This is a genomic window from Thermogemmatispora onikobensis (genome assembly GCF_001748285.1).
GTDB lineage: Bacteria > Chloroflexota > Ktedonobacteria > Ktedonobacterales > Ktedonobacteraceae > Thermogemmatispora > Thermogemmatispora onikobensis.
Genome location: NZ_BDGT01000011.1, coordinates 1 through 57,671, shown reverse-complemented (window position 1 = coordinate 57,671; position 57,671 = coordinate 1). Strand labels below are relative to the sequence as shown.

Sequence of the window (57,671 nt, the reverse complement as noted above, 5' to 3'; positions counted from 1 at the left end):
GGCCCCGTGAGACCGATGACGATGCTCACCAGCAGCAGAAGCAGACTATATTCATAGCCACCGCGCTGCATCCAGAAGCCGTTGCGCCAGTGGCTTTTGAAGGTCGCCATTGCCATCGCGCCCGCCATACCAGCTGCTCCTACAGCGGTGAGGAAGCCCAGCGCCACCGCCAGACCACCCCCTACCTCCCCCAGAACAGCGAGCGTCACCCAGAGCCAGGCCGGCTGCAGGCCCTGACGCGCGAAGTTCTCGCGCGTGCGCGCCAGTCCCGCTCCGCCAAACCAGCCAAAAAGCTTCTGCAGTCCATGCCCGGTCAGCGTTAAACCAGCCCCGAGACGCAGGATAAGCAGCCCCAGGCTCAGGGTTGTTGACATGAGAAGACCACTCCTTTCCTTTCTATTGCCGACTCGCTCCGGGAAGAGACTTCTCTCTTCCTCGGCAGCGATGCCTCTCTTTTCTTTCTTTATGAAAGTAAGGGTATCATAGAAAGTTTCTATCGTCAAGGATGTTGCTTTCTTATTTATAGTATGATATACTGTAGCCATGAAGAGAGCTGAGCGAGAACAGCCGGCGGCGAGGCCGGAGGCCTGTAACGCAACAACCCCAATGGGGCGAGCCATTCGCCTGGTCGGCGATGTCTGCATTCTGCTGATCGTCATTAATCTCTTGTCCGGGCCGCGGCGCTTCAGCGAGCTGCTGGAGCAGCTAGGCCACATCAGTTCGCGCACCCTGACTCAACGCCTCCGCTTGCTAGAGGAACTGGGCTTTGTCGAGCGGCGCGCCTTCCTGGAGATTCCGCCGCGCGTCGAGTATCATCTGACGCCCACAGGCCAGGAGTTTGGCCAGGTCATTGCCGCGATTGAGGAGTTCGCGCGCAAGAATCTGACAGATCCTTTGCCGCCGGCTTCCTGCGGCACGCTCTGCTCCTCCCAACCGTCTGACTCAGCTCTCGCCGGTAGGCTCAACCCCACTACTCTCCGCGGCGAGAGCGATAGACTCGCTGAGACGAAGGAAGACGCCCAGCACTGAACTGGCAGGCCGTTCCTGCTTCGCCCACCTCGCTGCTCTTTTGTTCCTCTGCAAGGAACGCCAGCTGCAGGCTTTGCTGCAGAGCGGCCCCCCTGCCTGCCGTGGCTATCGGCGGGAATCCTTCCGCGGCTCCGCCATCTATGCGGCCAGCGCGGCCAGCAGCCGACGCAGCGCGCCCGCTGCCCCGCCCGCACCAAAGAAATGGATGGTCAGGCGACGGTGTTCCATACGTTGGGAGCGGAAGAGAGAGCAGCCCAGCGGGAAGCCAGCACGAGGAGTCAGTAGGCGAGGGCGGCTTGCCACCAGGGGCAAGGAGCCGGCTGAAGAGCATTTAACCCGTGGACTCCTCGTGCGTATCTCTTGAGTGGAGGAGAGAAAAAGGCCGGCAGGCAGACGACGTACGTGAGCCGGAGAGAGGAGTGGATGGGCAGCAGAACGCCGGGCGCCAGCAACAGCCCCGAGCGAGTTTTGAGCCGGCTGACTGCCTCCTGATCTGCCTGCCGGTTCTCTAGCTGGTTGGAGGGAGCACCCAGGAGAGCGCCAGAGAGAACGGCTGGCGCGCGTGCTTCCAGAGGGCGGGGGAGAACGAAAAGGAAGGCAAGAGAAGCTTACACAGTCTTACACAGTAAGGAGAGTGAACCGTATGCATCATCATCACCATCACGGTTGGGGCTGGGGTGGCCCTGTCTTCTTCCCCTTCGGCTTCGGCTTTGGCGGAGGACTGCTCGGCGATTTGCTAGCGGGCGGCCTGGGCTATATGCTTGGTCGCTGGCAGGGACGCAACCAGCCGTATCAGGGCTACCCGCCATACTATCAGCAGGGCTATTATGGCTATCCGCCCTATCAGGCGCCGGCCCAGAATCCTGGTGCCTCGACGGATGCCCGTCTGGCTCAGCTGCAGCTGCTGGAGCGGCTGCGCGCCTCGGGAGTCCTGACAGAGGCCGAGTTTGAGGCCGAGAAGCAGCGCATTCTGAGCGGCTACTGATACGACTGATGCCGCCTCGATTGAAAGCGGTTTGCTCCGTGGCAACGGCCAGCTAGCTCGCTGGCCCGCTACCCTTCCTCCTTGAGGGAGAGAGTAGCCGCGCTCCGTGCGAAGCGTCTGCCTGTCTGATCACGGACAGACAGCCGGCTCGTACGGAGCGCTTTTTTTGGGATCGACTACCCTTTCGGGATATCTGCCAGAGAGGCAGGCAGAGAAGTAAGTCTAGCAACGTTCTTTCTCATCAACGGCCCCAGGCTCAAGCCAGGGGCTTGCCCGCAGCCTCGTCGGCCCGGGCTTCAGGGCTGGTTGATGGCAGCCCACTGCCCCGTAGGACAGGAAAGCGTGTACGGATAGTGCGCGCGGCGTTGATGTCAGCATGCTCCTGGAAGCCACAGTGTGGGCAAGTGAAAGCGTGCCGGCGGCGGTTCCCTCGCTGCCCACAGCGAGAACAGGTCTGGCTGGTATAGGCCGGATTCACCTCCACCACACGCAGCCCCCGCCCCTGGGCCTGCTGCTCTGCCCACCGGCGGATCAGTCCCCGCTGCCACAGCGCAAGCCTGCGCCGCAGGGTCCGCCCTTGGATGTGCTCTTGCTGCGGTAAGAGGCACCTGCAGCCGTTCGAAGACCAGCACCGCCTGTAGGGGCACCCAGTCCACCAGGCGCCAGGCCACCGTCTGCGCGAAGGTCTGGGTGGGGTGTCGTTGCCGGCGACCAAGCCGATTCAGCACCCGTCGAACACTGCGCGTGTCCCTATGCTGTGCCTTGTGGGCCGCCAGCTTCCGCCCCCTTAGTAAGGCGAGATGCTTCCTCTTCTCGCTAGAAGACCCGGCATGGCTCAAGCAGTGGTCCAGCCCCAACCCTAACAACCTGCCTACCTCTTCCAGCTAAAGCACCGGCGCCGTTACCTGTAGCTGGGCTGGAAGCGTGCCCTGAGCCACGTCGATCCCCAAACGGTGGCTCAAGGTCAGCCTCTCTCATCCTCAAGCTTCCAGGCCCAGCCTGCACCCGCCGCACCAGCAGGCACGAGAGCACGCGCAGCATCAATAGTTCTGTGCTATAATGTCCCACAAAACGCCTGTCCCTCTGGGATACTGCAGACAGCCAATAGCTACTGCTCTTTGCAAGGACATGTACATGTATCTAGATCAATCCCTACGGGAGTATCTTAATGACCTCTCTTCCTCTCAACCAACACCCGGGGGCGGCTCCGCTGCGGCGCTGAGTGGAGCGATGGGTGCGGCCCTTGCCAGCATGGTCACCCGACTCACTATTGGCAAGAGTGGTTACGCCGATGTACAGGATGAGATCGAAGACATTCTACAGAAGACAGAGGAATTGCGCGAGCGATTCCAGCAACTCATACAAGAGGATAGTGACGCCTACGAGCGACTGGCCATGAGTTTTCGGCTTCCCAAAGGGAACGCTGAAGAGAACGAGGCTCGCAGCCGCGTCATTCAGGTACGCCTCCATGAGGCGGCCCTGGTGCCCCTGGAGGTCGCCGAGCGGGCGGCGGAGCTGATGGGTTTCTGCGTGCGCCTGGCCCAGATTGGCAACAAGAACGTCCGCAGCGACATCGCTGCCGGGGCCGCCCTGGTGGTGAGCGCGGCCCAGGGCGCGGCCTGGATGGTGCGCGTCAATGTGCGCTCGCTCAGAAACCAGCAGTTGGTCGAGCAGCTGCAGGGGCGCCTGGAGACGGCCCTGCAGCAAGTGGAGACGGGCCATGCCGACGTGGTTCGCCTGGTAGGAGGGGCCTTGTGAGCGCAACGATTCTCGACGGGCGCGCCCTCAGCAGCGAGATTCGGGGAGAGCTGCGGGACGAGATCGCTCGCTTCCGTGAGCAGCAAGGATACCCGCCCGGTTTGGTGATTGTGCGCGTGGGCGGCGACGCAGCTTCCGGCGTTTACACCAAGGCTATCCTACGCCTGGCTGGCGAGATCGGCGTGCAGGCCCGTTTAGAGGAGCTGCCAGCGCTGACAAGCGCCGACGAGCTGCGCGCCCTGCTGCTTCAGCTCAATGAGGACCAGCGTACCCACGGCATCATCGTGCAAATGCCCTTGCCCGCCCATCTCTCGCAGAAGATGGTCGCCGATACGGTGGCACCAGCGAAAGATATCGATGGCATCAGCCCAGGTAGCGCCGGCAATCTCTTCCTGGGCCTCCCTAGCTTCCTGCCATCGACCGCCGCCGCCGTCATGGAGATTCTCGATCGCTATCGGATACCGCTAGCAGGCAAGCGCGTGGTGATACTGGGACGCAGCAATGTGGTGGGTAAGCCACTGGCCTTGATGCTGCTCCAGCGCAACGCTACGGTAAGCGTCTGCCATTCGCGTACGCGCGACCTGACCACGCTGACGCGCCAGGCCGATGTGCTGATCGCCGCTGTCGGACGCCCACGCCTGGTGACCGCCGAGATGGTGCGCCCGGGAGCGGTGGTCATCGATGTCGGGATCAACGCCTTGCCAGAAGGGGGGATCGTGGGCGATGTGGACTTTGAGGCGGTGCACGAGGTGGCTGCAGCCATCACCCCAACGCCGGGCGGCGTCGGCCCGTTGACGAATGTGATGCTGCTCAAGCAGTGCGTCCGCGCCGCCTGGCTGGCCAACGGGCTGGCGGAGGAGAAGCCGGACCTTTCCGTGCCCCAGTCTTAAGGGAAAGACCCAGCAAGGTGGGGGGAGGGAGGGGCATTCGCACCCAGGAGGGCAAATAAGCAGTGCGATGCCCCCCCACGCAACGTGCTATGGTTCACCAGCAGCAATCATCTGGGAGCTGATGACCTCAAAAGCCTGTACCCAGGCATCTTGCATGGCCGGCGTGAAACGCGGCCCAAGAAAGTCGACAAAGGTGGCAATCAGGGCTTGCCCAACCAGGGGATAGTGCTCCGGTTGCACACCATAGCGATAATGGCGTTCACCCAGCTTGTGTAGCACCGGCACAAGGTTCTCCCCACGCTCAACGCCAGCGACCACGGCGGCGAGCGTGGCCATGAGAGCGCTTTCCTGGCGCCGCATGTCGGTGTTGGCAAAGAGCGGGCGCGTTTGCGGATAGGTCGCGAAAAGGCGTTCGTAGAACTGGCGCGCGAAAGCTTCTTTCTGAGGGGCAATCAGCCCAAAGCTTTCTTTGAGCAAGGGCGCATTCATGGCGCGTCGCCTCTCTTCCTTTCTTGTCTCTCTTGCTATCCGTCCTTCCTTCACCTCTCGCGCGGCAACAGGATCAGACAGCCCCAGATCGCTGGCGCCCTTGCTCGCCGATCCCGCTCGCTGCCCTGCCCTGCATCAGCCGCCAGGCTGGACGCTATTGTTAATTATGCCCAATCCGTTTCTCTGGTTATACAGTATCATTTTCTATTTCCCCCGTAAATGAGTAGAATAGCTAATTCTCACTTCAAATATTTATGCATTGTGCACAATATTCGGCGGCCCCCGCCTGGATCGGTTCGCTCCTCTCATCAGCACCAGCCGCGCACGGCGACTATATAGACTAATGTCTATATGAAGATGTCCCGCCCTCTCAGCGGGACATCTTGCTTTCGCGCTGTCACTCAGCTATACTACTACTGATAAAAGGAGGTTGGGGCGCGTCCCCCGCGCCGGGTGAAGCAGCGTCTTCCTCCCCTATCCCCTGTGCTTGTTGTCCTGCTCCTTTCTTCTCCTCAGCAGCAGGCCCAGGCCAGAGACTCCCCCACCAAGCAGGAGATTCCCCTCATGGTTCGTACTCTTCCCAATCCCCTGAGCGCCGCTCTCAACAGCCTTACGCGCCGCCCAGTCCTGACTCTCAACGTCGCCGACCATGTCCTCCACTACGCTCCTTACCAGACCCCGGGGACCCCTGAGAGCTGGCACGACGCCTGTCTCGCCAGCGATGGCAGCATCGTGCGTGTCCGTCTGGCGCGCGCCAGCTCCTTTCTTACCGGGACATTCCAGGTTCAACGCATCACTGATCCTGCTCAGGCCAGCCAGTGGGCTACCAGCGCCTGGGTGACGCTACCGGGCGCGGCTGGCGTTATGAATCAGGACGGCAGTTGCGCTGTTGCTAACTGTGGGGGGCTGCTGCGGGCTTTCGCTCAGCGTGGCAGTGGCGGCAACCAGCTCTGGGTCTGGACCTCAGCCAACAATGGCCTGAGTTGGAGCGGCCCGACAACTGTGCTTTCCCCACCGGGCAACGCTCTGATCAAAGGTATTGCCTGCGCTGGCACCAACGATGTCTTTTTTCTCTACGATGTCGTTGGTGGCGAAGCCCTGGGTTGCTCTTTTTTCAACGGCACTGGCTGGTCCAGTCTGCAGAGCTGGTCACTGCCACCGTTGGGAGCCGGTGGCGGACTGGCCAGCGCCTGCTCTGGCTCCCTCTACACGCTGATTTACTCAGATAATTACTCGCTGAGCACCTGCACCTTCAACGCCGCTAATGGGCAGTGGAGTTCTGGCGTGGCGATCGCCCCGGCTACGACTACCGCTATTATGCGCCTGGCTCCGCGCCTCTCCTTCGCGGATGGCCTCTACACTCTGAGCTGCGTCGAGGCCGACAGCGGCAACCTGACCGGCTCAGTCTACAGCTACCCACGACTGCGCCAGTCGCTGGACCTGGTCCACTGGTCAAATGGGACTATTCTGCACATGCTGTCCTGTACCTATGGGGCCGTCGTGTTGCCCGTCGCCAGTCCCGCCAGTGGAAACGCAGGTCCGCGCTCCTACGTCCTGACGATGCCAACGATCGCCAGCGCCCCCCTCTTCCAGAGCACTAACCCTCAGCAGTCTCTCGATCTCTCGCCCGCTGTGCTGGCCTATCGGCGCCTGGAGCGCCCAGGCCGTCCCGCTCGCTTAGAGGTGCTGCTGGACAACAGCGGTGGCAGCTATAACGCGCTGGTCAGCAGCGCTGGTAGCTACCGTCCACTCGGCCCGGGAGCCACGCTGACCCTGAGCGAAGGCTACTACGCAGGTACGCCGCCTTCTCCGACGCAGATCAAGACTGGCAGCTATGTCCTGAGTCAGCTCCACTTTCTGCGCTCTCCCCAGGAGCATCGCCTCTTGCTCGTCGCCAACGATCGCACGCGCCAGCTCGATCTGCTCGCCCGCTACCAGAACAGCTACAATGGCCAGACGCTGGCCTTTCTGATTAGCGAGGTCTGCGCCCGGGCTGGCCTCTTTACCATCGCTCTTCCCGCTACCGACCAGCTGAGCCAGACTATTCCCTCTTTTGTCATCCAGGCAGGCCAGCCTTACCGCGCGGCCCTCGACGAGCTGTGCAATACATACGGGCTGGTCTACTTCCTCGACCAGGATGAGGTCCTGCGCTTCCGCGAGCTGAGTAGCGGCGAGACCCCTGTCTGGTCCTACCAGCCCGAGATCGAGCTGCTCAGTATCGGCAGTAGCGACGAGCGCGCCAACCATATCATCGTCAGTGGCAGGCCACCGGCCAGTGGTTCGCCTCAAGCTTTGACGACCGCCGAGGCCTACGACGATCTCCATGTACAGCAGGTGGGCTGCGAGCGCCTGCGCTACCACATTGACCACAAGCTGACCACTACCAGCCAATGCGCTCAGAAGGCGGCCTTCTTGCTGGCTCAGGAGCAGCGCGCCGCCAGTCGCCACCGCATCACTGTGCCGCTGAATCCAGCGCTACAGCTCTTCGATGCAGTGACGCTGATCGATAGCCTGGCACCTACGGGCAGCGGCCAGAATCTGACCTGTCGCATCAGCGGCCTGACGGTCCGCTACGCCGCTCAGCAGGGTCTGGCAGAGATGCAGCTTGAGCTGGAAGGTCTTTAGCGTTTCAATTTTCAATCCCCTTTCAATCCCAGAGCGGGCTAAACAGGCATTCTGACGGTACCCTTCCTAAAATAGCATCGCAGGCGGCCTCAGTCAAGCCTTTTCGAGCATCCCAAAAAAACGGTCATCAGTGACCGTTTTTTGCGGTCATGATGCCAGCCACTCTGGCCCTGGCACGGCCTCCTGCACAATCTGGTTGTAAAGTTCCTTGTTGCCGCGGTGCCGCAGAAAGAGCGGCTCACCCACGGCGGCCTCCAGCGCCGTCAGGTGCTGGGTCACCGCAGGCAGCATCAGCAAGAGGGCCTACGCCACCCCGAAGACAGCTCCGGCGCGGTAGATGGCAGCAAAGCAAAGCAGCGGTACCACTCCAGATTAATCATAAACTTATATCATCAGAAAGACTATTTGCTTTATAGCCGGGCCACGATATAGAATGTCAGCGGAGCGGCGCGCCAAAGCACCGAAGAGGAGACGCAGCGTTTCCAGCGAGTGGGCGTCGCTCAATCGTGGTAAGATGCATCTCTCTCTGTGCAGAGCACAGCTTGCCTTCCTAGCCGAGACCCGAAGAAAGGAGTGAGTTCTCTGTGGCTCAACCGCGTCGTATTCTGATGGTAGTGACTGGTCACGATCGCATTGACGACGAGCACCGGACCGGGATCTGGTTTGAGGAATTCGCGGTTCCCTATCAGGCTTTCAAAGAGCAAGGCTGGCAGATCACAGTCGCCAGCCCGCGCGGTGGCAGCGTGCCCGTTGACCCGCGCAGCGAACCCAAGGAGGAAGAGGCCCAGAAGTACGCCGAGGCCCGGGCCCAGCTGCAGAATACGCGGCCCCTGGCTGGGCTGAATGCCGCCGATTACGACGCCATCTTCCTGCCTGGCGGGCATGGCGTGATGTTCGATCTGGCCGAAGATACGACTCTGCACCGCCTGCTTGGCGACTTCGAGGGTCAGGGCAAGGTCATCGCCGCTGTCTGCCACGGTCCAGCGGGCCTGGTCGGGGCCCGGCGTGCCGATGGCCAGCCACTGGTGGCGGGTAAGACCATCACGGCCTTCACCGACGAGGAGGAGCGCGCCACCGGGCTGGATAAGTTTATGCCCTTCCTGCTGGAGACGCGCCTGCGCGAGTTGGGGGCCAATTTCGTGACCCGCCCCAATTGGTCCGACCACGTGGAGCGCGATGGGCTGCTGATCACGGGCCAGAACCCACAATCGAGCGCCAGCATCGCGCACGCTGTGATCGAGGCCCTGAGCTAGGCTATACCAGGCTACAGGACCCCGTGGGCGCCCGGCTCTTCATTCGAGCGAGTCGGGGCGCCCTTTTCTTCGTCGTCATTCTTCCTGATCTCGCTCAGGCTTTGCCTGCCCGTCGGCGGCGCTGCTCGGCCATCCTGCGCCGATGCTCCAGACGGCGACGACGGCGCTCCCGGCGCCGGGCCGCTTCCAGCTCTGGATCGCTCTCCACCGTCTCCAACGTCTGACTGCCGCTCCTCGCCTGATCACCACCGGAGGCCACAGCAGCCTCTCCCACACCCTGGCGGGGTACCGCCCGTCCTCGCGTGGCCATACGCACCACCATCACGGCCAGGACCAGGGAGATGATGAGTAAGGCAAAAGAGGCCCCGAACAGATAGGGCGTTACCGAGGAGGGCAGCAGCGTCGTTCTGGCCAGAGCACTGATGAAGAAGACCAGCGCCAGCAGCAGGTACTCGCTGCCCGTGAGAATATTGACCTGCTGCAGGGGGCGCATCCCTGGCTGGGCGCGTAAGCGGCGACGCCCAACCACCAGGTTATACCCCCCCAGGGCCACAAAGAAGAGACCAAAGATGACAAGAATACGTGGATCATTCATAAGTATACATACTCACTCAATGAGAGTAAGAGTAATCGCTGCCTGGTCAATTGCGCAAGCCCGGTGGGGCGAAGACCAGCGTCACGACCAGCCTGTCCGGCTGGCATGTGCACGCTCATACTGCCAGCGCAAGGCCAGTGCCAGGAGCAGAGAGAGCAGCGGCCCCGTCACGAGATTCAGACTGAACGTGAGCGGATCAAGAATGCGCAGCGTACGGAGTGGCAGCGCGATATCGGCATGGGGAATCTGCAACAGGCCCGCCAGACCTTGAAAGATCCAGAGATCAGGAGCCAGCACCAGCGCCAGGCCCAGCAAGGCCGCCAAGAGCAGGTAGGATGGCCAGCCTGGCAGCGCCGGCTCTCCTCCAGAGGCAGCAGCCGTTCCAGTCGTCTCCTGACCATAGGTGGTCAGGAGGAGCAAGGCCAGAGCAGCACCATTCAAGACCACTGGCTCCAGGGCCAGGACATCGAACATGGTCCCATTGCCGAGGAAGAGCGGGATGCGCCACAAGAGCGAGAAAATAATCAGGGCGGCGTCGGGCCGGCTCAGGTCGATATGAATAGGCACCTGCCAGGGCAAAAGCGCCGACAACAGGCGCAGCGTTGGGAAAGGACCGGGCGCAAACTGGTAGAGGACAAACATGGCATCGTAGGCCGCTGCGAAGAGGTAGCCCACTACCGTCGGCAGGAGCGCCAGAAACAGAACGGCGATCGCATAGCTCAGCAACGGACGGCGAGTCGGCCTTGAATCCGCCACCGTCTCGCCAGCATCCGCAGCCTCCCCCGCTTCTCCCGCCTGCTCTCCCTCTGCTTCGTCCTCTCTATCCTGCCCGTCGATGATTCGAGCCGCTGCCTGAGCGGTCTCAGAGGAAGCGCTCACCGTTTCCCGGGCTGGCACTTCTATTGCGCCCTCGTCAGTTCTGAGAGAAACCGCCAGCGCCGACTCCCCGGAATCTGCTCCTCCTTCTTCCTCTTCCGAGGTCTCTCCTTCTTCAGCCTGAGCAAAGACCTGGTCTTGCCTCACCTTCGCGGCAGCCTCCGAGCGGGCCGGTAGTGGCCGTAACGGGGCGAAGGCCAAATGGCCGAGCGCGGCCCCGACGACACTCAGCACCAGCGCAAAGAGGGCCACCAGGCCCCAGGTACTCAAAAAGGCCAGGCGCAGCTCGGCCTGAGCCAAGAGCGTCGACAGCACCGAGGGATAAGTCAGGGCGGCCCCCAGATGACACAGCGCCAGAATAGCGCCGGATAGGGCCGCCTCCAGCAGGCCGGGACGCTGCAAGGTGCGCAGCTTACGAATGGCCGTCACCAACAGGCCACAGCCGGGAGCAGCCAGCACCGCCACAGGCACCAGCGCCGTTGAGGGCTGGACATTCAAGCGGGCAATAATAGCGAAGAGCAGGCCCACTACGGTCACCACTTCCACCGCCAGCCAGTCGGGTCCACTTTTTGCCCGAGGCTGGCTCTTCCCTTCAACGAGAGCAGTTTCCGGCGTGGCTGTCGCAGCCGTCTCGCCTGCCTGTCGCTCCGCCGGCTCAGAAGCAGCAGGCTTCTCCTCGGCGCCTTCCTGGGCCTGGGGAGCGGCAGCAGTGCGCTCAGAATGTTCGGATTCTTGCATGCAGACGCTCAGCTCCTCATGGACAATCTGCCAGGATAGTAGCACATTGGGGGCAGGGCGACAAGGGTCAGACCACAAGGAAGCCAGCCAGTTCGTCAGGAGACGGTTACAGCAGTAACGCGAGAGGAGGATGAGGAGCAGCCGGCCAACCTGCTCGTGGGCAGGTTGGCCGGACGGAACGAGCGAGTCAACAGCGTGGCCAAAGAGGGCAGCCAGCGCGCCCTCCTGGCCAGTACCACTCAGGGGTCTGCTCTCTCCGCCCCGGGGAACCAGATAACGGCGCTCACCATCTCACCGCCTGGGACCACCAGCTCATCGTTGTCAGGAACCAGCCAGTTTGCCAGGAAGCTGCGCAATTCGCGGCGCGTCGCCTCATCGTCGGGCAGAAGTTGCTGCTCAAGCATCTCCTCCACTGCATCATCAAGCGAGGAATAGCGCAGCGAGATCGGCGTCTTCACAATTTCCACATTGGCATAGATGCCCATCTCAAAGAGGACATCCAGCAAGTGGATATAGGTCGGAGAGCGGGCTCGCTCCGTGTGATGAAAATGGCGCCAGACGGGAGCCGTAAAGTCATCGAAGTGGGTAGCGCGCATGTAAATATAGCACGTTCTCCGGGCCGCAGCGCGCAGCTTTTCGACGAAGGGGACCACCTCGCGGATCGGATAGAGCACATGACTGCAGAGCACCAGATCAGCACGCAGATCGGCAGGAGCTGCCTCCCAGGTCGCTTGAATGGGCACGATGTTGTTCACCCCGCGCTCCCCCGCCTCCTGACGCAGATAGCTCAGCATAGTGGCATTGGGTTCGACCGCGTAGACCACCCGTACCAGCGGTGCCACAGCCAGAGCGAAGCGGCCCGTTCCGGCTCCCACATCCAGGACGCTCAGCGTCGGCTCCAGCCCCTGGCGCACGCGCTGAAAGAATGGATCACTCACAGCACGTGCGCGCGTGCTGCGATGGAAGAAGCGCGCGCGCCGGTCCCAATAACCGGCACTGGAGCGCCCCAGGCGGGCATAGATCGCCTCCATCTGCTGTGCGCGCGCATCATGAATAGCATACCAACGCTCAATTGCGCTCTCCATAGCCCCCTCTCTGCTCAGCAGCTGCTCGCGGAGCCAGGCACGACCCTGGGGCGCGGAGCCTCCCTAGCTCTGCGAGGTCCCGCCTGGCTCCAGCTTTGTCTTTAAACAGGCAAAGAATTGGCCAGTCAGCTTCTCAGCGGTTCCTTGCAAGAGGCGCGCCCCCACGCTGGCGATCGTCCCACTCACAATCACTTTGGCCTCCCAGTCCATGCGCGTCTGATTGCTATCGACCGCCGTCAGGTGCATATCGCCCGAGAGTTCCACGGCGCTCCCCGGCGCCTTCCCCCGCGCCTTCACCACCATGTGATCCGGCTCATGCATCTCGGGCCGCGTTACATCCAGCGTAAACCTGGCCTTCACGGCCCCAATGCCGACGCTGACCACGGCCTTCCAGTGCTCCTCTCCGAGCACTTCGAGACTCTGAAAGCCGGGAGCGCATTCAGCGACTTTGTTGACATCCAGCAGGAAGGCCCAGACCTTATCGATCGGGGCGGCGATGGTCTGCGAACCAGAGAAATCCATAGCGACCTGTCACCTTTCGTGTGTTGCGTGTGCCTTGGGCGCAAGATAGCGCTGCGGATCGCTTTCGAAGAGCCGCCTGCAGGCGGGGCAGCAGAAATAGAAGGTCTGCCCTTGATAGGTGCTGCGCTGCCTGGCGGCGACTACTTCTACTATCATACCACAGACCGGATCAATGGCGGTCGCAGGCGCCGCCTCGACAACGGCAGGCGACGCTGCTGCGGCTGGCGCCTGGGCGGACTGGCGCCGGCGCACCTGAACCAGCTCGGCCAGGATACTGGCAGCAATCTCTTCGGGTGTGACCGCCCCCAGATCAAGACCAGCGGGCGCCCTCAGGCGAGCAATGACGTGTTCCTCCAGGCCGGCCTCGCGCAGGTACTGGCGACAGGCCTCGGCCCGCCGGCGGCTGCCAACCATGCCTACATACCAGGCGGGACTGCGTAGGGCGCGGGCAACGGCCTCTTCGTCGTATTCGCCATGTGTGGCCACCAGGACAGCGCTGCGCTCGTCGGGCTGCATGCTGACCAGGCCGCCCTCGTCGATCTGGACAACGCCAAAGTCGAGGACGGGCGCCAGGCGCGCGAGAGCCGCTACGACCGGAGAGGCGCCAATCAGGAAGAGACGCGGCGGCGGTAGATGTGGTTCCATATAAATGTCTAGAATTCCTCCGCTGCTACAGGTCATGGGGAAGACGCGCACTCCAGAACCGGTGCGCGTAAGACCAGCCTCCGGCGCGCCCAGGCGCAGGAGATAGGGGTCGCCCCCTTCGTGGAGGAGGCGCAGGGCCTCGCGCACGACCACCGGCTGGGCACAGCTACCGCCGATCCAGCCGCTGATGCTGCCATCGGCCTGGATCAAAGCCCGCGCCCCTGGCTTGGCCGAAGTGGGCCGCTCGCACCAGACCACGGTCGCCAGGACAAAGGGCTTGCGCGCCTGCTCCAGACGCTGGGCCAGCTTGAGCACATTCTCAGGCATACCGTTTCCCTCCGGGCAGCCAGCACCGGCGACCGGCTGCGCCAGGCGGCAAGCAGCGTCTATCTATCTGTCTGCTTGTCTGCCTGCTTGTCTGCCTGCTTGTCTGCGCCTGGCTCCGGCCTCCGGTCTGGCGGCTGCCATCATCCACCTGGTTGGGTTGCTGAGGGCCACACTACGCTGTGGCAAGCCCTTTCTCTTTGAGAATGGCCCAGACCTTCCACGGGGTGATGGGAATGTCGATGTGGCGTACACCAACGTGCGCCAGGGCATCGACCACCGCATTGGCGATGGCCTGCGGAGCGCCCACTGTCGGGGACTCGCCCACGCCCTTGGCCCCAATGGGATGGTGTGGCGAGGGCGTCACCGTGCGATCCGTCTCCCAACGCGGGGTCTCTATCGCCGTCGGGATCAGGTAGTCCTGGAAGTTGCTTCCCAGGACATTCCCGTCCTCATCGTAGGCCAACTGCTCGTAGAGGGCCGGCGCCAATCCCTGGGTCAGGCCGCCGTGAATCTGCCCCTCGACGATCATCGGGTTGATGACCGTGCCGCAGTCGTCGACGGCCAGGAAGCGGCGAATGTGCACCTCGCCGGTGCCACGGTCGATGTCGACAACGCAGATGTAGCTGCCAAAGGGATAGGTCAGATTGGGGGGATCGTAGTAGTTGACGGCCTCCAGGCCCGGCTCCAGATAGGGCGGGCAGTTGGTATAAGCGGCAAAGGCGATCTCCTGGATGGTCTTCCCTTTGCTCGGGCTGCCGCGCACATAGAAGCGGCCCGGCTCCCATTCGAGGTCTTCTTCGCCTACTTCGAGCAGATAGGCCGCGATCTTGCGCGCCTTGTCGCGGATCTTGCGCGCGGCCACGGCGGTGGCGGCCCCGCCGACGGGAGTGCTGCGACTGGCGTAGGTACCCAGGCCGTAAGGGGCGGTATCGGTGTCGCCATGCTCGACGTCGACGTCGTCGGGCGAGATACCCAGCTCGGCGGCGATGATTTGGGCAAAGGTTGTCTCGTGCCCCTGGCCCTGCGTCTGGACACCGATGCGGGCCAGCACTTTGCCGGTGGGATGGACACGGATCTCGCAGCTATCAAACATCTGGATGCCAGCGATGTCGAAGTGCTTGCCGGGACCAGCCCCGACGATCTCGGTAAAGGAGGAGATGCCGATGCCCATCAGCTCGCCGCGCGCTCGCTTCTCGGCCTGTTCGCGGCGCAGCTCCTCGTAGCCGATCTTCTCCATCGCCAGGCGCAGGGCACGCTCATAGTTGCCGCTGTCGTAGGTCCAGCCCAGGGCCGAGCGGTAGGGAAAGGCTTCGGGCTTGATGAAGTTCTGCAGGCGGATCTCCGCGGGATCTTTGCCCACCTCACGCGCCAGCGTGTCCATCATGCGCTCGATGAGATAGGAGGCCTCCGTGACGCGGAAGGAGCAGCGGTACGCGATGCCGCCGGGGGCTTTGTTGGTGTGCACGGCATCGACAGCGACGTGCGCCTGCTTGAAGTCGTAGGAGCCGGTGCAGATGTGGAAGAGGCCAGCGGGGAACTTGGTCGGCTGGGCCGCCGCATCAAAGGCTCCGTGATCGGCCAGGGTGTAGACACGCAGCGCCTTGACGGTGCCCTCTTTGTCAGCGGCGATCTCCGCGTGGATGTGGTAGTCGCGCGCAAAGCCGGTGCTGGTCAGATTCTCGGTACGATCCTCGATCCATTTGACCGGCCTGCCAGTCTTGAGGGCTGCGACGACAGCGCAGACGTAGCCGGGATAGATGGGAACTTTGTTGCCGAAGCCACCACCGACGTCGGGCGAGATGACACGGATGCGGTGCTCAGGCAGGCCGGAGACGATGGCGAAGAGCGTGCGATGGGCATGCGGAGCCTGCGAGGTCATCCAGACGGTCAGCTTGCCGGTGGCCGCGTTGTAATCAGCCACACAGCCACAGGTCTCGATGGGCGCCGGGTGGATACGCGGGACGTACATGTCCTGACGCACGACAACGCCGTTCTGCTCGGCCTCGGCAAAGGCGGCATCGGTGGCAGCGCGGTCGCCGGTCTCCCAGTGGTAGATCTGGTTGGTCGGCTGGCGATCCTTCTTGTCAGGCCGCAGCAGTGGAGCGTCGGGCGCCAGCGCTTTGTGAGGATCGACGACGACGGGCAGGGGCTCGTAGTCGACTTCAACCGCGGCTGCGCCATCGGCGGCAGCGTAGCGGCTCTCGGCTACAACAAAGGCGACTTCCTGCATCTGGTAGAGGACGCGATCGACGGCCAGCACGGCCTCGCTATCGCCGGAGAGCGTCGGCATCCAGGCCAGGCCGGCGGCCTCCAGGTCTTTGCCAGTAATGACGGCGACAACGCCCGGCACCTGCAGGGCCTTGCTGATGTCGATGCCCTTGATCAGGGCATGGGCGTAGGGGCTGCGCACAATGTCGGCATAGAGCATGCCCGGGAGCTGGATATCGTCGACGTAGTTGCCCTTGCCGCGAATGAAGCGCGCATCTTCCTTGCGCTTGTAGGGTTCTCCCAGGCCGTGGACGTGTGGGCCTGCACTGGTGGTGGTCATGGCTATTCACCTCCGCCGCCGCTGCCGGCGGGTACCTGCTCGGGTTGCGGCTCGCGCAGCTTCTGCGCGGCGTACTGGATGGCCTTGACAATATTGACGTAGCCCGTGCAGCGGCAGAGATTGCCCGAGATGCCTTCGCGGATCTCTTGCTCGCTGGGATCGGGATTGCGCTTGAGCAGAGCCAGGGCGGCCATCATCATGCCCGGCGTGCAGTAACCGCACTGCAGGGCGTGCTCGACGTGAAAGCCTTCCTGCAGCGGGTGGAGCTTGCCGTTTTGCTCCAGGCCCTCGACGGTCAGCAGCTCGCGCCCATCGGCCTGCACGGCCAGCATGGTGCAGGATTTGACCGCCTTGCCATCGACCAGGATGGTACAGGCGCCGCAGGAGGAGGTGTCACAACCAATGTGAGTGCCGGTGAGGCGCAGGCTGTCGCGCAGCCAGTGAACCAGCAGGGTACGCGCCTCAACGTCGCCTTCGTAGAGCTTGCCGTTGATGGTGACGCGAATGTGGTGGATGCTCATGGCTAGGCGCCTCCTGTTGCGCGGCTGCGCGCCTGGCGCAGCGCCCGCATGGTCAATGTCTCAACCATCGCACGCTTGTAGTCAGCGGGACCGCGCAGGTCGCTGACAGGCTGAGCTTCGGCAGCGGCTTGCCTGGCGGCCTGGGCGATGACCGCGTCGTCAAGGGTGCTGCCAAGCAGGAGCTGCTCAGCGGCGCGGGCCTTGATGGGGGTCGGGCCGACGTTGGTCAGCCCGATACCAGCGTAGGTGACGTGCCCGGCTCCGTCCAGGACAACGTAGGCGGCCACGCCGGCGATGGCGTAGTCACCAACCTTGCGCTCTAGCTTCAAATAGGCGCCGCCGCTGCGCTCTGCCGGGGCCGGAATGCGGATCTCGGTCAGCAGCTCGTTGGGCTGCAGCGTCGTCTCAAAGCTGCTGTCGGTAAAGAACTGCTCGACCGGAATGAGGCGCTGGCCGGTGGGACCGGTCGCTACGAGCTGGGCCCCGAGGGCGAGCATGGTCGCCGGGTGATCGTTGGCAGGATCAGCGTGGGCCAGATTGCCGCCGATGGTGGCCCAGTTGCGCACCACGGGATCGGCGATGACGCGGGCCGTATCCGCCAGAATGGGATAGCGCCGGCGAATGAGGTCCGAGGCCTCCAGGTCGACTTCGCGCGTCAAGGCCCCAATGTGCAGGGTACCGTCGGCTTCTTGCATGTACTCCAGGTCGTGCAGACGGTTGATGTCCACCAGAACGGCGGGGGAGGCGAGGCGGAAGCGCAGGAGGGGAATGAGGCTGTGCCCACCCGCGAGCACCTTGGCATCGGCGCCGTGCTGGTCCAGTAGGGCGATGGCTTCAGCAACGCTGCTGGCCACCTGATAGTCAAAAGGACCAGGGATCAAGGGGAGATCACCTCCGTTTCGTCACTGGCAGCCTACTGAGCAGGCAGGGCGGGGCATGACCCGAGGCCAGGCCGGATGCGTCTGGCTCCAGTCGGCCTTTGTGACGTGCTCGCTCCTGTCTGGCGCTGGCTTGGGTCTGAGTGCAGAGCGTCTCGGATCAGCATTTCGCAGAGCGTGGCGTGGTTTATGCATGGTCTACACTGCTTCCAGTATAGCCAGAGCGGGGAAGCGCCTGTTACCCCCGAATGCAGGGTCTTACTCCCCTGCTTTTGGAGGGAAGTGCCCTCGGCAAAAGCTGCAGCAGAGCGTCTGGCCAGGTGTCCAAGGCCGCAGCCGCAGGGCGGCCTCCCTCTCGCTCACAGCCAGCCCTGCTTGACGGCCACCATGACGGCCTCGGTGCGGTTCTTGACTCCCAGACGGTGGAGGATCTCTTGAACGTAACTCTTGACTGTATTTTCGCTGAGGTAGAGCTTGGCGGCGATCTCGCGGCTGGAGAGGCCCTGCGCAATGAGGCGTAGAATCACCAGTTGCTGGGCGCTCAGCGGCTCCGGCCCCGGCTCCTGGCGCACCGGCGTCCGGCGTAGCTGGGCCAGCACGGCCACCGCCGCCTTGGGATCAATGGCCGCCTCGCCACGCGCCACCGCGCGAATCGAGCGCTTGAGATCAAAGCGCTCGATGTCCTTGACAATGTAGCCACGGGCGCCCGCCTGCAGACATTCGGCCACCAGCTGCTCATCAGTATAGGTGGTGACAATGATAACCCCGATCTCAGGGTAACGCTCGCAGACCTGACGGCAGAGCGCGACGCCGCTCACTCCCGGCAGGCGCACATCGAGCAGAATGATGTCGGGGCGCAGGCGCTCGACCAGCCCCAGGGCCTGCTCAGCATTGGCCGCCTCGCCCACAATCTCGAAATCCGGCTCCGAGACCAGCATGGCCTTCAGGCCCTCGCGCACCATTTCGTGATCATCGACGATCAGTAAGCGAATCAAGGGGGATCACCGCCTTCACGATCAGGCCGCCTTCCTCGCCATTGACCAGCAGAAGCTGCCCGCCACAGTCGCTCACCCGCTGCTGCATGCCGCGCAGCCCCAGATGGGCCGGATTGTGACGGTAGTTCTCCAGGATCTCCGGCGCCAGGCCAACCCCGTTATCCTGAACGACCAGCATGGCCTGTGTGCGCGTGACCTGCACGGTGACCACGACAGTGGTCGCCTGGGCATGGCGCAGGACGTTGGAAAGAGCCTCGCGCGCCACGTTAAAGAGGGCGTTCTCGATCGCTGCCGGCGGCGCACTGGCCCACTCGGCGACTACCAGGTCCATGTCAAGGCCCGCCGCAGATTCGCGCAGGTCGTGGATGAGGGTATGCAGGCGACTGATCAGTCCGCCGTCCTGCGTCTGTGGCTCGCTGGAGGAGAGGGCAAAGATGGCATCGCGCACCTGGGCCGTGCCCAATGAGGCCAGCTGCTTGATGGTGAGCAGGGGACGCTCCAGCGGCGACCCCGGCGGCAGCTGCTCCAACGCCCAGTCAGCCTTGAGACCAATGGTGAATAGCGTCTGCTGGACGCGGTCGTGTAGCTCCTGAGCAATGCGGCTGCGCTCGTCGGCCAGCATCTGGCGCTTCTGAGCTTCGGTGAGCTCGTGATGTAAAGTCTGGAGGTCGGTGGCTACTCGCGTCAGCTCCTGGTTGCGCCGCTCTAGCTCGGCAGTGCGTTCGCGAACCTCGCGTTCGAGCCGCGCGGCCTGCTCTTCCATGGCGTGGCGCTCGCGGGCAATGAGCTGGGCGTTGTGAATGGCAACAGCGGCTTGCGCGCTGAGGGCCTCGATAAGCTCGACGTGACGCGGCTTGAAGCGGTCGGGCTGAGTGTGGCCAATGAGGAAGGCCCCCAGGATCGACCCCTCGCGCGTCCGCAGCTGGACGCCGAGAAAACTGCGCACGGGGATATGGCCGCGGGGAATGCCAAGGTAGCGCCGGTCAGCAAGGACGTCGTCTACCAGCACTGAGGTGCCCTTCCAGAAGACGGGATGAAGCACGCCAACCCCCTCGACCGGACCGACATGGCGAAAGTGCTCTTCGACTCCATGCTCGCCAGAGATGGCCGCCAGATGAAAGAGGCCCTTCTTGCTGCGCCGCTCCGGCGATTCTCTGGTGAGTTCAGGAATGAGAAAAAAGGCCGCATACTCGGCAGCGGTCACCTTGCGCGCGGCATCGGTGATCATCTGGAGCAGGCGCTGGAGGTCAAACTCTGAGGTGAGCGCAATGGCAATGCGGTTGAGCTGGGCCAGCTCTTCGGCACGCTCCTGCAGGCTGGCAATCAGGTTTGTCCGGCTGTCATCGCTGGTCTGTACCATAGCAGGCTTCTTCTCTGTGACGCGCAACTACCCGGGCCCGAGCAAAGACGTCTCTCTTGTCGTCGTTGACTTCTAATTATTATAGCAGCTCTCTCTGGCTCCTGCCCTTGTACGCTCACGAGCAAGGTCCGGGCAAAAGGGACCATCCACACCCGCCCCCACCCTCCATTGACGACTCCTTTGACGCCACTGGCCCCTAAAGCCAGCCTTTTTGACGGGCCAGCTGCGCTGCCTCGATGCGATTGCGCGCCCCCATCCTCTGAATGGCAACTGAGAGATAGTTACGCACCGTTCCCTCGGAGAGAAAGAGCTGAGCCGCGATCTCGGCTATGCTTGCTCCAGGCAGAGCGGCCCGCAAGACTTCTCGCTCGCGCTCGGTCAGAGGATTGTCTCCTTCGCTGAGGGCCGCCATTGCCGGGCTAAGATCAACGATGCGCTCACCTGCCAGCGCCCGCCGAATGGCGGTGGCCAGCTGCGCCGACGGAGCATCCTTGAGCAGGATTCCCAGCCCTCTGCCCTCACTCCGTATTGCTCACATTCACCCTAGAGAATTCTTCCCTTCCAGCGTTCTCTTGCTGACAGACACCTTTGCCTATCCTTCCTTATGACAGGAGGCTTCTACCATGCAGTCCAACTTTCGCTTCTGTCCAAACTGTGGCGCCCCATTACAAGGACAGCAGTCTTTCTGCTCAATGTGCGGTACTGTTCTCAGTGCGGAAACCGGCGACCCTACCCACTCGTCTGGAGCAGGGGGACCAGCCGGATCTTCCGAGTCGACAGAGAGGACCGTTGTGTCACCGCCACCCTCACCAGCTCCCCCTTCCCATCCTCCTGCCTGGTCTCCTGCCCCGCCTCCCAATCAACAGCCGCCCAGCTCCGGCCCGCAGCAAGCGGTCTTTGGCCAACGGCAGCCAGGCCAGCCGGGCTATACGCCCTCCCCGCCATCCACCCCCACCCCTGCCGGTCCCTTTCCTCCCACTCCCCCCTACGGTCAGCAAGGAGCCATACGTCCACCCCAGCCAGTCAGTGTACCCCCCCCTTACGCGCGCCCACAGCAGAACGGCAGCCGCGGCGTCATCACCGGCCTCAGCTGTGGCGTGCTGCTGATCATTCTGCTGATCGTGGTCGTCTGTGGGGCCTTGAGCCTGGGCGGTTACCTCCTCCTGCGCAACCTCACCAGCACCGGCACCACCAGCACCTCTTCACACGGCAGTGGCACCAGTGGGAGCACTACGCTCCGTTCCAACACACCAACAAGCATCCCAACCCGCACCTTCCCTGTGAACGGCACCTTGACCTACTCCTCCATCACAATCACCGTCGTGAATGTTCAATTAGCCACCAACTTCCCTGATGACCTCAATACCACCAATAGTGAGGCGCTCTTGCGCGTCCTCCTCAAGGAGAACAACAGGACCAATGACTTTGCCTCTTATTCCTATAATGAGATTGCTCGCCTGATCCTTCCCGATCAAACGAGCGTTGCACCAAACGCCCTACAATACGGCGGGGCCCCGCAACCCAGCTCGACACGCACCAACTGGCTTGATTTCCCCGTTCCCAGCAACGTGGATGTGAACCATACGCTTTTGCGTCTGGGAGCCCCCACCGAAGCGATCATGGACATCCCCCTCCAGAACAAGCCCGACCTCACGAAATACGATCCCTCTACCACCAAGCCAACGAACGCCCAGACCACCTACGCCGGCATGAAATGGACGGTCACGTCCACTACTGTGAGCTGGAGCGCTCACGGTAAGCAAGCGGATAGCGGAAAACGTTTCTTGACCTTAAGCTTCCGCATCGATAACCCGTCCGACCAGGATGTTGGCTTCAACGCCGATGACTTCCTGCGCCTTCAGGTCGGCAACGATCGCTTCCCGCCTACAGCGAGTACCATCCCCGTAATCATGAAGGCAGGAACCACCAACCAGACCGGCGATGCTATCTTCACACTACCGGAAGGAACCACGGCTTGTACAGTGATTATGATGCACAGCGATCTTCTTCCCAATAGCCAGGAGGCGCAGATTCCGCTCCAGCTCAGCTCTAACAAAGCTTCAGTTTAGCAGAAGTGCCCGGGCCGACACTGATACAAACGGGGAGGCCCTTTGATCCTCCCCGACCAGCATCATCCGTTTCAGAGTCGCAGGAGCCAGGCGGCTCTGCGTCTGAAACGGATGCCTCTCTTGGCAGCAGGTCACGTGAAAGAGAGATAGACGACTCTCCGTCACCGGCCCGGGAAAGGGAAACGCACCAGCAGCAGAGAGAGATGGCATCATCGACACGTATCTCTCTCAGGTGCACAGAATTGCGCCAACAGGCAGCGCGAAAGCCGGCCACGATAGTTGTCGGGCCCTCAGAGAGGGAAAGAGAGCCATGTCACCAGAGCAGACGACAGAAGATGGCTTTGAGATAGAGGGTCTCGGGCATAGCCAGCCTGACAGGATGATCGCAGCTATGGGTCAACACTTCCAACACCTGCACCTCGCGGTCAAGGGCGCGCGCTGCCAGCGAGAGCGTCCCCGCGAGATCATCCAGACCAATCGCCCCCGAGCAAGAGCAGCTCAGCAGAATACCGGCGGGGCGCAGGACACTCATGCCCAGCAGGTTCAGACGACGATAGGCGCGCAGAGCCTGCGACCTCGCCGCCTGGCTGCGCGCAAAGGCCGGCGGATCAAGGACAACAATGTCGAAGCGCTCGCCCCGGGTCCGGGCCTCCTCCAAATAGGTAAAGACATCGGCAATGACAAAGGCATGCTGATCAGCATCCAGCCCATTGAGCGCGAAGTGGCGTCGGGCCGCCTCCATTGCCGGCTGCGAGCTATCCACGCTGGTCACCCGCACTCGCCCATCACTCAGGGCAGCGACCAGCGAAAAGCCGCCAGTATAGGAGAAGCAATTGAGCACACGGGCCACGCCCTCGGGCGCCAGTTCCGCGACCACAGCCCGCACATACTTGGCCAGCGCAGCCCGCTTGTCCCGTTGATCAAGAAAGAAGCCAGTTTTTTGACCACGCCAGGGATCAATCAGGTAGCGCACACCGTTTTCGCGCCCTTCTACCTCTGGTGGCACCTCGCCGGCCAGCAAGCGCGGCTCCTCCAGCGCCAGCCCTTCACGACGCCGCGCCTGGCTATCGTTCCGCAGAAGTAGACCACGTGCCCCCGTCTCTTCAAGGAGCGGCTCCACCAGCAGGGGCAAAAGGCGCTCCATGCCGAGCGTGTGCACCTGAGCCACCAGAACCTCAGCATAGCGATCGACGACCAGACCAGGCAGACCATCACCTTCTGAATGGATCAGCCGATAGATGTTGGTGACAGCAGGATCAAAGACGCGGCGTAGCTCCTGAGCGCGGCGAATACGTCGGCGCAGCAGCGCTGCATCGATCGGCTCCTCACGGCGCGTCAGCAGACGGATCGCAATATCGGTGTGAGGATGATAATAGCCGCGCCCGAGGAACTGCCCCGAGGCCGAGCGCACCTCAACCAGCCCGCCCGGCTCGACCTCGCGCGGCACCTGCTGCAAGGCTCCCGAGAAGACCCAGAGATGCCCATTGAGCAGCGGCTCCTCGCGCTGCGGCTTCAAACGTACCTGTGGATAGACGGTAGACATTACAATGGCCAGCCCCTTGCCTGCCGGCAGCCTCGCCTCATCACATCTCAGCCAGGCAGACCACCGGCGCTACTCGTCGGCCATTATAGCATACGGATCATCAGCAGCAAGGGGAGCGGCCCCTTCGTCTTGGAACCAGGCCAGCACCTCGCGCAGGCGCACCACCTCACCGACCACGATGACCGCTGGCGCCCGTACGGCGGCCTGAGCAGCGCGCTCCGCAATTTCGGCCAGCCTGCCCTGAACTGCGCGCTGCCGGGGCAGCGTCCCCCACTCGACCACCAGGGCCGGAGTCGCGGGGTCCAGTCCCCCAGCCTGCAGCTCAGCCACAATCTGCGGCAGCGTCTTCACGCCCATCAAAATCACCAGCGTCCCCCCGACACGCGCCAGTGTGCGCCAATCCACGGCGCTCGCCTCAGTGCCGCGCTCCTTGTGGCCGGTCACCACGGTCACCAACGAAGCCAGGCCACGATGGGTGACCGGCACCCCCGCGTAGGCCGGCACAGCCAGGGCGGCACTTACTCCCGGCACCACCTCAAAGGGAATCCCAGCCTGTGCCAGCGCTTCCGCCTCCTCACCACCGCGCCCAAAGACAAAGGGATCGCCACCCTTCAGACGTACCACCAGGCGCCCGCGGCGGGCATGCTCGATCAGCAGGCGATTGATCTCAGCCTGGGGCAACTGATGACAGCCCGGCTGCTTGCCAGCAAAGATCAGCTCCGCCTCGGCCCGCGCCTCCGCCAGCAGGTCAGGGGCCACCAGGCGATCGTAGATCACCACATCGGCGGCGCGCAGGCAGCGCAACCCCTTGACAGTAATCAGCTCGGGCGCCCCGGGGCCAGCCCCAACCAGATAGACCTTGCCACGCACCGGCGCCGCCTCCGGCTGCTCCAACCTCTCGCTCATCCATTCCCCCCCTCCCCTATGAGGCCAGCGAGCGCCCATCAGTGGCGCCGGTGCTTCTCTCGCCGAACGAGTGAGCTACCTCCACGCCATAGTGGCGCAGGAGCTCCGCCGTCAGAGCGCGGGCCTCGGCCTCGGCGCCGGCCTCCAGATGAGCCAGTACCGGCGAGCGGTAAAACTCCTGAAAGAAAGCATCACGCTGCTCATAGGTGACTCCCTGGGTCCGCAGCAAGGCCCGCGCCTCCGCAGCCAGGCGCAAGAAGGCCCCATAAGCAGGGGAAAAGTGCTGCTCCAGCTCCTGACGGATCAACTTCGCCAGGCCCGGGCTCACTCCCTCTGTCGAGACCGCCACCGTCAAGGAATCGCGACGCAGAATAGAAGGCGTGATGAAATTGCAGCGCTCGGGCAGATCAACAATATTGAGCAACTGCCCACGCTGCTGGGCCTCACCCCAGACGGCTTCCACCAGCTTCGGCTCGCGCGTCGTGGCAATCACGACAAAAGCCCCTTCCAGATCGCCAGGCAGATAAGGGCGTCGCCGCAGCTCCAGCTGCGGGCCCAGCTCCTGCACGACCTGCTCCAGCTCCGGGCACCATTCAGGAGCGATCAGACAGACTCGCGCCCCACAGGCGGCAAAGGTCTGCACCTTCTCCGCCGCAATGCGATCGCCTCCGATTACCACCACGCGCCGACCGCGTACATCGAGCATAATCGGGTAATAATTCGGCATCTCGGTCGCCGTTCCTCTCTGTGCTCTCTCAGGTCTCTCACACGCTCTCTCATAGGCTCAAAACAGCACAGCCACCCACGTTGTCCCATCTTTCCAGCATCTGCTCCGTCCAGCAGAGTTCATAGAGCGCGTGCGCCTGCTTCTCCCGCAGAGGAGCAGGCGCACTCTCTCAATGCAAGCCACTCGGCTCGCGCTCGCCGAGGGTCAAGGCCCGCTGACGCAGATACTCCACTCCGACGCGCTGGCAATAATCGCCGAAGGTCTCGCCGGGAGCGCGCTCATCGCGCCAGAGGAGTAACAGCGGGCGAAGAGTCGCCGGGATTTCCCGCAAAGGTACCGAGGCGGCGTAGAGCGTCGTCAGGCGCGTATTCTCCCAATCGCCGCCGACATAGATATTGTAGAGATCCTTCGAGCGGCCCACGAAGCCAATGTCGCCCATATAGGGACGGGCACAGCCATTGGGGCAGCCGCTCATCCGCAGACTGAGGCGTTCACCGGCCAGGCCCAGCTCTTCCAGCTGGCGCCCGATCTCGCCCACCACGCCGGGCAGAACGCGCTCGGCCTCAGCCACCGCCAGACCACAGGTCGGCAAGGCCGGGCAGGCCATCGCATAGCGCTTCACCCCCAGCTTCGAGGGGTCCGTCTCGATGCCATGCTCCCGCAGCAAGGCCTCCAGCGGCTCACGCTGATCCGCAGTCAGATCGGTCAGTAGGATATTCTGCTGTCCGGTTAAACGGATACCAGGACGGAAGGTCTCGATCGCCTTCCGCAGGCCCGTGCGCAACTGGCAGGAGTCCGTATCGCGCACGCGCCCATTCTGCACATAGATCCCCAGAAACCAGCGCCCATCTCCCTGCTCGTGCCAGCCCAGATGATCATCGACCCCCTCCCAGTGGAGAGGATGAGGATCGGCCACCGCATGGCCCAGGCGGCGCTCTAACTCAGCGCGGAACCAGGCGATACCCCGCTCCTCAACCACATATTTCATGCGCGCATGCTTGCGGTTCTGGCGATCGCCATAGTCACGCTGGATCGTCACGATGGTCTCCACCACCGAGAGGGCCTCAGCCGCCGGCACAAAGCAGAGCGGCGTCCCCAGACGGGGGAACGTCTCAGCCTTGCCGTGGGTCATCCCCATGCCGCCGCCTACCAGGACCGTGAAGCCCGCGAGCTCGCCGCCGTCGTCCAGCTCTGCCACCAGCCCGATATCCTGGGTGTAGACATCGATACAGTTATCGCCCGGAAAAGCCACGCCGATCTTGAATTTGCGCGGCAAATAGGTCGGCCCGTAGATCGGCTCCACCACCTCATCGTCCGGCGTCCCCACTGTCTGGACATGCTGCCCATCGATCCAGATCTCATGATAGGCCCGGCTGCGCGGCGCCAGATGACGAGCGATCTGCCGCGCTACCTCCTGTACTTGCGCCTGGGCCCGATTGCGCGCCGGCGCCGGACAGGCCATCACGTTGCGATTCACATCGCCACAGGCCGCCAGCGTCGAGAGCAGCGCCTCATTGATGGCGCGGATCGTCGCGCGCAGGTCGTGCTTCAGAACGCCATGCAGCTGAATGCCCTGGCGCGTCGTGAAGCGTAAGGTTCCATTGGCATAGCGGCCCGCCAGATCATCTTCGACCAGATATTGCTCGGCGGTCAATGCGCCCCCCGGAATACGCGAGCGGACCATGAATTGATAAGCCTTTTCCTCACCCGCGGCCTTACGGGCCTGACGCAGGTCACGGTTCTCCTGCTGATAGATCCCATGAAATTTGATGAGCTGGACCTGCGCCTCGCTGAAATGCGTGCCGTCCTGAGCCAGCTCTTCGGCAATCGCCCCGCGCAGATACTGGCTCTCAGCCTTGATGCGCTCTACCTTGCTGCCGCCGCCGACTCCCAGGCTCAGGAGGTTGTTGCCAGCGGAAGAAGGGGTCTGATGCTCTTGCTCGGTCGCCATACCTCAGTCCTCAAAGTTGACATAATGGATCAACTATAGAAACTATTAATTAACATACGATACAGAGCACTGTTTGTCAATAGGCGCACCAGAGCAACGGCGCGGGGGGCCAGGGAAGGGCGCGGCCCGAGGGGAGCTGGCGGCGGCGGCAGCGAAGCCAGAGAGGGCCAGGTCAGGCGAGACCATACGCGCGCCTCAGAGCGCAGCGCGATACATGGCGCTGGAACAAACAACAAGCGGGCCACCGGGGAGGTCCCCAGTGACCCGCGTACAGAGGCAGCCCATCTTGGGTACGGCGTCCTGCCGCAGCAGCAAGGAGGCGACCTCGTCCTTCCTGCCAGCTGGTCGGCTGAGTACTGACGCTGACGCTTGCAGAGCGAGCAAGCGAGCGAGTGAGTGAGTAAGCGGGGGAGGAGCAACGGACTCAAGCAGTGGGAGGCTCCGTTTGCTCCTCTTTCTCTCCAGCTACTACCGATCGAGCGCCCGCCGGTGCGCTCGCTTACTCGTCGGTCTTCTTCTGCAACTGGATGGCGGCGATTACCGGCTGCGTGCAGCGATCGCGCTCAGCCAGACGCTGTTCTGCCTTATAAAGATTATAAGCGCTATTGATAAGAGCGATATGAGTAAAAGCCTGGGGATAATTGCCCAGAGCCACACGATTGCGCGAATCGATCTCTTCCGAGAAGAGGCCGAGATTCCCGCCGTAAGTCAGCAAGCGTTCGAAGAGCGAGCGCGCCTCATCGAGGCGGCCCTGCATGGCCAGATTATCGATCAGCCAGCAGGTACAGATCGTAAACGTACCCTCCTGGCCGGGCAAGCCGTCCTCCGACAGGTAGCGGTAGACGAAGCCATGCTCGTCCGTGAGCTGCTCCATAATGCGATCGACTGTTGAGCGCATCCGGGGATCGTCGGCAGGGATGAAGCCGATCAGCGGCAGGAGCAGATTGGAGGCATCAAGGGCCGTGCTCGCATATGATTGGGTGAACGCACCGATCTCGGTATTATAGCCGTGGGCCAGCACATCCGCCCGAATCTGATCGCGCACGCGGTACCAGCGCAGGAGATCAGCCTCCAGATGGAGCTGCTCAGCGGCGCGGATGCCGCGGTCCAGCGCGACCCAACACATGACCTTCGAATACACATAGTGGCGGGGCTCGCCACGCATCTCCCAGATGCCGCGGTCCGGCTCATGCCAGTGGGCGCAGACGTAGTCGACCAGTGAGCGCAGCATTTCCCACAGGGGGCCTTCCAGCTTCTCGCCGTAGCGTTCGAAGCCACCGCGGCGGCGGTAGAGATGGATGCAATCCAGGATCTCGCCGAAGACATCCATCTGCTTCTGATCGGCAGCGGCGTTGCCGATGCGCACCGGGCGCGAGCCACAATAGCCCTCCAAATGTGGCAGCTCCCGCTCCGGCAGCTCGCGCTCGCCACGGATGCCGTACATCACCTGCAGGTCCTCGCCGTTAGAATACGACAGGCGGCGCAGCCAGTAGGTAAAGGCGCGGGCCTCATCGGTAAAGCCGAGCACCAGCAGGGCATAGAGCGTAAAGGCGGCATCGCGCAGCCAGGTAAAGCGATAGTCCCAGTTGCGCACGCCCCCGATCTCCTCTGGCAGCGACGTTGTGGGCGCGGCCACCAGGGCCCCAGTCGGCGCATAGGTCATCATCTTCAGCACAAGGGCGCTGCGTCGAACCCATTCGGCATATGGGCCATCGTAGTTGATCCCCGAGATCCAGCGTCGCCAGCAATGCAACGTATGGGCCAGCTCCGCGGTAAAATCGCGCTGGAGCAGCTCCTGCTCCACCAGCTTCCGTGCCGCGCGCAGGCTGCGCCCCATACCGATCGCAAAGATCAGCCGCTCGCCCTCGCGCAGTGTGGCTTGCACCACCAGAGCGGGATGGAGCGCCTCCGGCTCCTCCCCCTCGTCCGGCACGATCTCCAGAGAGAAGCCCGGCAGCCGATAGGCCCCAATGATCGCCAGCCCAATATGCTGTTGGCCATCCGAGATCACCGCCCCCGTAGCGTTGGGCAGCAGCTCGATCTGGCTTGTTGTCGCTCCATAGTTGGGCGTCGCCTTCAGGGTTACCGTAATCGGCAGCTCTCCATGCGTACATTCCACAATGCGCACCAGGCTATGGCACGAGCCGTCCTCATACGACCAGGTATTGTTGTTCAAGCCGCGGTAGGGCCAGGCCTCCAGCGACTCCACCGGCATGAAGTCGGTGAGCACGATCTCGCCACCAATGCTTGTAAAGCGCGTCTGCAGCACATTGCTATCGCGAAGATAGCGCTGAACTCCAGGAATCGTGTTATCGGTCGGGGTAATCTGGAAAAAGCCACCCCGCCCGGCATCGAGCAGCCGACAAAAAATGGCCGGGCTGTCAAAATCGGGCAGGCAGGCCCAGTCTACCGAACCATCCGGCGCTATCAGCACAGCTGAATGACAGTCTCCGATGACTCCATACGATCCGATGGGCTGATAAGAGCGATTTTTGGTGTTCAACCCAACCATAGCACGAATCTTCCCTTTAGTGAGCTAAACTCTTGCTTTTAACAGCTCCTTCCGAAAAGAACCGGGCTTGCCGAGCCTTCTGCGGGGCTCCCAGGTTCCTTCCTCTGTGGGGCTCTTCCCCACTGAAGCCGGCTCCTTCTCCGGCCCCTTTTGTGAAGAGGACGGAGCAGAACCCTCTCTGGTAACAAGATATCAGCATAACCCTAAAAATGGGGGAAGAGCCGGTTTCCCCTCCTCTGCCCTGGCAGCGGAGAGATCGCCTGGAGAAAAAAAGATTCCCTTTCCCCTTTACTTCTAAAGACCGCTGGCCCCGCTCCTTTCTGACAGCCCCACATTTTGTCAGCTCCTTCTGGCCTCCTTCCCTCGCCTCGCCACCTCCCCCTCTGCTCTTCTGGACTCCCTAGCCCATCCTCCTGTTCTGGCGGCGGCTTCCGCGGACAGCACGGACAGCAGTGCTAGCCTTGCCCGGCCCGCCGCCCTGGCAGCGCTGGGGCTACTCCTATATGTGGTGAGAACGGAAGAAAAGCGCTGAGGTAACGACGACCACTCATTGTGCGCTGCCTTCCTTCTGCCCTGCTCTCACTCCCACCTTGCCACTGCCTCCTACACTGCCTACTCTTTAGAAAGAAAAAACCGGCCATTTTATTTCTTCCCTACGCCTTTGCCTGCGGCTGCTCTCCCTGACAGTGCCCCCCAGGCCAGCCGCCCCTGCTCCCGCCATCGTGCCAAAATAAAGAAAGGAGGGATGGATGGGTTCATCCATCCCGCCATTGCTGACCGGTACAGGCATCATTCTAATCGCATTCGGGCCTGCTGTCAAATGACCTGGGCCTCCTTTCCCCCGGTCCGGCTATTCGCCCGCACGCTCTCTCTGCCCTCCAGGAGCCATCAAGAACTGCTTAGCCCGGTAGTCGGGCAGAGAGTAGGACTTTTAGGGGACTTTCGCCCGGCGTGCTCAGCCTTCCCGCAGCCAGCGCGCGACATCGGGAGCAAAATAGGTGATGATGATATCGGCGCCGGCCCGGCGAATACCGGTTAAGACTTCCATCACGATGCGCCGCTCTTCCAGCCAGCCCTGCTGAGCCGCCGCCTTGATCATGGCATATTCGCCACTGACATTGTAGGCCGCCAGCGGCAGATCACAGTGCTCGCGCACGCGCCGGATGACGTCGAGATAGGCTAGAGCCGGCTTGACCATGACAATGTCGGCTCCTTCGGCAATGTCCAGCTCGACCTCGCGCAAGGCTTCACGCGCGTTGGCCGGGTCCATTTGATAGGAGCGCCGGTCACCAAACTGGGGAGCCGACTCGGCGGCTTCGCGGAAGGGGCCGTAGAAGCCAGAAGCATATTTGGCTGAGTAGGCCATGATCGGTATCTGGGCAAAACCTCGCTCATCGAGCAGGCGTCGAATGGCGCCAACACGCCCATCCATCATGTCCGAAGGAGCAACGATATCGGCTCCGGCTTCGACATGCGAGAGGGCCATGCGCGCCAACAGCTCCAGCGAGGGATCGTTTTGCACTTCACCACCGGCAATCACACCGCAGTGACCGTGGCTGGTATACTCGCAGAGACAAACGTCGGTCACGACGAGCAGCTCCGGCACTGCAGCCTTGATGCGCTGGATAGCTCGCTGGATGATGCCCTCGGGATGATACGCCTGCGAGCCTTGTTCATCCTTGGTGGTAGGAATGCCAAAGAGCAGGACAGCGGGAATGCCCAGAGCCGCTACCCGCTCGGCCTCGCCCGCCACCTGCTCCAGCGGCCACTGCACCACGCCCGGCATGGAAGCGATCGGGCGCGGCTCGCTGACGCCCTCGGCGACGAAGAGTGGATAGATCAATTGCTCAACTGCAAGATGGGTCTCACGCACGAGCCCGCGTAGACGCTCCGTCCGGCGCGTGCGCCGCAGGCGTGTGATGGGGAATTGACTCATGCCATCGCGCTCCTTTCCTTCCTCGCTCCCTTCTTTCCTTCCTTCCTGCCTCGCCCTCTTCTTTGGTCTCCAGAGCTCCAGCACCGGCCCTCGCCCTCAGTCAGGGCCGCGAGCTGGAGTCGGCATCGTTTCCTGCCACGACCCGCAGCGCCTGCGCAATGGCATGTAAGGTCTCCTCCAGCATGGCATCGCTGTGAGCCAGCGAGAGGAAACAGGTCTCAAACTGCGAAGGTGGGAAGTAGATGCCACGCTCTAAGAGGGCCCAGAAGAAGCGCGCGTAGCGCTCGCTGTCGGCTTGCCTGGCCGCCGCATAGTTGCGCACCGGCTCCGCGCTGAAGAAGAGGCAGAAGAGCGAGGCCAAACGTACGACCTGGACTGGCAACCCAGAGGCTTCCACCGCCGCGCGCAGGCCCTCCTCCAGCAGCGCCCCCTTGCGCTCCAGCTCCTCGTAGCAGCCAGGCTTTTGCAACTCTTTGAGGGTCGCGATGCCGGCAGCCATAGCCAGGGGATTACCGGAAAGGGTCCCTGCCTGGTAAACCGGCCCCAGCGGGGCTACCAGCTCCATGATGGCCCGCTTCCCACCGTAGGCTCCCACAGGCAAACCGCCGCCGATGATCTTGCCAAAACAGGTCAGGTCAGGCACAATGCCCGTGCGCGCCTGCATGCCCCCCAGGGCTACGCGGAAGCCCGTAATCACCTCGTCAAAGATCAGGACGGCCCCGTACTGAGTGGTCAGACGCCGCAGCGTCTCTAGAAAGCCAGGTTGAGGCAACACCAGCCCCATATTGGCCGCCACTGGTTCCACAATCACCGCCGCAATTTCCTCGGGATAGCGCTGGAAGGCTTCCTCAACGGCGGCACTGTCGTTGTAGGGCAGGCTGATCGTGTGAGCCGTCGCCTCTGCCAGCACCCCGGCGCTGCCGGGCAGACCCAGCGTGGCCACGCCCGAGCCAGCCTGCACCAGCAGCAGGTCGGCATGGCCATGATAGCAGCCATCAAACTTAAGGATCTTGGAACGCCCCGTATAGGCGCGGGCCAGGCGCAGCGCGCTCATGGTGGCCTCCGTGCCCGAGTTAACGAAGCGCACCAGTTCAACCGAAGGGACGCTTTCCACGACCAGACGGGCTAGCTCGTTCTCAGCCTCGGTCGGCGCCCCAAAGCTAAAGCCACGCCGCGCCGCCCGGGTCACAGCCTCCACCACCGCTGGATGGGCATGACCCAGGATCAACGGCCCCCAGGAGCCAACATAATCCAGATAGTGGTTGCCATCGACATCATAGAGATGGGCCCCCTCGCCACGCTCGATAAAGACTGGCTCCCCCCCTACAGCGCGGAAGGCCCGCACCGGACTGTTGACCCCCCCAGGCATGAGGCTCTGAGCCTCACGGTAGAGGGCTCGCGACCATTCCCGTCCCGCCTTTTTGCCTGACTGTTGCCGCTCCGTTTGCATCGCCAGCTCCTTCTATAGATCCATACTCTCCCGTACTCATCTCGCCCCTATGTTACTCCATTCACGCTGCTGCCTGCCCAGGCCCTCAGTTAGTCCGTCAGTCAGCCAGTCAGTCAGCCAGCTCTGGGGATCACGCCCCAATGTCGTCCAGGATCTCCGGCAAGGAACGCGCAATACAGGTGAACATGGGCGTGTCGCGCAAGGTATACTGGCTGGCCTCGCTCTCGCGCATCTCCTGCACGAGGTCAAGAAAATCCGCTACGCTGTCGGACTCAAAGGCGACGACAAATTCTTGATCGTCCAATCCAAACGAGTAGGTGGTGTGGATCTTGATGTTGGGATAGGCCACCCCCATGCGAATATGCTCGTCCATCATACGCTTGCGCTCCTGCAGCGGCAGAGCATACCAGGGGCGAGTTTTGACAAAAGGATAGACGAAGAGATAGGGCTTGTCCTCGAGCGTAATAACCAGCCGTGGGTCATGCGCCGCCCCGCGCGGGCCTTTGCCCACATAGACGGAGCGTTTGGTCATCGAGAGGAATGAGCGCACTTCGGACAAATAGGGTCCGATAGCGCTGCGGCGAATCTTGCTGCTCAATCCCTGAAGATGCTCGATATCGTAGGTCGCCTGCCAGAGCATAAAATCGCAGTCGGAGCGCAAGCCATAGAGGGCATAGCTGCGGATCAGCGAGCATTGGGCATATTCATTGTAGATGGCCAGCAGCTCCTCGCGGCCCGCGCGCCGCTGCTCGGCAGGCAGGCGCAGCCACTGGGGATCAAGCTTGTAAAAGACGAAGCGCACAAGCTGACGAGGCTGCTTCGATTTGGCCCGGGCTGGTTCCTGCTCGGGCTGAGTTGTGACTCTCTGCTCAACCGTTTCCATCTGACCTGACATGGCCTTTCTCTCTTCTTCACTTCTCTCTATCTACTCTAACACACCTTGTCTGGTGTTGCTATCCGTTTCTTGTTGATTCGCTCTCTGGCTTCCTTCCAGGACAAGGCAGGGAGATGCCGCCCATTCTCCTCTCGTCAGACAGCGTTCTAAATTGCCTGTTCTTGAGGAGCCTGGGTCTGGCGTCGATAATAGGCCACAATGGCCGCGACCAGCCCCTCGATGGTAAAGGGCTGGGCTTCGACGGCCACCTGCAGGCCCAGGGTGCGCGCCGTGGCGGCAGTAATGGGACCAATGCAGGCGATCGCCACTCCCTGACGAGCTAAGAGAGTACCTGGAGTGGCTCCTGCAGCTTGTTCGCCCACGGCCAGCTCCAGCCAGCGCACAAAAGAGCGGACCGTAGACGAGCTGGTAAAGGTCGCCAGTGAGAGGCGCCCCTCGTCGATCAAAGCCAGGACCTGCTGCCCGCGTGGATCGTCACCAGCCGCCGCCAGAGTGCGATAGGCCGGTACCTCCTCGACCAGCATGCCAGCCTGACGCAGCGCCTCGGCCAACACGCGCCGGGCCTCAGCAGCGCGCGCCAGCAGGACGCGCTGGCCCGCCGGGCTGCTCCCCTGACGCTGGCATTCCGCCAACAGGGCCGCGGCCACCTGCTCAGCCACATACTCCTCGGGCACCAGCACCCCTCTCACGCCCTGCTCGGCCAAGGCTGCCGCTGTGGCTGGTCCAATAGCGGCCACCCGCGCCGCCCCTCTGCCCAGCAGGGCCGGCTCCAGCCCCAGGGTGCGCAGGCGCTCAACGCAGAAACGCACCCCGTTGACACTGGTAAAGACCAGCCAGTCATAGGGGGCACGTCCCTCCTGGGCACCTGCTGCCAGACGTTCTAAGGCTCGATCAAGCGGCGCCCAATCTTCTGGCGGCACCAGGCGGATCACGGGGAAGCTCAGCGTCTCTGCCCCAAGAGCCTGCAGGCGGCTGCTGAGGGCTTCGGCCTGCTCCTGAGCGCGCGTCACCAGAATCGTCCGCCCACGCAGCGGCTGCCCCTGCTCCTCAACGGCAACCATCATCGCACCTCCTCCTTACATGTCGCGGCATCGCGCTGACTGGCTCCCAGCTCAGACAGTGCTGGCGGCGCGGATCTCGGCAATAATCTCCTCGGCCCCCTGCGCCAGGGCCTGCTCGGCCAGCATCATCCCCAGTTGAGCCGCCAGGCGTAGAGCCTGCGCAGCATGCCAGGCAATGCTTCCCTGGACACGGACCGCCCGGCACCCGTCCAGACTGATCACCAGGGCCCGCAGGTGCAGGCGCTCATCGGCCAGCCAGGCATGGGCGGCGACCGGTAGATAGCAACCGGCCCCCAGACGACGCATGAAGGCTCGCTCGGCGCTGGTGGCCGCCTGGACCTCCACGTCGTTAAGCGCGGTCAACAGCGGCACCAGCTCCGAATCTGCCCGCAGCTCTAAGGCCAGAGCTCCCTGACCGGGAGCTGGGAGCAGCGTCTCCACCGGCAAACACTCCAGGCGATCCGCCAGCCCCTCAGAGAGGCCGAGACGGCTCAGCCCCGCCGCGGCCAGCACAATCAGATCGTAATCGCCAGCCTCGAGCTTGCGCAGGCGCGTGTCTACATTGCCACGCACGGGCAGGATCTGCGCCTGCGGATAGAGTGCGCGCAATTGGGCGGCACGGCGCAGGCTGCAGGTCCCAATACGCACCCCAGGCTCGGCAGGCGAGCCGAGAAAGTCGCGGCGGCGCACCAGCACATCCCGCACGTCCTCGCGCGGCCCCGGCACCAGAACCAGCAGGCCATCCGGCGGCGCCGTGGGGAGATCCTTTAGACTATGGACCGCCAGATCGACTACACCCGCTCGCAGGGCACGCTCGATCTCTGTCACAAAAACACCATCGCCGCCAATCCGCGCCAGCGGCGCCTCCGTCGCGCGGTCCCCTTGGGTATGAATCGGCTCAATGATGATCTCCAGCTCGCGATATAGCTGCCGCAGCCTGGCGATCACCGTCTGTGTCTGAGCCAGGGCCAGCTTGCTGGCGCGTGTCCCGATCACTAGTCTGTTCATCCGTCGCCACTTCCAGATCAAAAAGATAGCGCAGCGCCTCGGCGTAGACATGACCACGCCCGGCAACAGCAGCTTCCTTCAGGCGCGTCACCGGTTTATGGAGCACCTTATTCATCAGACGGGTGGTCAGCTCCTGGATGGCCGCCAGCTCTCGCTCCGAGAGCGAGGGCGCAAGCTGGCGCAAGGTGCGCGCCAGCTCCTGCTGACGGAGCGCCTCCACGTGCTCGCGCAGCTCGACGATGGTGTCGGTCACGCTCAACGAGCTGAGCCAGCGCGCAAAAGCTTCGACTTCCTCAGCGATAATGCGTTCAACCTGGGCCACTTCCTGCAGACGCAGGCGAATACCTTCATCAACCACCAGGCGCAGATCATCAATATTGTAGAGATGAACCCCGGGCAGCGCTCCCACCGCCGGATCAACATCGCGCGGCAAGGCAATATCAATGATGAGCAACGGGCGCCCCTGCCGCCTTGGCAGAACCGCCCGCATCATTTCCTCAGTGACCACCGTATGGGGGGCCGTTGTTGAAGTAATGACGACATCCGCCTCCACCAGCACCTCTGGCAGCTCGCTAAAGGGACGGAAAAAGGCTCGCTCCCCAAGCTGCTCCACCAGCTGCTGGGCATGCTCAGCGGTGCGATTCACGATGATCAGACGACGCGCGCCGTTGTCGCACAAATTACGCGCCGCCAGCTCGCTCATCTGGCCCGAACCGACGAGCAAGACCGACGCTTCGTTAAGATGGGGAAAGAGCTGGCGCGCTAATTGGACCGCCGCATGGCTGATCGAGACCGCCCGTCGACTGATGCCTGTTTCGCGCCGTGCCCGCTTGCCTGTGACCAGCGCCGCACGGAAGAGGGCCGAGAGGACCGGCCCGGCAAAGCTTCCTCCCTGGGCTAACTCCAGAGCATCGGCTACTTGCCCCTGGATCTGCGGCTCTCCCGGGATCAGCGAATATAAGCCGCAGGCCACGCCGAACAGGTGACGCGCCGCCTCCAGGTCGGTATAGGTGTAGCTGTGCTGCTCCAGCGACGCCCGCTCCACACTACGCTGCTCACAGAGCACCCCCAGCAGAGCCTCACGCCCCCTTTGCCCCTCCTCCGCACAGACCGCGTAGAGTTCGAAGCGGTTGCAGGTCGATAGCAGCACGGCCTCCTGCGTAACCTGGCGCACCGCCCTCAAGAGCGCCGCCACCTGACGCGGTGCACAGGCTAGCTGCTCACGCAACTGAATCGGCGCCGAAGTGTGATCAACGCCTACCAGGACAATCTGCATGCTCTCCTCAACAGCTCACAGAAGAAATCTCTAAAATCTCAAATCATTGGCGGTCTATGGAGATTTTAGCGATTCTCGCTGAAGAGTCAAGGCCGAATCCCCGGATATCTCATCAGGTGATCACCGTATTTTGTCTCAGGTGGACTTCGCTAAAAAAAAGAGGGCGACCACTGTGGCCGCTTTGCTCACCGCAGAGATCACTAGCTCCCTCCAGCCCGCCCTCGCCGCACCAGACGACGCTGTCCTGCTGCTGCCGCTGCTGTATATAGTACCACACGCAGAGGACCCGACTGGCAGCGAGCAGACGGCTTGATCTGGCCAGCCCCCGAACAGAAGCCACACGCGCGCGCTCTCGCAGCTCTCTCACAACAATGGCTACTCGCTCAATCAAAATAAAAAGAAACCAGGCGGGCAACTGAGACCTCCGGCAGCCTGGCGCGGCGCCCAAACCAAAAACTGAGGGTCTCTTACCTGCCTGCCTGGCAAAGAACAGAAGTAAGGAGAGAAACGACGTAGGCGTCAGGGCCTGCTCTGGCTGTCTTCCAGCCAGGAACAGCAGCGAGGAGGCACAAACCTCCTAGGCCGCCAGAACCTTTTCCAGATTCTTGAAGAACGTGCTCAGAGAGTTCTTGGCCACTCCCTGCCCCACAGGATTGTTCGCAACCGCGATCGGGCCACTCATCTCGGCATTGGCATCATAGGAGAGCAAGGCCCCATCTGGCTCATCGGCCAGCGTGATCTGGGCTGTGGCATCGATCGAGCCGCCGCGCCCCTGGCGCTGCAGCTGCAGCACGAGTAGATTGGGCGCCTGACGCTGGACAATGTTGAGCAGGGCCGTATAGGTGCCCTTCAGCCCCGGGATCGGGAGTGAGAGCGTTACTTTTAGATGATTCTCGTCAGCGTACTCGACAGCCTCGCAACCAGGAATACACTGCTTCAGCACCGCCGGATTCAAAATAGCTTCAAAGACGCGCTGGCTAGGTGCATGAAACTTATACGTACCGTTGAACTTCATCCAGATCCATCCTTTTGCATCAGCGAAATAACTGGTATGTGCGGCGTTCCTCAGTCAGCCAGCCTGCTTGAGACGCAGCTCCTGACCACTGGGCAACGTCGGGCTTTATTCTAGCCACTCGCTACCGCACTTTCAAGCCCGCAAGATTGAGGATACCTTATATTCCTATGCACGAAGCCGCCCTCAGTCCTCTGGCCTAAATGTGCTATCCCCTCCTTCCCTCTGTCTCGCTCTGTGTTATACTGCCTGAAAACGTCCTATCGAGTATCAGCGTATGTAGAGAGGCCAGATCTCTCCAGCGCCGCAATGTGTACGTGTTCGTCTGGAAGGGAAGCATCATGGTTCGGAGAGAAGAAGACATCAATTTCGAGCAACAGCAGCAACAAGAGCAGCTCCATTGGCGCAGGCGAGCCGAGCGAGGCCGCCAGCGGCTGTCGGCTTCCGTCGAGGATGTACTGGCCGAGCGCCCGAGTAATGAGTCCCTGGAGGAAGAGGAATCCGGAGAAGCCGAGCTGGTCCGCGCCCACCAGACAGATGCTCGGTCAGCCGGGTTGATTCCACCGCGCCTGAGCCTGCAATCGCGCGAGCTGGCGGTTCCATCAGCCACGGGAGACGCCACGACAGAGCAAGAGCCGGCCCAGCCTGGCCCTGAGAGCCAGGGCAGCGCTCTCCACGAGAAGGAGGAGGCCGAGAAGCTGGCGGCGAACCGCGTGCTGGCCGCTTTTGCGCGGCGTGTCACCGCCTCGTTGGCAGCATTGGGTAAGGTGCGGCAGCCGGGCCAGCGCCCGCCCGCGCCGGTCACAGCGGTGCTGCCAGCCCTGCCAGCCGGTAGCGAGGCGGGAATGTCTTCCACAACTGTCAAGGCCTCTGCCAGCACGCCGTCCGTCCCCGAACCCACACCCGCACCCACGCCGGAGCAGTCGCCGATGGCCTCTCCTCACACCGCGACTGCCCCAGCGGTTGGGAGCGACCATGAGAGTGGGACCAGGCCAGTGGCTGGAGCCAGGCCGCCAGCGGCCTTGCCTCAGCCTCGTGAGACGACCCGCCCCTCTTCTCAACGTCTGGCTGGGCGGACGACGCGCGTACGGCTGGAGGCAGCTCCCAAGCTTGCCGGCCCTCCTTCCGCCCCGGCAAGCCCGAGCCTGACCGCCCCCCCCCAGACCACACGTCCGCTCCCAGCTCTGGGAGGCGGCTATCCCCCGGCCAGCGCTCCAGCCCGACCGGCTCCCGCCAGCGCTCCCGCAGCGCTACCGGAGCAGCCCCTGCCAGCCGCCGGTTCTGCAACGCGCCCACGCCCGGGTCGACAAGAGCAGTCGGCTCCGGCCCCCGCTGCAGCAGGTGCGCCCGCCCTTCCCTTCCGCTGGCAGATGGGCAAAAGCTGCTTCACACGCGGACAGGGCGAGGCCGCCGTGCACTGCCCCACGGTCAGCGAGACCAGCGTCGTGCTGGTGACCTTAACGGGGGACCCCGGGCCTGTCGTCGTGCAGTACGTGTCGCTGCAACCCGGACGAGGGTTCACGGTCCACCTGAGCGCCCCCACACAGCGCGAGACGCCTTTTCACTACGTCGTACTCGAAAGCGCCCCGGTCGGCAGCGACGCGGAGCGCTCGCAACCAGGCAAAGGCTAGCGCCAGCACACCTAGTTCTCCCGGTCCAGCGCAGCGGGGTCGGCTCTGTCCTGAGTGGCCCGGGCCTGCCCTGCCCTGGCTAGCACTCGCCGCGCGCCTCCGCCTCCAGGCGCCGGAAAAATTCTAGCATAAAAGCGTAGCGCTGCCGGGCCAGGTGGCGCCCTGTGGCTGTGCAGAGCTGTTCAGGCAGATCTATGAAAAGGAGCTGAAACTCGATCGAGGGGGAGTAATCGGGACGATTGCGCAGCTCGCGCACCTGCAGCGGCGGGACCGGCAGTACCAGGTCCTCCGGTATGGGGGAATAGACTCGTTGGCCGCGTCGCCCCGTGATCATATAGAGGCGCCCGATCCCAATGGCGCCCAGCGCATCCAGTTTATCGGCATCGTAGAGCACCTGGCCCTCCAGTGAGCGCGGTCGCCGGCCCGCAATCAGGCGATGATCGGCGATAGCCTCCTGCACTGCTGGGATCGCCTCCTGGGGAAAGCTTGTACCGCGCAGCAGCTCGGCGGCCATCTGGGCCCCAATCAGTGCGTGGTCGCCGCCGTGCCGACGCTCCCGTTCCTGGCCGATATCGTGCAGAGCTACCGCCGCCCAAATAACGGACAGCTCGCCACCCTCACGCCGCTGAATCGTCTCGGCCAGGGACATCACCCGCAGAATATGATCCATATCGTGCGCCACATCGCTGCCTCCCTCACGCAGCATGGTCGCACGCGCCAGCTCCAGCAACCAGCCTCGCAGCTCAGCAGGCTCCGCCTGCTCTTCTTTTGCCTCTGGCACTTGCTCACTCCTGCTCCAGGCTTTAGTTTTGCAGGGCTGGGAGCGTCAGGATAAAGCGACTCCCCTCGCCAGGTACGCCACTGCTCTCTACACGGATCGAGCCACCGTGCATGCGCAGGATCTCGGCGACAAAGTAGAGACCCAGGCCCAGGCCTCGCGCCTGGCCGGTACCAGTGTTGGGGGCACGATAGAAGCGTTCAAAGAGATGTTCCTTGGCCTCTGGAGGGATGCCAATGCCGCGATCCTCTACCTCTACCTGGATCAGATTGCCGTCCGTTTGCGGACAGCGGCAGAGCGAGAGGAGCACCGGCCCACCCTGCGGGCTGTATTTTATCGCATTTTGAATGAGGTTGACAAGCACCTGGAGCAGGCGCTCGCGATCGCCACTGACCAGATAGGGGCGTCCGCTTTCGTCAACTCGACAGACCAGATCATGGAGGGCCGTGGCCGTGCGATGCTGGGCTACCACCTGCTGCGCCAGCTCTTCCAGGTCTACTCGCTCACGAGCAATGACAAGCTGCCCCCGATTGATCTGGGTGGCCTCCAGGAAGGTATTGACGATGTTGGTCAACAGGCGCGTCTGCTCTTCGATCATCCCCAACTGTTCGAGTAAGCGCTCGCGCTGACGTGGGCCGCTACCACGGTTGAGGGTGCGCCTGGCATATTGGGCGTTGGTCAGGATGATGGTGAGCGGCGAGCGAAACTCATGGGCGGTAAGGGCCAGGAACTCATCTTTGAGGGCATTGGCCTCGCGCATGGCGGCCTCGCTGGCCCGGGCAGCAATGGCCTCATGCTGCCAGCGAGCCTGCTCAATGGCCAGGCCGGCCAGCTGGGCCACTCCCTCGATGACCGCCATTTCCCAGATCGTAAACTCGTACTGCGGCTCGCTCTCTTCATCGCCGCCCTCGCTTTCTCCGAGAGGGAGGGTCGAGGGCCGCGTCAGGAGCATGACCCCGAGCAAGCGCCCGCTGTGGGTGATAGGTGCCACTAAGGTCAGCCAGCGGCTGGCTCCTGGAGGCAAGGCTGGCGGCTGGCCTGGGCCTGGCCCCGGCCCCTGGCTACTGTGACCGTGGCCACGGCTGAAGCGGCGCAGATGCAGAAACTGGCCCGGCGTGAGAAGGAAGGCATGGCCTGCGCTCAATTGGAGAAAATAATCTTCGTGATCCAGTAGAGCTGTGAGCAGCCAGTCAAGCTGCTGGGCTTCGGCCTGGCCGTTTGTCCAGCGCTCGCTCGCTTCCAGCGGGATGGCAAGGGGGCCTGCCTCGGGCTGCTCCCGCTCTAGATGGAGGCGCTCGCCAGGCTGGCCCTGCTCCGGATCATAGAGCGCCACCAGTCCACGCTGGCAATCGAGGGCCTGGAGAGCCATGCTGAGCACACTGCGCAGAATGGCCGTCACTTCGGTCAGCCCCGAGAGCGCTTCCGCCATGCGCAGCATGGTCTCCAGGGCCTGATGGATGTGCTGCTCGATACGCATCTGGGAGGTGATGTCGCGGAAGGCGCTGACGACGCCTAGCTGCTGGCCGGTCGGGGCCAGGAGAGGCGCTACGTTGATTTCAAGAATGCGTTCGCGCCCATCAGCGCGGCGTGTGATGAAGCGCTCTCCCCGTACCTGCTCGCCGCGCAAGGCCCGGGCCAGGGGAAAATCTTCGCTGCGCAGCGGCTGCCCCTGCAGGGTGTAGGCCGGATGACGGCGCAGCAACTCCTTCAGGGTGGCCGTTCCTTCCAGACGCCCCCCCACAAACTCACGCGCGGTGGCATTGGCCATCAGAAGCCGCCCTTCCATGTCGAGCACGGAGATGCCTTCGGTCATGGCATGGAAGACCGCGTTGAGGGTATTGGCTCGTTCGGTCGCCAGTGAGGCGGCGCGGCGCGCCTGCTCCAGTAACTGGGTCTTTTGGACCGCCAGAGCACACTGGGCTGCGATGTCCTGGGCAAAGGTATAGTGGTCCTTGGAGGGCCGAAAATGGGGATCACTAAAGCTGACGAACGCCAGGCCCACACAGCGCGGGCCAGAATGGCCCCGCCCGTCCGCGGGCAAGGATGAGCGCACCCCCACCATCAGCGGCGTAATCAGGGTATGCTCTAGATTCTGGGTCTGAAACCAATGCAGCTCACTGATACCCAGGCGATCAAGTGAGACAAAGAGTGGCGCGCCATTCGTTGCCGCCTGGCGGCAGAAAGGTAGCTCGTCCAGCGAGGCGGCCAGACGTCCCCGCAGCGGCGACAGGGCCTGGAGCGGCTGCCCAAGGACGCTCTCTTCACGCCTCCCCACTGCTTCCCCCTTGTGAGACCGCCCCTGCGTCTCCTGCTGCGCCTCGTTCGCCTCTTCGGGGGAGCAGGGCAGGTAGAGCCTCCCCTCTTCCAAGAGGAGGATCTTGCCGCTATCAGCCCCTAAGACTTGCCGCAGCTGCTGGATGGCAATTTCCAGGATCGTCGGCAGGTCCTCGTCGGAGTTGACGGCCATTGCTACCTGATAGATAGCCTGAGATCGCTCAATCAGCTGTTCAGCCCGCTGACGCTCTCTCTCTACCCTCCGATAGAGGCGCGCGTTATCGATAGCCACCGCCGCCTGTTGGCCAATGGCACGCGCCAGCTGCTGCTGCTCCGCTGAGAAGCTGCCATGTTCCCCCGGGTTGTCTAGCGACATCACACCAACCGGACGATCCTCACGGACAAGGGCAACCAGGAGGATCGAACGCACGAGGAAGAGCTCGGCCAGGGCCCGCAGTGGGCGCTCGTCGCGCAGATCGTATATGTACAGCATCTCACGCCCGCTGAGCAGGCGACTCATCAGCGGATTTGTTGTGGGGATGGTACTGCGATACCAGAGCTGATCTGCAATGCGCTGGCGTTTGGCGTCGACAAGCTCGCGCGCCAGGTGGTAGACAACGGGGCGCAGCAGCTGGCGCTCCTCGTCGTGAAGCCAGACGGCGCAGCGCCCAACCCGGCAAACCTCAGTCGTCCGCTGCACCAGTACCTGCAGCACACGGTCTAGATCCAAAGAGGAGGCCAGCAGGCCAGCCAGCTCACGGAGAATCTCGCTCTCACGTAAGGCGCTTAGCAAGCGCTGGTGTTCACTGTTCTGGCTAGAGGCAGGCTGTTCCTGCGATGGCATGCACATGACCTCGCACTATTTCCAGACTGACTGACAGAACCTGGTCGTCTGTTCTCACACTGAGAGCGATCGCTCTGCTTCCTCGCAGACAGGAACTGCAGGCAGGGAAGGCGAGCAAGCAGAGGAAGAAAGAGCTGCTTCGCGGCGACCAGCCGCTGTGGAGCCGCGCACGTCTATCGCGCGGGCGCGAGCGCTGGCCGGCTCGTCGGCACGCAGGGCAGGGCGGTATGCATATACCACCTGAGACCCTGGCCCCTCTCTCCCGCTGCTGGTTGGTGCGCAGGCACCCGGAGATGAGAGTGCTGCGGTGGCCCGGGTCCGCCCGTCAGCTAAGCCAAGGCTCTGACACCGGCGGCCTGCCGGCTTCATGTTCATGGTGCTCGTCTGCTGGTATCTTATGCTCTTATTGTCCCATCACTAAGAATATCTGTCAAGGGGCTGAAGAGCGCGGTCGAAAACTCCCGCCGCTCTCGGGAAGTGCTTCCTGCCTGTGCTGATGGTTGTCTCTTCTGATGGCTTCGGCACGCCGGGCTCCGCTCTCCGCCGTCAGCGCAAGAGAAGGACGGCTCGCAAGGATGCACGAGGGCGTAACGACATGTTATAATTTCAGGCAAAGACCAAAACTGAGCCGTGGGTGGTGGAGAAGAGAGGCAGGCACGGACGAATACAGGGGTACGCCTGGCCGTGCGCCGCTCTCTGGCGGAATGGGGCATGGGAGCAGAGATGATGAGCCTGAGCATCGGTATTGACTACGGTCGCAGAAGCTGGAAGCTCTGTTTGTTGGATGAGGCCCAGCCGCCGGAATATCACTGCTTCGCGTCGCCCGCCGAGCTGCTGGCCGGCCTGACTCGCCTCTGCGCCCTCTTCCCAGAACCGGTCATTACGCTGGCAGCCGGCAATGGCCTGCCTCTTGAGCGACTTGATCGCCTGGTGTCTGAGCAGATTGATGCCTGGACAACTGGCTACGATGAGCCCGTCCTGGCCCCAAGCTCTCGGATAGCCAGCGCAGCAGGCGAAGCCCTGCCACAGACGCAGGAAGGTGCTCCACTGGCCCTGACAGGCTTCGTGGAGACGCTGCGCAGTCTGAACCTCCATAGCTATGTGCTTCCTGGCCTGGCACATGTGCCCACGGTACCGGCTTATCGTTTGCTGTTGGAGCGCCTACCTGGCAGCCCCGCGGCAGTCTGCCGCGTGGTGACACTGCTTTATCGCCTGCGTCAGCGCGAGGCCAGCTGGCCAGAGATGCGTTTTCTCACCCTGGAGGCACGCAGCGCTTCCTGGCAGATACTGGTGGTCGAGGATGGCTACTTGACCAATGGGGTCCACGGGACACCGCGCGATCTGGCGCTGCCTTTGCCTCTGGCTCCAGCTCCGGCAGAAGGTACCTTCGAACAGGCCTACTGGGAGGGGTTGCTACGCGATCTGGCCGGCCTGCTGGCTATCCACCACCTGGATGAGGTGGTGATCAGTGGCCGGCGCAGCGAGGCCCTGGCTACCCGCCTCAGCGAGGTCTATCAGCTCTATTATTTCCCCTACGCTCCTCACGAACCCCACGGCTTCGAGGCCGCTCTGGGGGCCGCACTGATTGCCTCCGGCCTCCAACACCCCCACAGCCTGGCTGCAGAAGTGGTGCAGCATCTCCAACTTTGGAGACCCGTCCCCGTTTTTTAGTAGTTCAGTAAAAAATCGACGCTATCGTTTGATCCTCCTGAGCGGCATTCGTCATATTAGAGGCAGCCTGGAAGAAGAACAGCCAGCTGTCCGCCCAGGTGCGGGACCTTGGGGTGGTCAACCTGCACAACTTCTGCCGAAAGGGTGGCACGCTGCTATGACCGACCAATCAATGCCACAGAAGATTCTCTGGATAGTAGAATACACGCTTGGCGATAGCCAGTATCATCATCTAGAACCCGTCTATGCCTCTTCGCGCGCTGAGGCTGAAGAGCGCTGCCGAGAGTTGCTGGCACGCCACGGTCAAAAGGCGAACCTGATCGATCTCCGCCCTTACCCTCATGGCTTCGTGGTCAAGCATGGACGCATGCCGGGCAACCTGACAACGGACCAGGATGAAGAAGAGGGGCCACCACCTCATCCCCCCCCCTGATATGGCGCCTCTCATGGCGTCAGCTGAGCGGTGCGATCCGCCAGCTTTGCCCAGCCGATCCAGCGTGTGGTCAGCCTGGCCAGGGTTGGCCAGGCAGGGTATGGCCTTTCCTTTGCTGTCGCTCTCAACAGCGATCCTCGCCGGGCTGGCTCAGGCTCTGGAGCCTTTCTTCACTTGCTCCTAAGTGAGACCCTGTTTCTCTTCTGTAGCTCGCCTCCTTTCCTGTCCTCTCCTCTTGACAGCGCCACGGCCCTGCCCTAGCATACGGTCAGAAGGCTGAGCTGTTTTTCCGCTGGCAGCCCTGATGCTGTGGCTCGCGAGTCTGTTCTGGTGGGCGCCCACGGACCGGACCAGCCGCCTGGCCCGAGCCGACATGGCGGTACAGGTCAGGAATGGGCAGGTAGCGAGCACATGATGGGTGTATTATGGGTGTATCTGGCTGTGGAACCGGAACCTACTGACTTCGACGTGTTAGTACTTGGGAATCCTTGCGTGGACCTCATCTTCAGTGGCCTTCCTCATTGGCCAGTCCCCGGCAAGGAGGTCTACGCGACGCGCTTCGCGATCGGGGCAGGCGCAGTCTTTAACACGGCAGCAGCGCTGAGCCGCCTTGGCCTGCGGGTGGCGCTGCTCGGCGAGCTGGGGAACGATTGCTTGAGTCGCTACCTGCTTGAAGAGATCAGGCGAGCCGGCATCTACAGCGAGCTGATACGGCAGCGGGCGCAGCGGATTGCCGCGTTGAGCGTGGCTCTGGTCCACGACGATGAGCGGGGCTTTGTTTCCTATGTTGAGCACACTGCCAGCCCGGCAGCTGCTTCTCTAGAGGAGGGGCAGGAGCTGGCGGCAGAGTTGCTGCCCTCGCTCTCGCTTGCCGAGCTGCACGCTCTGCTTCAGCGCTATCGCTGGCGGGCCGTCTTTCTCTATCTGCACCCGGCCCTGGGTCCTGCTCTGGAAGTGTTTGCCGAGCAACAGATCGAGGTTTTCCTTGATACTGGCTGGCATCCCAGGCTGCTGGGCGACCCGCGCGTGCCGGAGGTGCTCCGCCGATGCACCGCCTTTCTCCCTAACCGCCTGGAAGCGGAGGCTTTGACTGGGGCGCATGATCCTGAGACAGCAGCCCGCCAGTTGGCCCAAGTGGCCCCACTGGTGGTGGTCAAGCTGGGAGCGGAGGGCGCGCTCGCCTGCCGAGGAGAGCAGCTCTGGCACTGCCCGGCTTGGCCAGTGAGTGAGGTGCTTGATCCGACTGGGGCAGGCGATGCTTTTGATGCTGGTTTTATCTATGCGCTGCTCCAGGGCTACGCGCTGCCCGAGGCTCTGCGGTGTGGTACGATCTGCGGCAGTCTGGCAACAACCGCTTTGACAGGAAGCGCCGCCGTTCCCGATGCCGCTGAGCTGGAACGTCTGCTACGAGAGCGCGCTCCCTGAGGTAACCCTGATCTTCCTCAGTTGATTAATCAATCAATCAGTCAGCCTGCCTGGAGAATGGGGGGAGCAGCGATAGAGCGGCGTGGCCCGTGCCGAAGCTGTCCGCTGGTTCTTGCACCAGCGCAGAGAGGAACCAGATGATGCACAGACAGGTCCTCTGCCGGGCCCGCCACCGACGTTCCAAACATTCCTTCCTTGACTGTACCGGTCACACTATCTATGCTACGCTCATCTCTCTGTTCGCACTACGCCTGCACTGCAGGAGGATGACAGTGGCAGGGAGGAAACAGGGCCGTCAGGCTTGCGAACAAGAGGCGAGAGGCCAGCGTAATGGCCCAGGCGTGTCTTGCTCAGTGCTCTGCTGCCGGCGCCGGCGCCGAAGGAGAGGCTGAGAGGGAGGCCGGGGCAGTAGCACGGGCTCGCATAGCGAGACGAGCATAGTAGCTGTGGTTGGCCAGGGTCCATAGAGCCTGGAAAAAGGCCGGATCACGTTGCTCCAGCTGCCAGAGGATCGTTTGCTGAAGCTCAGAGCTGGCATTGCAGAAGTTGCCGTCGGCGGCGAGATTGAGGTCGCGCAACACAGCGCGTAAACGGGGTAGACTCAGGGAGAGCGATGGGTAACGGAAAGCCTCAGCGCGGAGGTAGCACAGGAACTCGTCAATCAGATGGAGACTGGAGGGCGGGGGAAAATCACCGTCTGCTGGGATGAGGAGATCAAGAATGGTGGTTAGGGTCGCGCGCTCTTCGGCGCTCAGCTCTACGACGGGTCCCTGCCGCCGGGGGAGCATAGCAGAGAGAATCAGCTCACTCATGACAGCTCCTTAGACTAAACTCAACAACCCCTGGAGGAACAACCTCTATATCCACTATAACCACGCCAGAAATGGCACCCCTGGTTCCCTCGCGTGTCGTGCTCGATCGATGGCCTGAGCCGAGCCGAGCGAGCGGCATGCCTGGCGGCATCCTTCCACGCTTGCTCTGACGTGGTCCCCGCCGGGAACGCACTGACGCCATCCCCAGGCAGGCACAAGAAGGGGAGAGTCCTTTCTCTGCCAGAGAGAATGGTACCATAAACCGCTCCCTTGTTTCAACCAGGAAGTTGATGGCCATTTTCTCCTATCCCATGAAGAAGGTAGGGCCTTGGGGTTACCATTTTGACAGGATAAGCCCGAGCGCGATATTCTCTGGAGATAGAGCAAGACAGACAAGAGCAGAAGAGTAGCCAGACCGGGCGTACATAAGACAAGCGGCCAGTCCCGCTCGAAAGGCGGGCAAGACCACTGGGGCTTTTAGCCTTGTTCTGCCTGCCCGACAGTTGGGTGAGACAGCAGGGTCCAGGCGCAGGGCCTGCGGCCTCTCCGTCTATCTGCGGCGGGATCAGGGAAACAAACGAGAGGTCCGCTCAGAGATGGGCAAGCCAGATGAGAAGCGAGCGAAGGAAAGGGTGCCAGCTCCGCCCGTTTGTCTTATGTATGCGACGCCATCCATTCCTGGAGCGCACACGAAGGAAGAGCTGTGCGCATGTCAACAGACCTTAGCTGGAAGGAAGACCTATGCGCTGTCCTCAATGCCACTTTGAAGGGGAACCACTGAATGGGGGGTGTCCACGCTGTGGCTATGGCCGCCTACCCGCCAGAGGGAGTCGCCCGCTATCTTTCGGTCAGGAAAGCCGCGAGCTGGTCACCACGGCGTCGAGGCCGCTCAGCCTGGTTGCCACGCGCCCGGTGCTGCGCGGCGATGTTCTGCGCGAGGGACGTTATCGCATCGTTGGGGAGTTGCCTCTCCCGCGTAGCCAATATGATCAGGGGAGGGCCTGGCTGGCCAGAGATGCGCAGTCAGTGAGTCGGCTGGTACTGATTCGCGAGGTGATTCCCACCGCCGAGAAGGCAGCCCAGCTGGAGCAAGAGCTCCACCTGACCGCCCAGCGGCTGGCCGAACTGGGTCAGCACCGGGGCTTTCCTCACTTGATTGACATGTTCAGCGAGCGCGGCTGCTACTACATTGTGCTGCAGCATCCCGAGGGGCAGAGCCTGGCTCAGCTTGTCGAGCAGCAGGGGGAGCCTTTACCCGAGCGCCTGGTCGCTGAGTACGGGCGACAGCTTTGCGAGATGGTGCAGGTTCTGGCCTCGCAGGAGCCGCCGCTGGTTCACGGTGCCATCAGCCCAGAGACCGTGATCATCAGCCCCGATGGCCATCAGGTCTCGCTGATTCTGATGCCGCTCTTTCCTCCTCGACTCCCCCCAGAGATGCAGGGCAAGGCCATTGCCGGCTTTTTCGCCCCCGAGCAGTTTCACGGCGTAACCGATACACGCACCGACCTGTATGCGATTGCGGCCACCCTCTACTATGCCCTGACGACCTACGATCCGCGCCAACATATGGCCTTTTTCTATCCACCTATCCGTCGGCTGAACCCCCAGGTTTCAGCTCGTATGGAGGCTATTCTGACACGCGGTCTGCGCGTGGCCGCCGCTCAGCGCTATCTGCGCCCGGCCCAGATGCTTCAGGAACTGGCAGCAATTGCCGCAGCTTCGTCGCGGCGAGGCAGCGAGGAGGCCCGCCCCGCGCCTTCGACAGGAGCGCTGCCACCTGGCCGCGCCCGGTCTCGGCCTCGCTCCGGTGCGCGCCGCTCTACCTTGACTTTCGCCGCGGTCATGCTCGTGGTCTTTGCTCTACTGGTGGGAGGCATTATCGTGGCCGCCCAGCGCGCTCCGCTCTCAACGGGGGCCCCCGACCCCGCCGCGACCGCTACCGCCCTGGCTCAGCAGACCGCTACGGCCCAGCAGGCCCGTCAGGCCGCCGCTGCCTGGCAGCAGGAGTTGAACCATGAACAGCAGAGCTGGCAAACACGCGGCATCGCTGTCAGCGATGGGCGCTTTGTGCTGGACTCCTACGCCGGGCGTAAGGACGTCTCTCAAAAGCAGGCCGCCGCTCGCGCTCTACAGACGGGCGATCTGGATACGGCGGCCAGCGCCCTCAGCTCCGCCATCGCACTCGATCCTACCGACGCTGAGGCCCTCATCTACAGCCAGAATCTGCTGATCGAGCAGAATGGCCAGCCGTTCGTGACGATCGTGGTGGGCCTGAGCTTCAACGCTAATGATCCTCAGTCCCTGGCGGCCACTCGCTCGATGCTCCAGGCCGCCTATGTGGCTCAGTATGAGATCAATGAGTTCGCCTGGCTGCCTCATAATTATCAGCTGCGTATTTTGATCGCCGGCTCACCTCCCGATCAGGCCAGTGTGACCGAAGTGGCCCACGATATTGTCAATCGCGTGACGCGAGCGGATAATCTGGACCATATCATTGGTGTGGTTGGCTGGCCTTCCAGCAGCCAGACCCAGGCCGTGCGCGACCTGATCGCCTCGGCCCATGTGCCACTGGTGTCGCAACTGGCGCCCGATGTGAACCTGGTGGGCAATCCCTATTTCTTCCGCATCAGCCCGCCCTATAATGTCCAGGGCGATGCCCTCGCTGAGTTCGCGCTGCAGCAGTTGCACGCCAACGCGATCCTGGTGATGCGCTCGCCAACGGATGCCGCCAGTGTGGCACTGGCTAATGCCTTCGTAGCCCGCGTCCAGATGCTGGCTGGTCATGTGGTTACCAGCGCGAGCGATACCTTCGTGACGCAGACAACGCCTGTGGAGAGCTACAGTACGGCGATCAGCGACGCGCTGGCTCACCAGGCCGACGTGATCTTTCTGGCCGGTACCGATGTCGATGCAGTGCGCCTGGCTCACGAGATTGGCCTGCTGTCACGCGCCCAGCCAGCCAATACGGCCCTGGCCAATTTGAAGGTGCTGGTCGGCCCCTCGGCTGCTACCCGCCTGCTTCTGGGCGAGGGAGAGAGCGAGGACGCCTTCCTGGCGCGCTCTTTCCCCGAAGATATGCAGCGCATTTACGTTCTGGCCTATGCCGATCCGAGCGAGTGGAATAATGTGCCATCCCTGGAACAGCCAACGCTCTTTACAGACTGGGCCGGCATTTTCCAAAACCAGAAGGAGAGCGTCAATAACGCACCGCCCCCCGATCAGAAAGCGATCATGACCTACGATGCGGTGCGCGTGATTGCTCGCGCGGCCTCCTATGTCAAGGGTCCGCTCACTGGCGCTAATGTGCGCTCCATGCTCGATGCCCTCGGGAACGGTCCGCTGCCAGCCTTCCAGGGCGCCAGCGGGCGCATTAGCTTCGATTCGCTCGGGAACCCGGGCGATAAGGCTCTGGTGATGCTGCAGGTCCGCCAGGACCAGACCACCGGCGCCTCTACCTTTGCGATGATCCGCCTCTTTGGGGCACTACATTGATCCATTTCTACCCATAGCCCGCCGGCCCTCTCAGCCGGCGCTTCCTCTGCGTTATCCTTACTACAGGCTCCATGCCGATCGGCACAGCACGGTTCGCATGGAGCCTGCGCCAGCCCCGGCAGGCTGCTCGCTCCTCTCCCTCTCTCCTCCCGCCCTGCTGCGGGACGGCCTGTGTGATATACTGAAAAAGTATCCTCCAGCACAGCCCCGACTGGTGCAGCGAGAGCAGGAGAGCAGAACAGAAAGGAGAGAACAAGGTACGATGGTAATCGACCTGCGCAGCGATACAGTGACGCAGCCGACTCCGGCGATGCGGGAGGCCATGTATCGCGCAGAGGTGGGCGATGATGTCTACGGCGAAGATCCAACGGTGAATCGCTTGCAGGAGCTGGCGGCGGAGCGCCTGGGGAAGGAGGCGGCGCTCTTCGTGACCAGCGGGACAATGGGGAATACAACGGCGCTGCTGACACATGTGCCACGCGGTGGGGCGGTGATCGTGGGCAATCAGGCCCATATTTACCGCTATGAGGGCGGAGGTGCGGCCCGCCTGGGCGGTATCCACTTCTGGGTGGTATCAAACCAGCCGGATGGAGGCTTCGATCAGGAACAGCTGGCGGCGGCCATTACTGACGATAGCGATGAGCATACGCCACCGACTCTTCTCCTGTGCCTGGAGAATACACACAATCGCTGCGGCGGCTGCGCGCTCTCGCTGGAGCAGATGACAACTCTCTGTCGCCTGGCTCATGCCCGGGGGCTAAAAGTGCATGTCGATGGGGCGCGGATCTTTAATGCAGCGGTCGCCCTGGGCGTGCCTGTCAGTCAGCTTGTTGCCGAAGCTGACTCGGTCATGTTTTGCCTCTCGAAGGGGCTGAGCGCTCCCGTCGGTTCGCTGCTGGTCGGCAGTCGCGACTTTATTAGCCGGGCGCGCTGGGTACGTAAGGTACTTGGCGGGGGACTGCGTCAGGCCGGGGTACTGGCGGCTGCTGGCATTGTGGCCCTGGAGCAGATGGTAGAGCGCCTGGCAGAGGACCATGCCCATGCCCGTCTGCTGGCCGAGGGCCTGGCCGAGTTGCCCCAGATAAGGCTGGCTGCTCCGCATGTGCAGACCAATATGGTGATCTTCCGCCTGCACGATGGTGAGCGCATACTGCCCGAGGAACGCTGCGCCGAGTTTCGGGCCCGCCTCCAAAACGAGGGTGTGCTGCTGAGTAGTATGGATGACGGTCTGCTGCGCGCTGTGACCCACTATGGCATCGAGCGCCCCCAGATCGAGCTGGCGCTGGCGGCCATCAAGCGCACTCTAGATGAGCTGCTACCACGAACACGCCCGGGAGGCGCTTCTTAAAGGGCCGCGGTCTCATCTCAGCTCGCACAGGGAGGGAGGGAGATTGCAGCATTGGAGCAGAGCTTTGTTCTTGCGTCTATCTGATCACAGAGAAGAGTCCTCTCTCCTTTGAGGTCCCTACCATCGCATGGGGACAAGGGAGAGCCAGGAAGAGAGGAGGAGGGTTATGATGGGCAATTCTCCAGACTGGCGTCAGCAGATGAAAGACGCTCGCCGGCAGGCTCGTCTGCAGGCCCGGCTCTATCGACAACAGATGCGTCAGCAGGCGCGCGCGTATCGCTGGCAGCAACGTTTCTACGCCAGACCATTGGCCGGCCTGGGCACAGTGGTGATGCTGATCACTTGTGCCGGAGCAGCCTATGCGCTCTTCAGTGGCCGCTGGGACCTGCTGTTCCCCCTGTTCTTCGCCGGCCTGGCCGTGAGCAGCCTTTTTCAGTCACTGGCCCGGGGACGGTTGACCGCCGGTCTGAATAGCTTTGTCTGGCTGTTGGCCATCGCATTGCTGATAGTGAATGGCTCCTGGAGCTGGCTGCTGCTGGCCTTGCTCCTCTCCATCATGATCAGTAGCCTGGGACCCAGTCTCTCGGGTCTGTTTGGGACACAAGGCCCTCTGCCAGCCCCCCCACCCCTTAGCTCCCCATCGCCATCAGACCCAGCCCCCGCCCCCAAAGCACCTACGGGCGGAGTTGACGAGCCGCCCTACACACCCTACCATCAGGGCTACATGGCCCAGGCCACCACGGGGACATCGCCAGCGCCAGACACGTCCACCCCCTCTCCGGCGGAGAAGGCTGCCACCGCGAGACGCTACACGCAGCCGCTGGTCTCCTATCCCGACGAGAGCCCCCAAAATCCCCAGGTCCTGCCGCCACAGTCACGTTAAGCAGCAGACTGCAGGGCCAGCTCCTCCTTGAGCCGACTGACCTTGCAGCTCCCTCGTGGACGCGGTAGAATCCGCACAGGAGCCTTGTTCTGTCTGCCCTGCAGCGCAGTGGCACAAGGCCCGAGAGGAGAGCACACAGCTCGAACAGCCTAGAGGAGAGCGAAGCGAGAGGAGCTGCGAGCAATGACACTGACAGCGATTGCGAACGCCGTGGCCGTCGTCACAGGGGCAGCCAGCGGCATCGGCCTGGCAACGGCCCGCGTCCTCCACGAGCGAGGCGCACACGTCGTGCTTGCCGACATCAATGAAAGCGGCCTGCAGGAGGCCGCCCAGCGCCTCCTGCAGGAGAGCAATGGCCAGGAGCGTGGGAAGGTCCTGGCTGTCGTTACCGACGTCACTGTCGAAGCCCAGGTTGAAGCGCTGATGCGCCAGGCCGAGGCGCTGGACGGCGGCCACCTCGATCTGGTGGTGACCAGCGCCGGCATCGGACGCGGCGGACCAATCGATGGCTTCGCCGCCCGCGACATGGAGGCCCTGCTGGCAATCAACGTCATGGGCACCTTCCACTGCGTCAAGGCGGCTTTACCCACGATGCGCCGCCAGGGCCGAGGTCACTTCATTTTCCTCTCATCGGTCGCCGGCAAGCTGCCAGTGCCCGCCCTGAGTGGCTACTGCGCCAGCAAATGGGCCGTGCGTGGCTTCTCCGCCGCGCTGCGGGCGGAACTCTATGGCAGCGGCATCGGCATCACCACGGTCTATCCTTCCTGGGTGGATACGCCAATGGTGCAGCAGGCCGAGGCCGACTCGCAGCTCCTTAATATTCAGGCCCTGCTCACACCCGAGCAGGTTGCTGGGGAAATGATCCAGGCGGCCCTGCAGAACCAGCACGATCTGACACTGGCGCCGGATCGCGACACGGCTCTCATTCTGCAAGTCATGCAGCAAGATCCTGAAAAGGCCGAGGAGCTGATGGGGCGGGCCTTCCAGCAGCGCCTGACCCAGCTCCAAGCCTCCCATCAGGAGCCAGCCTAGACTAGAGGCAGACAGGCAAAGACAGCTCAAAAGGATGGTGAGGGAGCAAGAAGGAAGAGAGCATAGAGCTTGAGGCAGGGCCGAGTTGAGAGCCAAACGAAACGAGGAGAACGCCCATGAGAGAGGCCAGACAAGTCGAGTCAGGACGAGCAGAGGCTGGCCTTCATGGTTACTACGGCCCCGAGAGCGTCACCTGGAAAATTGCCCGCGAGACCGCGATTATGCTGGGCGGCGCGCGCGCTGTTCTGCTGCAGATCGCTCACCCGCTGGTGGCCGAGGGAGTCTATACCCATAGCAGCTATCTCACCGACCCGGCAGCGCGCACCCTGCATACCTTCATGCTCGGCCAGATCCTGACTTTCGGAGATAGGCCCGAGGCCCATGAGGCAGCACGCACTATTAACCGGCTGCATGCCAGCGTCTTCGGCCACCTGCCCCAGGACGCTGGCCCCTACCGCCGCGGCACCTTCTACCGGGCCCGCGACCAGGAGCTGCTCCTCTGGGTCCACGCTACCCTGGTAGATACGGCGCTGCTGCTCTATACCAGCCTGATCGGACCACTGACCGCCGACGAGCAGGAGCGCTACTATCAGGAGAGCAAAGCGCAGGCGCGCTTGCTCGGACTACCGCCCAGTGCTATGCCAGCAACGTTAGCCGACCTGCAGCGCTACGTCGAGGAGATGATCCAGAGCGATCGACTGGCAGCCACACCCCAGGCACGCCGGCTGGCCTATACTGTGCTGTTCCCGCCGCTACCAGGCCTCTTTCGCCCGGTGCTGCACCTCCATTTCCTGATCACCTGTGGTCTGTTGCCGGCACCGGTGCGCATCCTGTATGGCTATCCCTGGGGACCCAGGCATCAGCAAGCGTTTGACCTGGTCATGCAGGGACTGCGCAGCACGCTCCCGCACCTGCCGCTCCGGCTGCGCACCCTGCCGGTGACGCGGCAGATCATCGAGCACCGCCTCTCATCGGCTCGCCTGCAAGCCTACGCCCGTGCGGTACGCGAGGCGCGCGCATCGGCCTGAGATCAAGACCAGGCGGGCAGCCCCCTGGCCCACCTACGGGATGGGGTCGGGAAAACAATGGAAGTCGACGCAGATGAACAGCGGCTACCCCAACTGAGTGAGGAGCAATAGGGGAGGCTCACCACGCGGAACACAGGTCAGTCGACAGCGAGCGATGCGAGCAGCAAGCGGCGACCTGTCCGAGCCGGGAAAGACCAGCTTCCTGGCCGGCCAGATCCCGCTGGCTGCCAGCCGGGCGCAGAGATCATAGAAGGCGCCAGAGGCGCAGGCAACCACCAGCCACCGGGCCAACCAAGAGGTAACCTGCGCGGCTAAACCTCTATACTATGCTAGTGCGAGACAGCTCCACTTGCAAAGAACGCCAGCAGCAGCAGCCAGCTTATCACAAAGGCAACCAGCAGGCGAACCGTCCACCCCGAGAGCAGACGCCCCGGATGACGACGCGCTGAGGCGCTCTCGTGCACAGGTGAGCTTCCTCCACTCATGGAGAACCTCCTTTCACAAAGACAGCGCTCACTCTTCTGCAGCGAGATATGCATGTCTGCCATTGTCTAGATGTACTACATTTACTACTATGGCGCAGAGCGCCCGTCTTTGTTAAGGGGGACAGGACTTCTGGATTGTTCTTGTCCTACCTGCTGCTGGCACGACACTGCGGGCATTCACAAAGCTGACGCAGCTTTTCAAAGGTAAAGATGCCCGTCCGATGGCCATCCTCCCAGATAGGAGTCAGGCCATAGCGCCCCACCGGCTCCAGGTTGACCAGCGTCGTCTCCTCCCTACTCAACTGTTGGCGGCGCTGTAACATGCCCGGGGACCCGCCTTCTCCAGCGCAGAAGGCACAGGGGCAGGCGCGGCGCAGCTTCTCCCAGGAGTGGACGCTCTCATGCCCATCGCTCCAGCTCAAGATCAGGCGCCGCTGCTGGTCATCCAGCAGAAAAGAAGTGGGAAAAACATCGCGCTCTTCTTGCATCGATCCGCTCCTTGCCGAGAGAAAACACCTTCGCGAGGCGAACCAGCCACGGCGGCGCAGCGGCCCTTGCTGCCCACCGCCAGCGCTCCTCGTGCGTGCTCTATCCAGCCAATTATATCCTACAGCCATCCTGCGGCTCCGGCCCGGTCAGCGGAGTAGAGGACCCGGGTCGCCGATCAGCTGATAAGCTGCCCAGAAATAGGGATGAGCATAGCAAGAAGGTGCCGACGAGCGTGTCCGGGCCAGAAAGGCGCGCTGAGCCTCAGCCAGGGCCATGTCCTTGGAGCGACCGGCCAGCAATCCCTGGTAAAAGAGGGTCATCAGTCCGGCACTACTGGCATCATCCACCTTCCACAGCGTCGGCAGCAGCGAAGCAGCCCCGGCATAGAGAAAGCCACGTCCCAGGCCCATGACTTCGTCCACTCCACCCACGGCCACCCGCCCTGTCTCACAGGCGCTCAAGGTCACCAGCGAGCACGAGGTCAGATCGAGATTAAAGACCTCGATGCTGCTGAGCTGACGGTCGCCGAGCTGGATAAACGAGAAGTTGGGCGCATCGAGGCGGAAGAGGCCATGAGCCGC

The 57,671-nt window shown here is 62.7% G+C and carries 49 protein-coding genes and 1 pseudogene (1 of these 50 running past the window's edge); 16 read left to right on the top strand and 34 right to left on the bottom strand.

Going from position 1 to position 57,671, the window contains the following annotated elements; all coding sequences use genetic code 11:
- Positions 1–374: the 5' portion of a DoxX family protein gene (locus BGC09_RS07050; RefSeq protein WP_069803192.1), read on the bottom strand. The gene continues 145 nt to the left of window position 1, outside the view; 374 of the gene's 519 nt are visible here — the first part of the coding sequence; its start codon is at positions 372–374; its stop codon lies beyond the left edge, outside the window.
- Between the two features lie 169 nt (positions 375–543).
- Between BGC09_RS07050 and BGC09_RS07045 the strand changes: the two genes are divergently transcribed.
- Both BGC09_RS07045 and BGC09_RS07040 read left to right on the top strand, forming a co-directional pair.
- On the top strand, positions 544–1,029 hold the full coding sequence (locus tag BGC09_RS07045) for a winged helix-turn-helix transcriptional regulator (RefSeq protein WP_084658068.1): 486 nt from the start codon (positions 544–546) through the stop codon (positions 1,027–1,029).
- 643 nt (positions 1,030–1,672) lie between these two features.
- Positions 1,673–2,014 carry an SHOCT domain-containing protein gene (locus tag BGC09_RS07040; RefSeq protein WP_069803190.1) on the top strand — a complete coding sequence of 114 codons (342 nt, stop codon included), beginning with the start codon at positions 1,673–1,675 and terminating at the stop codon, positions 2,012–2,014.
- Between the two features lie 256 nt (positions 2,015–2,270).
- Here the strand turns inward: BGC09_RS07040 and BGC09_RS23380 are convergent, their stop codons facing one another.
- Positions 2,271–2,729, bottom strand: a complete 459-nt coding sequence (locus BGC09_RS23380) for a zinc ribbon domain-containing protein (RefSeq protein ID WP_176728865.1) — start codon at positions 2,727–2,729, stop codon at positions 2,271–2,273.
- A 419-nt stretch (positions 2,730–3,148) separates the two neighbouring features.
- On the opposite strand from BGC09_RS23380, the gene BGC09_RS07030 reads away from it, so the two are divergent.
- A complete protein-coding gene (locus tag BGC09_RS07030; protein WP_069803188.1) occupies positions 3,149–3,772 on the top strand; it encodes a cyclodeaminase/cyclohydrolase family protein in 624 nt (207 codons plus the stop codon).
- Entirely contained in the window at positions 3,769–4,662 is an 894-nt protein-coding gene (locus BGC09_RS07025) for a bifunctional 5,10-methylenetetrahydrofolate dehydrogenase/5,10-methenyltetrahydrofolate cyclohydrolase (RefSeq protein ID WP_069803187.1), read from the top strand. Before BGC09_RS07030 ends, BGC09_RS07025 begins: the two co-directional genes overlap by 4 nt.
- 87 nt (positions 4,663–4,749) lie before the next feature.
- Here BGC09_RS07025 and BGC09_RS07020 read toward each other — a convergent pair whose 3' ends face one another.
- Entirely contained in the window at positions 4,750–5,151 is a 402-nt protein-coding gene (locus tag BGC09_RS07020; RefSeq protein WP_069803186.1) for a globin family protein, read from the bottom strand.
- 564 nt (positions 5,152–5,715) lie between these two features.
- Here BGC09_RS07020 and BGC09_RS07015 point away from each other — a divergent pair.
- Positions 5,716–7,776 carry a hypothetical protein gene (locus BGC09_RS07015; protein ID WP_141727671.1) on the top strand — a complete coding sequence of 687 codons (2,061 nt, stop codon included), beginning with the start codon at positions 5,716–5,718 and terminating at the stop codon, positions 7,774–7,776.
- A 147-nt stretch (positions 7,777–7,923) separates the two neighbouring features.
- Here the strand turns inward: BGC09_RS07015 and BGC09_RS22515 are convergent, their stop codons facing one another.
- Positions 7,924–8,073: a helix-turn-helix domain-containing protein gene (locus tag BGC09_RS22515; protein WP_141727670.1), complete on the bottom strand. Its 150-nt coding sequence runs from the start codon at positions 8,071–8,073 to the stop codon at positions 7,924–7,926.
- A gap of 311 nt (positions 8,074–8,384) precedes the next feature.
- Here BGC09_RS22515 and BGC09_RS07010 point away from each other — a divergent pair, with 311 nt between their 5' ends.
- Entirely contained in the window at positions 8,385–9,029 is a 645-nt protein-coding gene (locus tag BGC09_RS07010; RefSeq protein ID WP_069803230.1) for a type 1 glutamine amidotransferase domain-containing protein, read from the top strand.
- A 94-nt stretch (positions 9,030–9,123) separates the two neighbouring features.
- On the opposite strand, the gene BGC09_RS07005 is transcribed toward BGC09_RS07010, so the two are convergent.
- The 11 genes and pseudogenes from BGC09_RS07005 to BGC09_RS06955 all read right to left on the bottom strand — a co-directional run.
- Positions 9,124–9,624 (bottom strand): hypothetical protein, encoded by a 501-nt coding sequence (locus tag BGC09_RS07005; RefSeq protein WP_069803184.1) that lies wholly within the window; start codon positions 9,622–9,624, stop codon positions 9,124–9,126.
- 81 nt (positions 9,625–9,705) lie between these two features.
- Positions 9,706–11,238: a hypothetical protein gene (locus tag BGC09_RS07000; protein ID WP_069803183.1), complete on the bottom strand. Its 1,533-nt coding sequence runs from the start codon at positions 11,236–11,238 to the stop codon at positions 9,706–9,708.
- 239 nt (positions 11,239–11,477) lie between these two features.
- The gene (locus tag BGC09_RS06995; RefSeq protein ID WP_069803182.1) at positions 11,478–12,323 is read right to left on the bottom strand and encodes a class I SAM-dependent methyltransferase; all 846 of its coding nucleotides are present in this window, start codon (positions 12,321–12,323) and stop codon (positions 11,478–11,480) included.
- Between the two features lie 63 nt (positions 12,324–12,386).
- Entirely contained in the window at positions 12,387–12,845 is a 459-nt protein-coding gene (locus BGC09_RS06990) for an SRPBCC family protein (protein WP_069803181.1), read from the bottom strand.
- 9 nt (positions 12,846–12,854) lie between these two features.
- Positions 12,855–13,817, bottom strand: coding sequence for an XdhC family protein (locus BGC09_RS06985; protein ID WP_069803180.1), 963 nt, complete (start codon positions 13,815–13,817; stop codon positions 12,855–12,857).
- Positions 13,818–13,989: 172 nt separating this feature from the next.
- Positions 13,990–16,365 carry an aerobic carbon-monoxide dehydrogenase large subunit gene (locus tag BGC09_RS06980; RefSeq protein WP_069803179.1) on the bottom strand — a complete coding sequence of 792 codons (2,376 nt, stop codon included), beginning with the start codon at positions 16,363–16,365 and terminating at the stop codon, positions 13,990–13,992.
- 2 nt (positions 16,366–16,367) lie between these two features.
- Positions 16,368–16,886, bottom strand: coding sequence for a (2Fe-2S)-binding protein (locus BGC09_RS06975; protein ID WP_069803178.1), 519 nt, complete (start codon positions 16,884–16,886; stop codon positions 16,368–16,370).
- Between the two features lie 2 nt (positions 16,887–16,888).
- A complete protein-coding gene (locus BGC09_RS06970; RefSeq protein WP_069803177.1) occupies positions 16,889–17,767 on the bottom strand; it encodes an FAD binding domain-containing protein in 879 nt (292 codons plus the stop codon).
- 356 nt (positions 17,768–18,123) lie between these two features.
- Positions 18,124–18,759: a response regulator gene (locus tag BGC09_RS06965; RefSeq protein ID WP_069803176.1), complete on the bottom strand. Its 636-nt coding sequence runs from the start codon at positions 18,757–18,759 to the stop codon at positions 18,124–18,126.
- Positions 18,734–20,119, bottom strand: a complete 1,386-nt coding sequence (locus tag BGC09_RS06960) for a GAF domain-containing sensor histidine kinase (RefSeq protein ID WP_069803175.1) — start codon at positions 20,117–20,119, stop codon at positions 18,734–18,736. Before BGC09_RS06960 ends, BGC09_RS06965 begins: the two co-directional genes overlap by 26 nt.
- A gap of 196 nt (positions 20,120–20,315) precedes the next feature.
- Positions 20,316–20,618, bottom strand: a pseudogene (locus tag BGC09_RS06955) (response regulator transcription factor); the annotation flags it as partial.
- Between the two features lie 292 nt (positions 20,619–20,910).
- Here BGC09_RS06955 and BGC09_RS06945 point away from each other — a divergent pair.
- The gene (locus BGC09_RS06945) at positions 20,911–22,188 is read left to right on the top strand and encodes a hypothetical protein (protein WP_245688573.1); all 1,278 of its coding nucleotides are present in this window, start codon (positions 20,911–20,913) and stop codon (positions 22,186–22,188) included.
- 313 nt (positions 22,189–22,501) lie between these two features.
- On the opposite strand, the gene BGC09_RS06940 is transcribed toward BGC09_RS06945, so the two are convergent.
- From BGC09_RS06940 to BGC09_RS06885, 13 genes are all read right to left on the bottom strand, one after another.
- The gene (locus BGC09_RS06940) at positions 22,502–23,731 is read right to left on the bottom strand and encodes a class I SAM-dependent rRNA methyltransferase (protein WP_069803172.1); all 1,230 of its coding nucleotides are present in this window, start codon (positions 23,729–23,731) and stop codon (positions 22,502–22,504) included.
- Between the two features lie 69 nt (positions 23,732–23,800).
- Positions 23,801–24,637, bottom strand: a complete 837-nt coding sequence (gene cobA / locus BGC09_RS06935) for a uroporphyrinogen-III C-methyltransferase (protein WP_069803171.1) — start codon at positions 24,635–24,637, stop codon at positions 23,801–23,803.
- Positions 24,638–24,653: 16 nt separating this feature from the next.
- Positions 24,654–25,364: a precorrin-2 dehydrogenase/sirohydrochlorin ferrochelatase family protein gene (locus BGC09_RS06930; protein WP_069803170.1), complete on the bottom strand. Its 711-nt coding sequence runs from the start codon at positions 25,362–25,364 to the stop codon at positions 24,654–24,656.
- Positions 25,365–25,533: 169 nt separating this feature from the next.
- Positions 25,534–27,315: an NADPH-dependent assimilatory sulfite reductase hemoprotein subunit gene (locus BGC09_RS06925; RefSeq protein WP_084658058.1), complete on the bottom strand. Its 1,782-nt coding sequence runs from the start codon at positions 27,313–27,315 to the stop codon at positions 25,534–25,536.
- Positions 27,316–27,814: 499 nt separating this feature from the next.
- On the bottom strand, positions 27,815–29,827 hold the full coding sequence (locus BGC09_RS06920) for a glycoside hydrolase family 15 protein (protein WP_069803169.1): 2,013 nt from the start codon (positions 29,825–29,827) through the stop codon (positions 27,815–27,817).
- A gap of 955 nt (positions 29,828–30,782) precedes the next feature.
- Positions 30,783–31,763: a porphobilinogen synthase gene (gene hemB, locus BGC09_RS06915; protein WP_069803168.1), complete on the bottom strand. Its 981-nt coding sequence runs from the start codon at positions 31,761–31,763 to the stop codon at positions 30,783–30,785.
- Between the two features lie 100 nt (positions 31,764–31,863).
- Complete coding sequence (gene hemL, locus BGC09_RS06910) at positions 31,864–33,213, bottom strand: glutamate-1-semialdehyde 2,1-aminomutase (protein ID WP_069803167.1); 1,350 nt, start codon at positions 33,211–33,213, stop codon at positions 31,864–31,866.
- A gap of 130 nt (positions 33,214–33,343) precedes the next feature.
- Positions 33,344–34,108, bottom strand: a complete 765-nt coding sequence (locus BGC09_RS06905; protein WP_069803166.1) for a chlorite dismutase family protein — start codon at positions 34,106–34,108, stop codon at positions 33,344–33,346.
- Between the two features lie 146 nt (positions 34,109–34,254).
- The gene (locus tag BGC09_RS06900) at positions 34,255–35,172 is read right to left on the bottom strand and encodes a uroporphyrinogen-III synthase (protein WP_084658056.1); all 918 of its coding nucleotides are present in this window, start codon (positions 35,170–35,172) and stop codon (positions 34,255–34,257) included.
- Between the two features lie 48 nt (positions 35,173–35,220).
- Positions 35,221–36,177, bottom strand: coding sequence for a hydroxymethylbilane synthase (gene hemC, locus BGC09_RS06895; protein WP_069803165.1), 957 nt, complete (start codon positions 36,175–36,177; stop codon positions 35,221–35,223).
- A complete protein-coding gene (gene hemA / locus BGC09_RS06890; protein ID WP_069803164.1) occupies positions 36,068–37,453 on the bottom strand; it encodes a glutamyl-tRNA reductase in 1,386 nt (461 codons plus the stop codon). Before hemA ends, hemC begins: the two co-directional genes overlap by 110 nt.
- Positions 37,454–37,565: 112 nt before the next feature.
- A complete protein-coding gene (locus tag BGC09_RS22510; RefSeq protein ID WP_141727669.1) occupies positions 37,566–37,868 on the bottom strand; it encodes a hypothetical protein in 303 nt (100 codons plus the stop codon).
- 162 nt (positions 37,869–38,030) lie between these two features.
- Entirely contained in the window at positions 38,031–38,468 is a 438-nt protein-coding gene (locus tag BGC09_RS06885; RefSeq protein ID WP_052889659.1) for an SRPBCC family protein, read from the bottom strand.
- A gap of 338 nt (positions 38,469–38,806) precedes the next feature.
- On the opposite strand from BGC09_RS06885, the gene BGC09_RS06880 reads away from it, so the two are divergent.
- Complete coding sequence (locus tag BGC09_RS06880; protein ID WP_069803163.1) at positions 38,807–40,096, top strand: hypothetical protein; 1,290 nt, start codon at positions 38,807–38,809, stop codon at positions 40,094–40,096.
- A 79-nt stretch (positions 40,097–40,175) separates the two neighbouring features.
- On the opposite strand, the gene BGC09_RS06875 is transcribed toward BGC09_RS06880, so the two are convergent.
- Positions 40,176–40,877 (bottom strand): HD domain-containing protein, encoded by a 702-nt coding sequence (locus BGC09_RS06875; protein ID WP_069803162.1) that lies wholly within the window; start codon positions 40,875–40,877, stop codon positions 40,176–40,178.
- A gap of 22 nt (positions 40,878–40,899) precedes the next feature.
- Positions 40,900–43,992: a sensor histidine kinase gene (locus BGC09_RS06870; protein ID WP_176728864.1), complete on the bottom strand. Its 3,093-nt coding sequence runs from the start codon at positions 43,990–43,992 to the stop codon at positions 40,900–40,902.
- A 630-nt stretch (positions 43,993–44,622) separates the two neighbouring features.
- Here BGC09_RS06870 and BGC09_RS06865 point away from each other — a divergent pair.
- From BGC09_RS06865 to BGC09_RS06850, 3 genes are all read left to right on the top strand, one after another.
- Positions 44,623–45,663: a DUF1464 family protein gene (locus tag BGC09_RS06865; protein WP_069803160.1), complete on the top strand. Its 1,041-nt coding sequence runs from the start codon at positions 44,623–44,625 to the stop codon at positions 45,661–45,663.
- A gap of 157 nt (positions 45,664–45,820) precedes the next feature.
- Positions 45,821–46,096: a hypothetical protein gene (locus tag BGC09_RS06860; protein ID WP_069803159.1), complete on the top strand. Its 276-nt coding sequence runs from the start codon at positions 45,821–45,823 to the stop codon at positions 46,094–46,096.
- Between the two features lie 411 nt (positions 46,097–46,507).
- Positions 46,508–47,521 (top strand): carbohydrate kinase family protein, encoded by a 1,014-nt coding sequence (locus BGC09_RS06850; RefSeq protein ID WP_084658054.1) that lies wholly within the window; start codon positions 46,508–46,510, stop codon positions 47,519–47,521.
- A 350-nt stretch (positions 47,522–47,871) separates the two neighbouring features.
- Here BGC09_RS06850 and BGC09_RS06845 read toward each other — a convergent pair whose 3' ends face one another.
- The gene (locus BGC09_RS06845; protein ID WP_069803156.1) at positions 47,872–48,333 is read right to left on the bottom strand and encodes a hypothetical protein; all 462 of its coding nucleotides are present in this window, start codon (positions 48,331–48,333) and stop codon (positions 47,872–47,874) included.
- Positions 48,334–49,074: 741 nt separating this feature from the next.
- Here BGC09_RS06845 and BGC09_RS06840 point away from each other — a divergent pair.
- The 5 genes from BGC09_RS06840 to BGC09_RS06820 all read left to right on the top strand — a co-directional run bounded on the left by BGC09_RS06840 (position 49,075) and on the right by BGC09_RS06820 (position 56,116).
- On the top strand, positions 49,075–51,825 hold the full coding sequence (locus BGC09_RS06840) for a hypothetical protein (protein ID WP_069803155.1): 2,751 nt from the start codon (positions 49,075–49,077) through the stop codon (positions 51,823–51,825).
- A 262-nt stretch (positions 51,826–52,087) separates the two neighbouring features.
- Entirely contained in the window at positions 52,088–53,173 is a 1,086-nt protein-coding gene (gene ltaE, locus BGC09_RS06835) for a low-specificity L-threonine aldolase (RefSeq protein WP_069803154.1), read from the top strand.
- A gap of 166 nt (positions 53,174–53,339) precedes the next feature.
- Positions 53,340–54,056, top strand: coding sequence for a hypothetical protein (locus BGC09_RS06830; RefSeq protein ID WP_069803153.1), 717 nt, complete (start codon positions 53,340–53,342; stop codon positions 54,054–54,056).
- A 183-nt stretch (positions 54,057–54,239) separates the two neighbouring features.
- Entirely contained in the window at positions 54,240–55,088 is an 849-nt protein-coding gene (locus BGC09_RS06825; RefSeq protein ID WP_069803152.1) for an SDR family oxidoreductase, read from the top strand.
- Between the two features lie 116 nt (positions 55,089–55,204).
- Positions 55,205–56,116 carry an oxygenase MpaB family protein gene (locus tag BGC09_RS06820; protein ID WP_069803151.1) on the top strand — a complete coding sequence of 304 codons (912 nt, stop codon included), beginning with the start codon at positions 55,205–55,207 and terminating at the stop codon, positions 56,114–56,116.
- Positions 56,117–56,445: 329 nt separating this feature from the next.
- On the opposite strand, the gene BGC09_RS22800 is transcribed toward BGC09_RS06820, so the two are convergent.
- From BGC09_RS22800 to BGC09_RS06810, 3 genes are all read right to left on the bottom strand, one after another.
- Positions 56,446–56,601 carry a hypothetical protein gene (locus BGC09_RS22800; RefSeq protein WP_176728863.1) on the bottom strand — a complete coding sequence of 52 codons (156 nt, stop codon included), beginning with the start codon at positions 56,599–56,601 and terminating at the stop codon, positions 56,446–56,448.
- A 146-nt stretch (positions 56,602–56,747) separates the two neighbouring features.
- A complete protein-coding gene (locus BGC09_RS06815) occupies positions 56,748–57,089 on the bottom strand; it encodes a gamma-butyrobetaine hydroxylase family protein (RefSeq protein ID WP_069803150.1) in 342 nt (113 codons plus the stop codon).
- Between the two features lie 147 nt (positions 57,090–57,236).
- On the bottom strand, positions 57,237–57,671 hold a 435-nt coding region (locus BGC09_RS06810), incomplete at its 5' end, for a CHAT domain-containing protein (RefSeq protein WP_141727668.1).

Excerpts from the sequence above, each read along its gene's own strand:
- BGC09_RS07045 (WP_084658068.1), top strand. The coding sequence starts at position 544 with ATGAAGAGAGCTGAGCGAGAACAGCCGGCGGCGAGGCCGGAGGCCTGT.
- BGC09_RS07040 (WP_069803190.1), top strand. The coding sequence starts at position 1,673 with ATGCATCATCATCACCATCACGGTTGGGGCTGGGGTGGCCCTGTCTTC.
- BGC09_RS07030 (WP_069803188.1), top strand. The coding sequence starts at position 3,149 with ATGTATCTAGATCAATCCCTACGGGAGTATCTTAATGACCTCTCTTCC.
- BGC09_RS07020 (WP_069803186.1), bottom strand. The coding sequence starts at position 5,151 with ATGAATGCGCCCTTGCTCAAAGAAAGCTTTGGGCTGATTGCCCCTCAG.
- BGC09_RS07015 (WP_141727671.1), top strand. The coding sequence starts at position 5,716 with ATGGTTCGTACTCTTCCCAATCCCCTGAGCGCCGCTCTCAACAGCCTT.
- BGC09_RS07010 (WP_069803230.1), top strand. The coding sequence starts at position 8,385 with ATGGTAGTGACTGGTCACGATCGCATTGACGACGAGCACCGGACCGGG.
- BGC09_RS07005 (WP_069803184.1), bottom strand. The coding sequence starts at position 9,624 with ATGAATGATCCACGTATTCTTGTCATCTTTGGTCTCTTCTTTGTGGCC.
- BGC09_RS07000 (WP_069803183.1), bottom strand. The coding sequence starts at position 11,238 with ATGCAAGAATCCGAACATTCTGAGCGCACTGCTGCCGCTCCCCAGGCC.
- BGC09_RS06995 (WP_069803182.1), bottom strand. The coding sequence starts at position 12,323 with ATGGAGAGCGCAATTGAGCGTTGGTATGCTATTCATGATGCGCGCGCA.
- BGC09_RS06990 (WP_069803181.1), bottom strand. The coding sequence starts at position 12,845 with ATGGATTTCTCTGGTTCGCAGACCATCGCCGCCCCGATCGATAAGGTC.
- BGC09_RS06985 (WP_069803180.1), bottom strand. The coding sequence starts at position 13,817 with ATGCCTGAGAATGTGCTCAAGCTGGCCCAGCGTCTGGAGCAGGCGCGC.
- BGC09_RS06980 (WP_069803179.1), bottom strand. The coding sequence starts at position 16,365 with ATGACCACCACCAGTGCAGGCCCACACGTCCACGGCCTGGGAGAACCC.
- BGC09_RS06975 (WP_069803178.1), bottom strand. The coding sequence starts at position 16,886 with ATGAGCATCCACCACATTCGCGTCACCATCAACGGCAAGCTCTACGAA.
- BGC09_RS06960 (WP_069803175.1), bottom strand. The coding sequence starts at position 20,119 with ATGGTACAGACCAGCGATGACAGCCGGACAAACCTGATTGCCAGCCTG.
- BGC09_RS06940 (WP_069803172.1), bottom strand. The coding sequence starts at position 23,731 with ATGTCTACCGTCTATCCACAGGTACGTTTGAAGCCGCAGCGCGAGGAG.
- cobA (WP_069803171.1), bottom strand. The coding sequence starts at position 24,637 with ATGAGCGAGAGGTTGGAGCAGCCGGAGGCGGCGCCGGTGCGTGGCAAG.
- BGC09_RS06930 (WP_069803170.1), bottom strand. The coding sequence starts at position 25,364 with ATGCCGAATTATTACCCGATTATGCTCGATGTACGCGGTCGGCGCGTG.
- BGC09_RS06925 (WP_084658058.1), bottom strand. The coding sequence starts at position 27,315 with ATGGCGACCGAGCAAGAGCATCAGACCCCTTCTTCCGCTGGCAACAAC.
- BGC09_RS06920 (WP_069803169.1), bottom strand. The coding sequence starts at position 29,827 with ATGGTTGGGTTGAACACCAAAAATCGCTCTTATCAGCCCATCGGATCG.
- hemB (WP_069803168.1), bottom strand. The coding sequence starts at position 31,763 with ATGAGTCAATTCCCCATCACACGCCTGCGGCGCACGCGCCGGACGGAG.
- hemL (WP_069803167.1), bottom strand. The coding sequence starts at position 33,213 with ATGCAAACGGAGCGGCAACAGTCAGGCAAAAAGGCGGGACGGGAATGG.
- BGC09_RS06905 (WP_069803166.1), bottom strand. The coding sequence starts at position 34,108 with ATGTCAGGTCAGATGGAAACGGTTGAGCAGAGAGTCACAACTCAGCCC.
- BGC09_RS06900 (WP_084658056.1), bottom strand. The coding sequence starts at position 35,172 with ATGATGGTTGCCGTTGAGGAGCAGGGGCAGCCGCTGCGTGGGCGGACG.
- hemC (WP_069803165.1), bottom strand. The coding sequence starts at position 36,177 with ATGAACAGACTAGTGATCGGGACACGCGCCAGCAAGCTGGCCCTGGCT.
- hemA (WP_069803164.1), bottom strand. The coding sequence starts at position 37,453 with ATGCAGATTGTCCTGGTAGGCGTTGATCACACTTCGGCGCCGATTCAG.
- BGC09_RS06885 (WP_052889659.1), bottom strand. The coding sequence starts at position 38,468 with ATGAAGTTCAACGGTACGTATAAGTTTCATGCACCTAGCCAGCGCGTC.
- BGC09_RS06880 (WP_069803163.1), top strand. The coding sequence starts at position 38,807 with ATGGTTCGGAGAGAAGAAGACATCAATTTCGAGCAACAGCAGCAACAA.
- BGC09_RS06870 (WP_176728864.1), bottom strand. The coding sequence starts at position 43,992 with ATGCCATCGCAGGAACAGCCTGCCTCTAGCCAGAACAGTGAACACCAG.
- BGC09_RS06860 (WP_069803159.1), top strand. The coding sequence starts at position 45,821 with ATGACCGACCAATCAATGCCACAGAAGATTCTCTGGATAGTAGAATAC.
- BGC09_RS06850 (WP_084658054.1), top strand. The coding sequence starts at position 46,508 with ATGATGGGTGTATTATGGGTGTATCTGGCTGTGGAACCGGAACCTACT.
- BGC09_RS06845 (WP_069803156.1), bottom strand. The coding sequence starts at position 48,333 with ATGAGTGAGCTGATTCTCTCTGCTATGCTCCCCCGGCGGCAGGGACCC.
- BGC09_RS06840 (WP_069803155.1), top strand. The coding sequence starts at position 49,075 with ATGCGCTGTCCTCAATGCCACTTTGAAGGGGAACCACTGAATGGGGGG.
- ltaE (WP_069803154.1), top strand. The coding sequence starts at position 52,088 with ATGGTAATCGACCTGCGCAGCGATACAGTGACGCAGCCGACTCCGGCG.
- BGC09_RS06830 (WP_069803153.1), top strand. The coding sequence starts at position 53,340 with ATGATGGGCAATTCTCCAGACTGGCGTCAGCAGATGAAAGACGCTCGC.
- BGC09_RS06825 (WP_069803152.1), top strand. The coding sequence starts at position 54,240 with ATGACACTGACAGCGATTGCGAACGCCGTGGCCGTCGTCACAGGGGCA.
- BGC09_RS06820 (WP_069803151.1), top strand. The coding sequence starts at position 55,205 with ATGAGAGAGGCCAGACAAGTCGAGTCAGGACGAGCAGAGGCTGGCCTT.
- BGC09_RS22800 (WP_176728863.1), bottom strand. The coding sequence starts at position 56,601 with ATGAGTGGAGGAAGCTCACCTGTGCACGAGAGCGCCTCAGCGCGTCGT.
- BGC09_RS06815 (WP_069803150.1), bottom strand. The coding sequence starts at position 57,089 with ATGCAAGAAGAGCGCGATGTTTTTCCCACTTCTTTTCTGCTGGATGAC.